The organism is Cyanothece sp. BG0011 (assembly GCF_003013815.1).
In the GTDB taxonomy this organism is placed as follows: domain Bacteria; phylum Cyanobacteriota; class Cyanobacteriia; order Cyanobacteriales; family Microcystaceae; genus Crocosphaera.
In genome coordinates, this window is sequence record NZ_PRLH01000003.1 from 1 (window position 1) to 57,671 (window position 57,671).

A 57,671-nucleotide genomic window follows, 5' to 3' on the forward strand; every position below is an offset into this window, starting at 1 on the left:
ATTGATGGGGCTGATGAGGTTGATCCTCAAAAAAATCTAATTAAGGGCGGTGGCGCAGCCCATACTCAAGAAAAAATTGTCGATAGTTTAGCCGAACAGTTTATTGTGGTGGTTGATGGCGGTAAACTGGTGGATAAGTTAGGGTCAACTTTTTTATTACCGGTTGAAGTCATTCCCAAAGCGGTTGTTCCTGTGATGCGAAAATTGGAACAATTAGGCGGAAAACCAGAATTACGCATGGGAGTCAAAAAAGCCGGTCCCGTGGTGACAGACCAAGGTAATTTAGTGATTGATGTCAAGTTTGACAGTATTGATGACCCTGCTACTCTAGAAAAAACCATTAATAACATTCCTGGTGTCCTCGAAAATGGCTTATTTGTTGGGGTCACTGATGTGGTATTGGTGGGTGAAATTATTGATAATAAGCCTGTCGTCCGAGAACTTTAACAAACTCTTATTACCAGTTTAGGGGGACAATGATGATTGTCCTCTTTTTTGTTTAAATAACTACTGACTGCGAACATCTTGATACAAATAAAAATTAAAGACATCAAATAAACCCCCAACCATGGCACAAGTTACGCCAATGGTTAACATTCCTTGTACCGGATATCCTTCCCCAAAGGTAGACAGAAAGGATAAAACAAGTTCTTGTCCCATTTGACCCAATACAGCAATCCCTGGAATATAACTAACGGTTAACAATGTCCCTAGCATTCCCCCTAGAAACAACAGAGGGGTGACAAAGCTCAGTAATACGCTTAACAGAAGGGAACGAAATAAATTAGACACAGTGGTCATCTCCCAATTAATACAGCCGAACAAATCAAAGATGGTGATTTGTTATATTTGCTCTTCTTTTACAATAAGTTGTTTTTGTTTGTCTAGGGGCTAATGTCACAAAATCTTAAAATTTTATTAAAAAACTTGGTAAATAGCAATTAAATGATAGGTAAATTCGGCTATATTCCTACATTTCGTCGAGTTACGCAACTTTAATGTAAAATTATATTAAGTTTTGTTTGTGAATGTAAAGAAGATAGGGCATTAGGGAATCAGCCCACTCGGGATTCACTCTACCCCAAGAAGGAGACAAACAACTGGGAGAAAATCTTAAATTTTCAATAAATTTATAACAGTTTTGTTTTAATCAAGGAACTTTACACTAAAATTTTATCAATCCTTATTTGACTTATTTAAATAAATCTTTATGTTTTCGACTCCATCACAATGGTTTTCTTTTAAGCTTGCTTTAGGCTGTGGTAGTGGCTTAATTATGACTCTTTATAGTTTAATTTTGCTCAATTTAGTTTATAACGATAATTTAACGGCAAAGAATAGACTAACATCTGCCCAACTTCAACAAGAAAAAAATTGTCAGTCTGCGACGGTTGACTCTTCTGCTGACTACTCCAAATTAGGACTAAGTATTCATTCTTCTCCTGAAGCGATGGGAAGGGTTTTTTCTAATAATCCTTTAAACCTACAAGACTGTTTAAAGGGGGTTATTTCTAATCATAAACAGCCATTAAATATCTCACCCACCACATTGCCTGAGTTATGGAAAGCAGCCGAAAAAGCTAGTCAAACTGTTGCTAAACCGTTTCCCTATATTCATGAAAGTGCGAGAGCCGCGAAAGTTCCCATCTTTATGTATCATGATATTCTGCCCAAAAAAGAAGTCTTTTTTGATGTAACTCCCGAAGAATTAGAAAATCATTTTAAATACATTCGAGAACAGGGTTTAACCCCCATTAGTCTTGATTTTTTATTAGAGCATTTACAAAAAGGAATTCCGCTACCTGATAAACCCATTTTACTCAGTTTTGATGATGGTTACGGCGGCCATTATGACTATGTTTATCCTTTATTGAAAAAGTATAATTATCCGGCTGTTTTCTCAGTTTATGTGACGAAAATGGATGGAAAAACAGCCCGTTCTAGTTTAACCTGGGAACAATTACAACAACTAGCTGATGACCCCTTAATTACCATTGCTTCTCATACCATTACTCATCCGAGAGATTTAAGAGAATTATCCGATGATGAACTATTTCAAGAAGTAATGATGTCCAAAGAAATTCTAGAAAAAAAATTAGGCATTCCTATTAAATATTTCACCTATCCCGAAGGAAAACACGATGCTAGGGTCAAACAATGGGCTTTGGCTGCTGGTTATAAAATGGCGTTAACCATGTCTAATGAAGAAGAAATATTTGTGGGAGAATCCCCTGATTTATTAAGTATTGGTCGGTTTGGTCAATCGCAATTACAAGTGGTTTCCCCTCAAGCATGGGGCGGTTATCCTGGAGAACATTTAGAGGGTGGATTTAATTTTACGGCCAATATTACCAAACGAGAACATAAAATTGATGGGGTAGAACTCATTATTATTAATGGTGGTAAACCTGGGACTATTCATGCCGATAGTCGTTATCAAGTGCCAGAAATTATGGCAACCAGCGAGGCCGTTGCTGCGGTTGATGGGGGGTTTTTCTCCTTAAAATATCTCGACTCCAATGTAATGATCGGGCCAGTGATGAGTCAAGGGGGAGAATTCGTTCCAGGAAATAAGAGTGAAAATCCCAGATTGAATGGTCGGCCTTTGGTTTTAATTAGTGATCAATGGGTTAAGTTTGTCCCCTTTGATGCAGACAGTCATAACAGTTGGCCAGGGGTTGCGGCTGAATCCGATGACGGAGAATTTATCACCGATGCGTTTGTAGGGGCTGCTTGGTTAGTGAAAGATTCTCTGGCACAACCTTATGAGAGTTTTGGCAATTTATTTGATTTTCATGTGCCTCGACATCGGGCCTTTTGGGGAATTCATCGTTCCGGACAACCCATGATCGGGGTTTCTAAAAACCCAGTTGATTCTATCAAATTAGGCAAAATTTTGCAGCAATTAGGGTTTAGGGATGCGGTTATGTTAGATTCTGGGGCTAGTACCTCTTTAGCCTATGAAGGGGAATCTTTGGTGGGTTATACGCCTCGTCCGGTTCCTCATGTAGTCATTTTATTACCTTCTGTGTCTTCTTTATTGGAAACCACAGAGTAAAATTTTAAGGTAATTCTTAAACAATTCTAAGAATATCTATGTGTAATTACAATGCAAACAAATAAATCTGATTTTCACCAAATTCTTGATATCTTAACAAGCTACCTAGAGAATTTAAAACTAAAATACCAAGTCAAAAGTTTAGGAGTGTTTGGTTCTTTTGTTAGAGGAGAAGCAACAGATAATAGTGATTTAGATTTATTGGTAGAATTTCAAGGGGATGTAACTTTTGATAATTATATGGATTTAAAATTTTTACTTGAGGATTTATTTAAGCGCAAAATTGATTTAGTGATCAAAGAAGATATAAAACCTCAGATTCGAGAACGTATTTTAGAGGAGACGGTTTATGTCTCGTGATCTTAGAGTGTATCTTACTGATATTTTAAATAGTATTGAAAAAATTAAATCTCAAAAAAATGTTGCCGACTATCACTCCAGATAAAATCGATCTTCCGGCAGGAACAATTTTAAAGTTTCCTGGTACTTTAGCCGATTATGAACACCTTTTAAAGCAATTAGGCGATCGCTCAATTCCTCGCATTCGTTTCCGAGATAACCATATTCTACTCATGAGTCCTTTACCTGAACACGCTAATGAAATAGATATCATATCGGATCTAATTAAAGCACTGTTACGCTATCAAGAAAAAGATTGGCAAAGCTTTCATCCTATAACACTGAGGTATGGCAAAAAACCAGGATTAGAACCGGATGCTTGTTTTTATATCGACAACTATCAAGCCATACTGGGAAAACGTAAACTAGATATGAGTATCGATCCGCCACCAGATTTAGCCATAGAAATTGATGTTACTTCTTTTACTGACATCGAAGATTACATTGCTTTGGCAATTCCTGAAGTCTGGATTTACAAAACGAATGAATTACACATTTATCATTTTACTGAGAACCACTATATAGAAACTAATAATAGTTTTATTTTTCCTGATTTTTCCGTCAAAGACATTGTTCCTCACTATGTTGATCGTGCTTGGCAGGTTGGTTCATCCGTTGCTTTGAGAGAATTTAATGACCATCTTCAAACGGTTTTTTGAACCCCTGGAAAATGTCGATGTTTAGCGAAGAATCCTAATAGAATAACCAAAATAATAATAACGGTTCCAATACCTAAATAACTAGGAACCCAAAAAGAGGTTTCAATGTGATTAATTTGACCGGGTTCGAGTTGCCAACTGGTTTGAGTATAGTTAGCATTGGATTCGCTATTTAAGGTACTTTGTTTATCAAGATTGTTCACTCGGAAAGGAGCATTTAAAACAAACTCTAAATTAACTAAAGAACCCGGACTAACAATAACATTTCCTTGGTTAGAAAGTACCCCTAATGCTCTTAAATCAACATCAATATTTAGTTTATTTCGCTCGAAAAATATCCAGTTATTTTGGTTAATGGACATCTCTGCTTTCAGTTGCACTAATTCGGGATTTTCTACTTTTAAACCAGAGTCAATTTTAGAATAATTAGGGTTAAAAAAGTGATTAAACTTATCGGTTAATTCTTGACCATTACTAAAAGGAATTCTGACAATAATTTCTTCATCGGAAACTTTTTGGGCTTTTCCTTGTAATGCTTTGGCGCGACTTTCTAAACTATTTAACCATTGATTGGCTTCGGTTTTACTCAAACTGGTTAACTGTTGGGCTAAGCGAATATGTTGGACAATTTCCCCATTGTGTTGTTCATAGAAATTCACTCCAACATCGTAACGAACACATCCGGTTAATAAAACGAATATACTCAGAATTAGAGGTAAGAATAAACGGTTTAAAATGCCTCTTTTCTTGTGATTTTTGGTCGCTTTTTTTTGCTTACTTACCATTAGTTTACCTTGTAAAATTAACAATTAACTAAGCTGTTGAAATATAAATAGGGTTGGGTTTAGCCTTGCTAAACCCTGACGAGATTTTGTTTAATTCTTATTCCTCATTCCAGTCACCATTATTGGCTGAACTTCCTCCACTGACGGTAACTAAGTCAATTTGTTGCCGATAATAATCGACACTTTTAACCTCAACTTCCACTTCATCTCCTAAACGATAAGCAATATGATTTTTGCGCCCAACTAGACAGCCATGACGGGAACGGTATTCATACCAGTCGTCTTTTAGAGAACTCACATGAACTAATCCTTCTACTAATAAATCTTCGATTTCTACAAAGAAACCGTAGGATTGAACCCCGGTAATTAATCCTTTGAAAACTTTACCGGTGCGTTCCTTCATTTTTTCAGCTTTTTGTAGTCCTTCGAGGTCTTTTTCCGCTTCTTCGGCAGTTTTTTCGCGATCGTTGAGATAGGTGACTAAGAAGTGAAATCGTTCTTCTAATTCTTCTTGCATGGCCGGGGGTAAAACATTCCAATTAATGTTACCATGACAGCTACTACTAAAGAGATTAACCCCTGTTTTAGTTTGTCGGGTACGGCGATCGCGTCCATCACTAAACACTAATTTTAAGACCCGTTGAATTAAGAGATCAACATAGCGTTTACCTGGGGCAATACAATGGGTGTAACAGTCCTCATAAGCGAGGCCAAAATGAGAACCGGGATGACTATTATATTTAGATGATTTTAGGGTTTCATGGAGTAAATAACTGAGAACATGAACATGGGAAGATTTCCCTAAAGTTTGGGTTAAATTGTAGTAATCTTGGGGGGTGATTTCTTCTTCTGATTCAAGGGACGCTTCTAACCCTAAATTTTGGGCTAATTTGAGTAAGTCTTCTAACTCTTCCCAGTCCGGTTCAGGTTGAGTACAATAGATTCCTGGTATCCCTAAAGCCTGAATGTGGTTAGCGACAGCTTTATTGGCTAACACCACTAACTCGGTCAACAAAGAACGAATGGGAGTTCGAGAGGAGGCAATTAAAGTCCCGATTCTACCCTCATCTTGATAAGGCGATCGCGGTTCTAATTGTAGTTCAAAACCCCCTCGTTGTAACCGTTGGGCCTTGACTAGGGGACTGAGGGTAAAGAAAAGGTGTTTAAGTTTCTCGGCCAGAGGTTGTTGATCATCGGGGACTTGTTCTAAGTCTGCTAAAATCGATTGCACTTCGGAATAGGTGAGTTGCCGATCGACACGAATGACGGTCGGTTCAATGCTGTATTCTTGCAGTTGACCATTTTTATCAAACGTCATGATCACTGAAACACTCAAAAAGTCTTGATCCGGTTTCAAGGAATAACGTTCGGTGACGGCTTCGGGTAACATGGGTAAGACTTTTTTCCCTAGATAGACCGTGGTTCCCCGTTTTTTAGCGATTTTATCCAGTACAGAGTCCGGTTGAATATAGTGGGCGATATCGCTAATATGGACAGCAAACTGCCAGTCATTGTCTTCTGTTTTTTCCAGGGTAAAGGCCGTTTCGATAAAGGGTAGACAGTCTCGTTCCGTCTCTTCAGTCAAGGTAAAGGTGAGGACTTCACGCCAGTCGGCCCGTTTGTCGATGGTTTCGGGATCAAAGGTGGTGGGTAGTTCGTTGGCTGCGGTTTCTACCGCTTCGCTGAAGGTTTGGGAAAGATCGTGTTTACAGCAGACAATATCCGTATCGGCAGCTGCTTCTGCATCGCTGCCTAAAATGCGGGTGACTCGTCCCAGGGGGGGGTGTTCCCCGATGGGATAACGGACCACGGACACATGGACTAGATGATCCACCGCTGCCTCTAAGTTCCCCCCATTTTGTTCTAGCATTAATTCAAAGAGTAAGCGATCGTCAAGGGGAATGGCTTGATAGGTTTCCTCTTCTTTTTTGACTTGGGCCAATAAAGAGGGGTTGGCCCGTTCTAAAATGAGTCTCACTTCTCCTTCCGGGGACCGGCGACGGGTTCCTTCTTTAATGACTTTGACTAAAACGCGATCGCCGTTCCAAGCGTTACTTAGATGGAGTTCTCTAACATAGATGTCTTCTGCATCTTCTTCGTCTTGGATAGCGAAGCAAAACCCCTTACTCGAACAGCGTAACTTGGCTTCTACCACATCGTCTTCTTTAACCCGACGATATTTACCCCGTTCTTTTTCTAGGATGCCAACTAATTCTAATGCGTCTAGGATGATTTGTAATTTTTGGACGCTTTCTTCGTCTTCACATCCTAATTTTTTCTCTAGGAGTTTGGCCGCCACCAATTTGTTATCACTGAAGTGGGATAATAATGTAGCGATTGAAAATTCCATCTATAAATAGTCCTTGCTAAATGTGAGTGAGTTTGATTGATCTGAAGATAGGAAGATAAACACCGGATCAGTTGATGAGTAATGCTTTGGTTTAAACTTCACACCCCAGTCTTATTGGTTAACTATCTAGGGTTAAACCAATACACTCCCAATGGAGTTTTCCCTAGGAACCTTTAATGTCATGGTTGAGAAGTACGCTTGAGAGGCAAAGAGAGAGTTATATCTTTGGAAAGGGGGACTCTCGTTGTAGACTCGCTTTGCACCAGAATAGACCAATCTAATGAAGCGTTAACTTCTCTTGATAAACTCATCTGATTTATTATTTTACCAAGATAAGGGACATTTTGAATTGAGTTCCCTGTTAGGGGTTTGGTGTGGGGTTTCGGGTGTGGGGTGTCGAGTGTGGATAAGAATTTGTCGTTTACGCTTAATTCTAGACAACTGAACACTGCTATCAAACAAGGACAAGTTGTCGCCAAACTCTCTTAGATTGAACTCAGATATCAAACAATAGGATAGTTTATTTTCTTAGATTATGAATCAGTTAAAACGATTAAAAATTATTATTCAAGGGGCGGTTCAAGGGGTGGGATTTCGTCCTTTTGTTTATCGCTTAGCCACCGAATTAAATTTAAAAGGATGGGTTAATAATTCTGCATCTGGGGTGTTTATTGAAGTGGAAGGAGAGCAAACAAGGTTACAAGACTTTTTAGCTAGAATTCCCCAAGAAAAACCGACTATCTCCCAAATTAACACCTTAGAAACGACTTGGCTAGACCCCATTAACTATACCAATTTTGAAATCCGTCACAGTAGTAGTGGAGAAAAAACAGCCATCGTTTTACCTGATTTATCCACTTGTTCTGATTGTTTACAAGAGATTTTTGATCCTAACAATCGACGCTATTTATATCCGTTTACTAATTGTACTAATTGTGGGCCTCGTTACACTATTATTGAAAAATTACCTTATGATCGCCCCCACACCACCATGAAAGCTTTTACTATGTGTGAACGCTGTCAAGAAGAATATGAAAATCCCCTTGATCGGCGCTTTCATGCCCAACCTAATGCTTGTCCGATTTGTGGTCCAAGGTTAGAACTATGGAATGACAAAGGAGACATATTAGCTAATGATAATAGTGCTTTAACTTTAAGTATTGATGCTTTAAAAAAGGGCAAAATTTTAGCTTTAAAAGGGTTAGGAGGATTTCAGTTAATGGTTGATGCTAGAAACACAAAAGCCGTCACCCAATTAAGACGGCATAAACATCGACCTCATAAACCATTTGCTTTAATGTATGCTTCTGTAGAAGCGATTAAAAATGATTGTGAAGTTAATGATCTTGAAGAAACAATCTTAACCTCTCCTCAAGCCCCTATTATTCTCTTAAAACGGAGAAATAATGATCACTTAAGTGTTGAGATTGCTCCTAATAATCCCTATTTAGGAGTCATGTTACCCTCGACACCATTACATCATTTATTACTCCATCAACTCGATTTTCCTCTCGTAGCGACCAGTGGTAATCTTGCCAGTGAACCTATTTGTATTGATGAAATAGAAGCTTTATCAAGATTAAAACAGATTGCTGATTTATTTTTAGTTCACAATCGTCCTATTATTCGTCCTGTAGATGATTCCGTTGTTAGGGTAATGGGAGAAAGAGAAATGATCCTTCGTCGTGCGAGAGGTTATGCACCATTTCCTATACAAATTCATGATAAATCACCAAGAAAAAATAAGGATATTCCTAACATTTTAGCCGTCGGCGGACACTTAAAAAATACTATAGCTATTCTTAAAAAAAATCAAGTTTTTATCAGTCAACATATTGGAGATTTAAGTACAGCAGAAGCATTAAAATCATTTAATCAAGTCATGGAAAGTTTGGAAAAATTATATGATTTTGAACCAGAAATGATCGTTTGTGATGCTCATCCTGACTATGTATCGAGTCAATATGCAAAGACTCAAAATTTACCCTTAATGACCGTTCAACATCATTATGCTCATGTACTTTCTTGTTTAACCAATAATAACTTAAATCCTCCCGTTTTAGGAGTTGCTTGGGACGGCACAGGATACGGTGACGATAACACAATTTGGGGAGGTGAATTTCTTCTCGTTAACGATAATAACTATGAAAGAATAGCTTATTTTCGTCCCTTTAAATTACCAGGAAGCAATCAAGCAGTTAAAGATCCTCGAAGAATCGCATTATCTTTATTATCTGAAGTATTAGAAGAGAAAGAGCAGAAAAAGTTACCTTTTTTAGAAACAATTTCAACCAAAGAATTAAACTTAGTCAAACAAATGTTATCTCGTAACCTTAATACGCCCTTGACTTCTAGTGTAGGAAGATTATTTGATGGCGTAGCAGCCCTGATAGGAATTTGTCAGAATATAAGTTTTGAAGGACAAGGAGCAATGGCCTTAGAATATGCTATTAATGGTTTAGAAATTACGGAAAGTTATCCCTACGAAATTAAAGGTTCAGTTTATCCTTTAGTGATTGATTGGGAGTTAATGATCAAGAGTATTATAGAAGACAAAGTTAATCACATATCTCATCAAAAAATTGCCGCTAAATTTCACAATACCTTAGTAGAAATGATTATTAATATTGCTCAAAAAAGTCAACAAAAGAATATCCTTTTAACAGGAGGATGCTTTCAGAATAAATACTTAACAGAAAGAGCAATTTTACGCTTAAAACAAGCAAACTTTACCCCTTTTTGGCATAATAATATACCTCCCAATGACGGAGGAATTGCTTTGGGACAAATTATGGCCGCCATTCTTTCAAGAAAATAGTTTTGTGGTGTTAGTTTGGTATAATCAAAAGATGAAAGCGTAACCTTAACAAGCGTGGATATTTTTGGAAGTTCAGAACCTGCAAAAATCCTAGTGGTGGATGATCACCCCTTTAGCCGTGTTATGGCAGTGGATTTATTAAGTACCAGTGGTTATTATGTCATTGAACATGATGGTGTTTCCGATGTCTTTGCTACAGTAAGAAACCTCTCTCCCGATCTCATTTTGATGGATATTAAAATGCCGAATTATAATGGCTTTGAAGTCTGTCAAACCTTAAAACAAAATCAAGAGACTCAATCTATTCCTATTATTTTAATGAGTGTCACGGATGATAATCCATCCCGTCTCAAAAGCCAAGGAGTGATGGCCGATGCTTTCATGAGTAAACCCTTAGAAAGTATTGTTTTATTACCCGAAGTAGAACTATTAGTGCAACGAAAACGACTCTATGAATGGCTAGATCAGATACAACAAGTATTATTTTTGATTTCTCAAGCGATTCAAAAACGTTATTCTCCCGAAGGAAAATCAGGAATTCGATTTGATCAATTAGCCCAAGGATTTGGGGAATATCTTAACTTAAATCAGGTACAAATTAGCGATCTCATTTTAGCTTCTCATCTCCATGATATCGGTACCGTTGCCATTCCTGATGCAGTGATGCTCAAACAAGGAAAATTAAACGAAGAAGAAAAAGAATTAATTAAAAAGCACGTTTTAATTGGGGAAGAAATTTGTAAACCCATGCAAAACCGTCGCGGTATTGCCCAAATTATTCGTCATCATCACGAACGGTGGGATGGTAGCGGTTATCCTGATGGTTTAATCGGCGAAAGTATTCCTAAATTAGCACAAATTTTTCAAATTTTAGATATCTACGAAGCATTAACCAGTCAAAGACCTTATAAACAACCTTATAGTCCCCAAGAAGCCTTAAAAATTATCAGCGAAGAAGCCGAAAAAGGATGGCGAAATGTCAAGTTAGTGAAACAATTTGTTGCATTTATGGAAGAAAAAGAACTGGCTTAAAAAAATCTTAAGAGACTTGCGGAAAAAAATGCAATTCTGGGTCAATTTTTTAATATAATTATCATAATTACTCTTGAAAAATTATGATAAGGCATTAGAACTATGGGAGACAAACTTGCAGATATGTTGGAACCCTTGGCCGCGTGGTTCCGTAGTTTAGGCGTACCCGAACCCATTGTTCATTGGGGACACCCAGTCATGATGGGTATTGTTGTGTTAGTGATGGGTAGTTTTACCGCCTATATGGGGTGGCGTAGTCGTTTCGTAACGGACCCGGAAGTTGTCTCAGAAAGTCGCGCTTCTCATCGTCAGTTAGCCCCTTGGGTCTTTCTTTTTGTTACCCTAGGCTATACTGGCGGCGTGCTATCTTTAGTGATGCAACAACATCCTATCTTAAATAGCGGTCATTTTTGGACTGGAACCGCCGTTATCGGCTTAATGGCCATCAGTGCAATTACCCCTTTAATTGGGTTTAATGGAGATCAAAAAGAAGGTTATCGCGCGTTTCATGCTTATTTAGGTGGTGTGGTTGCCATTGTGTTAATTGCTCATGGTATTTTAGGATTAAAATTAGGACTTTCTTTATAGGTTTTTGATTATAAAATAATTCCTATTCCGGTTTCTTAAAAGGGGCCGGTTTTTTATATTCCCCCCACACCCCCCACACCCCCCACACCCCCCACACCCCCCTTTATAAGGGGGGCAGGGGGGGTTAAGGGGGCAGGGGGGGTTAAGGGGGCAGGGGGGGTTAAGGGGGCAAGAGGGATTGAAATAGGCAACAGTCAGTTTTTTTAAACGTTAGTTCCTAATATTTTTCATGAATAAAAAAACAGCAAAAGAGATTATTGAATCTATTTATCAAGCCATTAACAACCGAAATATTCAAGAAGCGATGCAATGGGTTGATGATGATTGTATTTATGAAGATGTCAACTTTTCTAAGACATTTCAAGGTAAGAATTCTGTTAAACATCTCTTTCAAGAATCCTGTGATAATGTTCCCGATGATTTTAAATTTGTGGTGGATGAAATTACCACAGGAGATCCCTTAAAAGTTGGGGTTTTATGGCACGTTGAACTCGATAATATTCCCATTCCCAATGGTAGAGGGGTTAGTTTTTATCGTATCTCAGAAACCACAGGAAAACTAATCTTTGCCAGGGATATTGTTGAACCTCCCCTGAAACCTGGTAAACTCTCTTTTTTGATCATTCGTTTAGTAACCCCTTTAATTAAAACATTGTTAAAACAAGATTCTAACCCACCAAAAATGCAATTAATTTTATCAAAAGTTTTATGGTTTCTCGCAGGAACTTATATTTATATTTTGCTGTGTTCTTCCCCTAATTTTATTTTACCAGGGGAACCGGTTTGGGCTATCCAACCAGAAACTATCAAAGAAGTTATCAGCGAGTCTATTAATTTTTTCTTTGTGTTACCCATCTTAAATACCCTAGGAATTTCTCTTATGAAATCTCCTGTGGTTCATCCGGCCATAGAAGCACAATTTAACTTTGCTGAAGCTTGGATATTTATGTTTTTGCCTTTATTATTAGCCGATAAACGGGTCAGAGATTTCCCAAAATTTGCCCTTTGGACTGTGGCCATGTTTCTAACAAATGTGTTTCTTTTGCCTTATATGGCCTTTCGATTTAAACAACCCACTTTAGAAAAAATAGAAGAACCCCAAAAAGGAATTTTAGACCATATTTTCGGTTGGACAGGGTTAATCGTTGGCATTATTGCTATTGTTTGGTTATTTATAGGACGGCCAGAATTTGGAGATTTCAGCCAAAGAATAGACTATTTCATAACACAATTACACAGTAGTCGTGTGGTTATTGCCTTTGCGGTAGATATGGTTTTATTTGCCATTTTTCAAATAGTTTTGATGGGGGCAGTTATTCCTCCTGAAAATCCCCAACGTCCCTTAAGGTTTATTCCTTTCTTTGGTTTGGCTTTATGGTTAATTGTGTAACAGTGAGCAGTTATCAGTGAACAGTTATCAGTTACTATAAATCATGCAGCATACTGTTTTAATTCATCTAAAGAAACGGCTTCTAATGCTCTGATATGAGTCGCTTCTAAAATGACAGGAGGTGCGACTCCTGCGTCTTTTGCTTCTTGCCAACGGGAGACACATAAACACCAGCGATCGCCGGGTTTTAAGCCAGGAAAATTATAAGCGGGGATGGGGGTACTGAGATCATTTCCTTGCTGTTTAGTAAAGGTTAAAAATTCCTCAGTGACTTGAGCGCAGACAACATGAACCCCGAAATCTTGCCCTCCGGTGCGACAATAACCGTCACGATAATAACCCGTCATGGGGTCACTACAACACAGTTGTAAATCGGTTCCTAATACGTTTTTTGCGTCTGTCATTGTGTAATATCTGGTGATGGTGTTCAGAAAAGTTATCAATTCTACTGTTCCCTTGAAGAAGTCAGAGACGCTTCTTTAATAGCGCGACCATCTCTTAAGTCAAGAATACGACTCACCGCAATGCGATCGCCCGGTTTAACCCCAGAAATCACCTGATAAGATTGACCTTGAATGGTTCCCACTTTCACTGGAACTTGTTTAGCCACTAAACTATCTTGAGACGCTCCAGGTTGAGCTAAAAAGACAAATTTTTGTCCCCCTAAACTACTCACCGCAGTGGTGGGAACCAACACCCCAGGTTGTCTATCCCAGATAACTCTGGCTCGTACATACTGCCTATCCCGTAGACTTCCATCATTACGAAAAGCCATTTTCACGAGAACCGACTGAGCATTTTGATCCACTTGAGGGGCAATATAAGTGATTTGTCCTTGAACCCCTGGACTGCCATCCTGGTTAATTAATTCAACCGGAAGTCCTTGACGGAGACGGTTACGGTTTTCGACAGGAACATTAACGTTGAGATAAAAGACTTGATTATCGGTAATGGTGGTAATTTGCTCACCGATGCTCACACTATCGCCGATTTTTTTCTCATTAAACTCACCAATGACCCCAGTAATGGGAGCTTCTAAGAAATTATACCCTAGGGTCACTGCGGTTGCTCCTTGTTGCCCTTGGGCTTGAACAATGGAAGAACGACGACTATCTACATTCGCCAATGCTTGCTCAACTCGTCTTTCGGCCGCTTGTAGGTTATTTTCTTGCGCCCTGAGTGCTTGTTGAGAAGCATCACGGGTTTTGAGGGTAGATTGCAGTTGCGCTTTAGTTGCGTTGAGGGTCCGGGTTGCGTCGTCGAGGGTTTGGGTGGGGACAACATCTTCTGATTCAAGGAATTTTGCTCGGTCATAGTTTTGTTCGGCTAAGGTTAGCTCTGCTTGTACCCTTTGGACTTCCGCTTCAGTGCTGGCTAAAGTGGCTCTAGCGTTTTCTACGTCAGCTTTGGCGCGATCGCGTTCAGCTTCTCGTTGACGATATTCCGCTTCAGCTGCTTTAAGATCAGCCATAGCTACCTTAAGATTCCCCGTAGCGGCCACTAAATCTTGTTGTTGTTGTTGGGGTTCAATTTCAATTAATCGTTGTCCTTGACTCACCCTATCCCCTTCTCTGACAAAAATGGCCTTAATTCTTCCATTGGTACGACTGGGGGCTAACGCTACCCGTTGTCTGGCTTCGAGGGTTCCCACGTAGGCATTACTATCCACTAAGGTGGCTGGTTCGAGGGTTTGTAACTTCACCTCAACCGGTTGAGGTCCTCTGGCGGTGGGTTCGTTACTGGCGCAACCTGTGGTTAATAGAGAAACCATTAACGCGGTTCCTAACCATTGTTGAGAGCATTGAAGGGGTTTCATGGAACTAAAGTATTTTTGCGATCACATCGAATGTAGCAAAATAAATAGGTTTTAGGTTTTAAGTTTCGTTAATTTGGCAAGGGTAGTCTCAAAAACTACCGAGGTTGATAGTTAAGGGGCCTTCTCGGGTCTGAATAAGCCACCATGCCACACTCTACCATTCGTTGAGTCAGGGCAGTGTAGTTCAGTCTTCCTCCTGTAATTTGGTATTCTGGGCGAGGGTTAGGCAGATGACCCACTGGGGCATCTAAACTATAGTCAAGGCTATATTTGAATTGTATCCATCCGTCTTGGTTGCGCCATCCAATGCGACTGCCAAAGTTATCATAAGCTTCGGTGTCCACTAAGCGGCCCGGTCGGTTGCCGGTTTCAACGAAGATCGGAAACTGAACACTAAAGCCGAATCTTCCCCCGGAATATTGTTTCCAAAGATCGTCTATCACTTTAAGATCCCAACAAGCAATATTTTTTACCTCATCTTGAGGCATCCACCCTTGTCGTTCACGGTTAACGGACCGCAACAGCAAGGTAGTGGTGGTTTCGTTGGCTTCTAGCCATTGTTTTTGTTGTAACTCTTCTTGTAAAGGTGTGTAATCAATTTTGGTTTCTGGAGAGATAAGAGAAGATGGATTATTAGGGGTTTCTTGTCCTAAGACAGAAAAGGTTGAAACACCAGTTAACGCTAAAGTCCATAGTAGTTTATTTAATGGCTTGGTTATTTTTAGCATCGATGATTACACAATGATTGAAATTTGATTGTTATTGGGTAGCCTCTTCTTTATTCTAGCAAGGACGTACAACATAGTTAGACGCGTTTTAAACACTGACTCTCCCCTGCTCTCTGCTCCCCACTCCCTTGCAGTCTCAACTAGAGTTTTCTGCTTAACCGAGTAGTATCACCCCCTCTCGGATACAATAGTTTCTTGAAACAAACCCGATTAGGACTATTTTATGAGTTGGACTCGTCATCATGTTTTAGGGTTAAAGGATTGGACTCCAGAGGAATATGATACCCTACTACAAACCGCTTCTAGTTTCCGCGAAGTGTTATCGAGTCGCACGAAGAAGGTTCCGGCCCTGCAAGGGGTGGTGGTGACGAATCTGTTTTTTGAACCGTCAACCCGTACCCGTAGCAGTTTTGAATTAGCCGCTAAGCGTCTGTCTGCTGATATTTTGAATTTTTCCCCTGGAAGTTCCTCTCTAACGAAGGGAGAAACCATTTTAGACACCGCTAAAACCTATCTGGCCATGGGAACCAATCTTATGGTTATTCGTCACAAACAAGCAGGAGTCCCCCATGCGATCGCTCAAGAAATGGATCGTCTCAAAACTGGAGTCGGTATTCTCAACGCAGGGGACGGCCAACATGAACACCCATCTCAAGGGTTATTAGATTTATTTACATTGTGTTGTTTACTGGATTTTGATAATCCAAGGTTAGAGTTATTAAAAGGGAAAAAAATTGCGATCGTCGGTGACATTTTACATTCACGGGTTGCCCGTTCTAATATTTGGAGTTTAACTGCAGCCGGGGCCGATGTCCATTTAGTGGGACCGCCGACGTTAGTTCCTCAATGGTTTAAAGGGATGCAAAATGAGACCCATGAGGGTCAATTATTCTTAGATTGGGACCTGAAACCTGCCTTAGAAAAGGCTGATTTTGTCATGACGCTGCGTCTGCAAAAAGAACGAATGACGGATTATTTATTACCCAGTTTAAGGGAATATCATCAACAATATGGTATCACTCATCATCGTTTAGAATGGTGTAATTCTGGGGTTAAAATATTGCATCCTGGTCCGGTTAATCGTGGAGTAGAAATTAGTTCAGAATTGATGGATGATCCTGAATTTAGTTTAATTCAACAACAAGTAACCAGTGGGATTGCTGTCAGAATGGCTTTATTATTTTTAATTGGAACGAGTTCTGAAAAAAGTCAATAGTTAAAGTCTGTTTAAGTTGTTGACGTTGGCTGAATTTTAAACCCTAAGCTTTGAGCTTTTTGGATAAAACTATTAATATTCCCTATTCCCCATTCAGTACAAACGGCTATCTTTAGATTATTAGCAAGGTTAATCACTTCTTCATTTTTGATAAAGTGCCTTTTTTTACCTTTTTCCTCCTGAATTTTTTTGGCTTCTTCTAATGTTAAAAAAACACCGTATTTTGAGCCTTGCAAGTAATCTGGAAAAGCGGTTTTTAATTCTGAATATTGAATATTAGGATGATTTTCTACATAATCTTTAACAACAGCTAAAACGAGACGACCCTTACCATATAAATTATCTTTAAATTTGTATTTAGTTCTATCATAATTTCGGCTGATATTTTTAAAGTAGGTTTCAGTTAATACATAAATCTGGTTATCTTCTCCACGATATCGATTAACAGTTAACGCAGCAACAGGAATAGAATCATGAACTAAATAACCTTCTTTTATTTGTTTTTCTAATAATGGGTCAATGCTACTACCGACTAAGACACCAATCCATTTATTTTCTTTTTTGTTAATTTCTTCATTTTCTATATATTTTAAAAGCCGCTCTTTTTGTTGTAAATAATCTTCTAATTGCTCTAAATGAATCTTAGTTAATTCACCAAGTTTCAATTCTATAATTGCATAAGTTTCTTGATTATAAAGAGCTAATATATCAATTCTTCCATCAGTATTTTTACTCCTTCTCCCATCTTTTAGTGTCAATTCTACATCAATAATTTCAATGTCTGAAAAATTATCATTATCTAATAGTAAAACGCTCTCATTTTCTATTAGATATGCTTCCATAGATAATTCACGAATAAATGAATAAGGATTAAGCTTAATATTATTTGCAGTCAAATGTTTTAATAATTGCATAATTGTGTTGATTCTAGAAAATGTTATATAAATCTTATTCTACTCAACTTTTTCTATCAATAAAATACTTAGTTATAAAAATTAATTCAAGAAAATTATCGTTAATGGGGAAATAGATATTATAGAAAAAAGACTCTTTTTAATGATCTGTGCCTAGTTAATTGATATTTCTTTAATCTCTTCCTTTCGATAGACAATAAAAGTTAATCATCAAAACATAAATAAAACTCAAGAAAGAGGTAAATAAATCTTTAAATACGATAAAGTTTGTTTACATAGCACATTTTAAAGCTCGGAGTTTATTATGCAAAAGTATATTTGTAATGTTTGCAATTATATTTATGATCCTGCTAAAGGAGATCCCGATTCTGGAATTGAACCAGGGACCCCTTTTGAAGCAATTCCTGATGACTGGGAATGTCCACAATGTGGGGCTAAAAAAGCTCAGTTTGAACCCTATGAAGCTGACGCAGCCAGTTTAACTGCTTAAGTTTATACTAAGATTATATCTTAGATTTTTAAGCTCCTGCTGCTATACCCAAAGCAGCAGGATAATAGAACAAGAATAAAAATATCTATCTAATGGTAGAGGAAGAAAAATAAATATTGAGCTAAGTTAAAATAAAAAAGTAGAATGATATGTTTAGTTTTGTGGGTTTAACTTTATAAAAATAATCAGTATATGAATTTCAGAGTTTTAATAAAATTACTAAAAGAAACTTTTAAAGAATGGCAAGAAGATGATTCCTCTAGTTTAGCGGCTGCGTTAGCATATTATACCAGTGTTTCTTTAGCACCACTGCTTATTATTGTAATTTCCATTGCCGGGGCTGTTTTTGGAGAAGAAGCAGCTAGGGGTGAAATTGTTAGTCAGATTCAAGGGTTGGTGGGAAGAAATGGTGCAGAATTAATAGAAACAGCGATTGAAAATGCCAATAAACCACAAGTAAGTAATTTTGCTTCTATCATTAGTATTATTATTTTATTATTCGGTGCATCAGGGGTTTTTGCTCAACTCCAAAAATCTTTAAATAGAGTATGGGCAGTTAAAGCTAAATCAGAGGAAGGCTTTAAAAACTTGGTTAGGAAAAGACTTTTATCATTTTCAGCTATCCTAGGGTTAGGCTTTTTATTATTAGTTTCTTTGGTTGTTAGTGCTGCTTTATCGGGATTAAATCATTATTTAAGTGAACTTGTTCCTGGTATTGACTTTTTCTGGCAACTCCTTGATTTTGGCTTATCTTTTGTAGTAATTACAATTGCATTTGGTTTAATGTATCGTTATTTACCCGATGTAAAAATTAGTTGGGATGATGTTAAAATCGGTGCTATTATTACCGCTTTATTATTTACCATTGGGAAATTTGCTTTAGGTTTATACTTAGGCCGAGGAAGTTTAGGCTCAGTGTATGGAGCGGCCGGATCTTTAGTGGTTATTTTGGTCTGGGTTTATTACTCTGCTCAAATCCTATTTTTTGGGGCAGAATTTACCCAAGTTTATGCAAAGCGTTATGGCTCTAAAATTGTTCCGAATAAACACGCCCAATTTATTGATCAAGATTAAAAATAAAAATAACTAACTTCAAAATCTAACTTTTGATAGAGTCTAGCCTCAAAAATATCCCTCCCGATGAGTACAAAGAGGGCAGGTTATTTGATTAATATTATTATATCCCAACTATTAATCTAGATTCTCGAGTGAGAATAGTAAAAGTAACGATAATTCGCCTAATTATGCAGACAAAGTCTTTACTTTGACAAACTAGAAAAAAGAAATAATCAAAGCTTTGCGATTGTTTCTTAACCCTGAAAAGAGCAAAAAAGGAAACGTTGGGATTAATCCTTTACTTACATTAGACATTAGATATACCAATATGATGCTAAATTCAATTGTAACTATTAATGAGATTTGGCTCGCCCAAACTCTAAATGAACCCCCCATAGAAACGTTAGAAGATGCTGCATTAGTGTTTAGTGGTCCGCAGTTTTTCACGTCCTTAATTGCCGGGGTGGTGTTAGCCTTTGCCTTTCAATTATTATTAACTAATCTTGGGGTAGCAGCAGGGATTTCCTTTGCGGGGGGTTCCTCATCAAACCATCAGACAAAAGACGATCATCACGGTTTAGGTCATACTATTCAAAAAGTGAGTCTGATCCTAGGGTTAGGCACCTTAATCAGTGTAACCGTTGCCCTATTTTTCGCTTGTTTGTTAGCCATTAAACTCAGTTTATTTGTCTCTCCCCTCTCAGGAGCGATCGTCGGTTTAGTGATTTGGGGAACCTATTTTTCTTTAATGGTTTGGATCAGTTCAACCACCGTGGGTTCTTTATTGGGTTCAGTGGTGAACACCGCAACCTCTGGTTTTCAAACTATCATGGGAACTGCCACAGCAGCCTTCGGGGCCAAAGCCGCCAGTAAAAAAGCCGTAGACACAGCAGAGGCCACTGTCGCTGCCGTACGGCGCGAAATTGGAGACGCGATCGATCCGATCACCTTACGGGAAAATGTCGAAGATTACCTATCTACGTTACGGCCCCAACCCCTCAACCTCGATAAACTCGCCTCAGATATCGAAAATCTCATCGACGAAGAAGACTTACAAAACATTGGCTCAAGGGATAATTTACCCAACATCGATCGCCAAACCTTCATCGAGTTAGTGTCCAACCGGAGCGATCTCTCCCAACAAGATATTAACCGCATCGCCGATAAACTCGAAACCGTCTGGGAAAAAATTACGAAAAAATTACCCACTCAACAAGACTCCCTCACAGAAGTCACAGACTTTATTAAATCAGCTACCAAAGAGCAACTCTTAGGGGGTGAATTAACCCAAAAATTAGAGCGTTTAGTTGAAGAGATGCGAAAACGCCGAAAATCAGAAAATCCCAGTATGCTCTCTCGCTCTGTGGCCATGGGTTTAAATAGTCTCATGGGAATGGTTATGGGACGAACGGATTTATCTTCAATAGATATCGACCAAATCGTTGACCAAATTAACGAAATTAAAGAAAAACTCACAGAACAAAGCGATAAACTCGCCCATCGTTTAACCCCCAGCAATGGTAATGGTAATGGCAATGGGAACGGCCATCATCTCCATGACGAGATTGAAACCTATCTACTCAATGCTTATCCCTGGAACTTACAACCCGGTACCCTAAGCTACGAATTTCAGGATCTTCTCTACGAAGTCCAACCCAACCCAGAAAAAATGGCCAAAGAATTAGAGACCATTGATCGGTCTGAGTTTGTCAGCTTATTGCAAGAAAAAGGGATTTTAACCCAAGAAAAAATCGAAAAAACCGCCAATGTTCTCGAAAAAAATCGCCTCGAAGTCCTTGACACTGCCTATGCTGCGGTTGAAGAACAAAAACGCCGAAAACTCCTCAGTGACGTTAAACGCTATCTTTATAACGCCCCCAAAGAAGACCTTCTCAACCCTGAGAAACTTCAGATCCAATTCAAGCCGATTTTAAGCGATCGCAATGCTGACGAGGGGGAACTAAAACGCCGTTTAGCGCAGTTCGACGTTCCTACCTTTGAACGCTTATTAATCGAACGTCACGACATTGAAGTGGGTGAAACCATTTTTATCACCCCCAAACTCGAAGAGATTCATCAGCAAGTCATCAAAGAAAGTGAAGATCAACAAGCAGCCATTCAAGGAAAAGTTGACCAGCAATGGCTGAAACTACAAACCTATCTCAAAGAAACTGACAAAGAACAACTTCATCCTCAAGCCATTAAACAAGAGTTAAAATTACTCTTAGATGATCCCCAAGCCGGGGCCAAGTTGTTACGGGCCAGAGCTTCTCGCTTTGATCGAGATACCTTAGTCCAGTTGCTCAGTCAACGGGAAGATTTGAGCGAACGCCAAGCTAACGAAATTCTTGATCAAGTTGAGAGTGTGTGGACTACTTTACTGGCCTTACCGAATCAGTTAGCCGGTCAAATCGAAGAACAATATGAGCAAATTGTCTCAGCTATTGCTGATTATTTACGCAGTACCGATAAAGCAGAACTGAACCCAGACGGGATCAAACGGGATTTAACCAAGCTTTTAACCCGGCCTCAAGTGGGATTAGCAGCCATTCGGCAGCGTTTGGGTATGATGGATCGCGATACGTTGGTCCAGTTGCTCAGTCAACGGGATGATTTGAGCGAAGCCGAAGTTAACCATATTATCGATCAGGTGATGGCAACCCTACGGCAAATATTGAAAGCACCCCAACGCATTGCTAAAGAAGCCGTGGCCCAGGTACAACAGTTTGAAACGGCATTAGAAGATTATTTACGATCAACCGATCGCCAAGAACTCCAACCCGAAGGGATTAAGCGAGATGTACGCTTATTGCTTAACGATCCCAAAGCCGGTACAGAGAGTTTACAAGAACGTTTAGCCTCCTTTGATCGAGAAACATTAGTGGCTTTATTGTCTCAACGGGACGATATCAGCGAAGACGATGTGAATCAGATTATTGACAGCATTTTAGAAGTTCGTAATCAATTCTTGCATCAGATTGATCGGGTTAAACAAAGCATTCAAGCCGCCATTGACCGCATTTTAGATAAAATTCGCCGTTACTTGAATAGTTTAGAGCGTCCTGAACTGAATTATCAGGGAATTCGCCATGATATTCATGAATTGTTTGATGATCCTCAAGCTGGTTTTGATGCCTTGCGCGATCGCTTTTCCCAAGTCAACCGCGATACAGTAGTCGCTATTTTAGAATCACGGGATGATATTTCTCACGCCCAAGCTGAGCGCATTGTCGGGCAAGTTGAACATACCCGCGATCGCATTTTACAACGGGCCGAACGTATCCAACAAACCGCTAAAATGCGCCTTGAACAAGTTAAAGAACAAGCGCAACATCAGGCTAGAGAAACCAAAAAAGCCGCAGCTACCGCTGCTTGGTGGCTCTTCTTCACTGCTTTATTGTCTGGGATAGCCTCCGCCTGGGGTGGAGCGATCGCAGCCGGATAATACCCATTCTCTTTATTTATGACTTAGTCATTGCAACAAGAATAGGGGCGCAAACCTTGCGTCCTTTTTTTCATATTTGTCTATCGGTTTAACTTAGCAAAAATCAGTAGTTTTTCTACCATTCAATCACTCTTTACCAAGGGTTAATTAAAGAAAATCTAACTTCAACCTAGAGATAGATACTAATCAGTAATAAACTTTTTAAACTAGATTTTAGACTTTAAAATAACAGACAGGAGATTTCCATATGCCTGCTACATTAAACGATACAAAACGATCAGCGATTGCCACAAAATTAGCTGATATGCAAGCAATTCAGCAGTTAATTATTGATAGTGAAGAACAGTTACTGAGTCAGTGTAACGAAAAAACCTTAGCGAAACGTCTCGAAGATATGCTCGAAGACGATCGCAAAAATTTAGAAATTGTCAAAACAGCCATTACTCAATATGGGATTCAATCTGAACCCAAAGAAAGCGTACAAGAAATGGTGGAAAAAGCCAAAAACGTTAATTCCCATTCTGAGATGAGTTTGTATGAAAAACTGGCTCATCACGAACTCTTAAAACATGGTCAGATGATGTCTGGGTTAGTGATACACAAAGCGGCTCAAGTGGTTGGCAAAGATGTAGAAGCAGCCATTGCTCCCCTTAATACCGTTAACTTTGAAAACCGCGCTCATCAAGAACGTCTCAAAGGGATGCTTGAGTATGCCGGAACCCAAGAACTCACCGGAGAAGAACCGGATCAAGGATTATGGGGCCGGGTACAGGATGCTGTCGCTGCCACCACCGGACTCTTCGGTAGTGCCGTGTCTCAATCTTCTGAAGGTGAAGACGTGGATATCATGGATTTAATCTTCATGGACCATCAGAAAGTGAAAACCTTAATTAGTGAGATTCGCTCTGCTGAGAATTCTGATGAAATTACCTCTTTATTTGGTCAACTCTATAAAGACTTAGTGGTTCATGCTAAAGCAGAAGAAGAGGTGGTTTATCCTGCTGTGAAATCTTTTTACGGAGAAGGAGATACCCAAGAACTTTATGACGAGCAAGAACAACTCGAAAATATTCTTAATGAAATGAAAAATATGGACAACACCGGCGAGCCATTTATGGAAAAACTGCGTCAGGTTAAGTCCATGGTAGGGGATCATACTCGTCAAGAAGAAAGCACCATGTTTGCTGCTATGCGTAACAATATGTCTGAACAAGAACGCAAACAAATGGCACAGCAATTTAAAGAAAGTAAACAGCAATTGCAAAGCCAAATGTAAATTTTATAAGGATAAAAACAATCATGACTACTCTCAAACAATTTTTTCAAAACATCAAAATTAAACAGTTAGTCATTACTCTATTCGCAGGGGTTTTACTGTTAACTAGCACTGCTTGTAGTAATGGCAAAACGCAAGCAGCCACACCGTCTCCGGCTTCTGGTTCACCCAATGATATCGGTCGTCCTCAACCGGGCCAATCAATCTATCCTACTAGCGATGTTCAAAGGGGACAGGATACCACCGCTTCAGATATGAAAGCGAAGCAATTAAAAGAAGAAGCTCAAAAACGCAATCAGAAGGTTCAAACCCCTCAAGGATTAGTCGATGAGCTAACCCCTGATCAATCTGTCCCTGAGCAAGCGAAAGACTTGGGTAAGTCGGCACAAGAAGCTGCTAAAAATGCCACTGAAAATACCAAAAAAGCCGCTAAAAATGCTGCTGAAAATACTAAACAAGGATTAAGTAATATCAAAGAAAATACCCAAAATATGGTTGATCAAGCAACCGATGCCATTAAGTAATTAAAGATTCTCTAACTCCCATTGCTCAAACTAGGATAGCCTAAGGGCTATCTTTTTTTGTAGGCTCGTTCCTACCCCCCCTGCCCCCCTTATAAAGGGGGGTGTGGGGGGTGTGGGGGTTAGGGAATGGGGAATAGGCAAGGGTTCTCCCCCTAACAAAAGGGGGAGTTAGAGGGGGTGGCCATAGTGTTTATTTTTGACTGTAACTCATTGAGAATTAATTCTCTCTAGTCTTTTGGTTAGTTTTTCTGTAAGGCGTGCAAGATGTCAGTATTTCTACCCTTGTTGAAATTTGCTATATAATCTTGTGCCAACACTGTGCAAAACAATGGCTTTTTTAAAATCATCCCAACGAAATAAATTTTTTTCTGTCTACTTCTTAAAAACTACTTCTTTAGAAAGTTAAAAATTGCTCATCAATTCATTAAAGTAGAAACATAGCAAGCTAGAAAGTTTGACATCGGATGAGTGTTTTGTCGTTGTGGCTCATAGTTGGATATCGAAGAAGAGCGACGTCAGATATCCGAACGGTGTTAATGCCTTTCCTTTTTGTCACTCAAGTTGATGGGTTGTGGAGTTTTTGTCGCTTCCTCCACTTAACGGCTACCGAGGGGAGATTCAACCCTCCATCAGAACGATCCGAGGTAGTCGACCACTTTTTTTTAGCCTTGCTGAATCAGCCATTTAATTTTAGAATTTACCAATTATTAATTAAGTAATTATTAATTAATATAATAATATTTTATCGCAAAAAACAATGACCCCTTCAGCTTGTCTCATTTTTAATCCCGTAGCTGGCCAAGGTGATTCTGAGCAAGAATTAAAGCAAATTCTCTCTTTATTGACACCGGAAATTGACCTTGATATCAAAAACACCACCAAAGAAATCGGGGCCGATGAATTAGCGCATCAAGCCTTAAAAGAAGGAGTAAAGATTATCATTGCTTCTGGAGGAGATGGCACCATCTCAGCAGTAGCAGGGGTTTTAATTAATACGGATGCCCGTTTAGGAATTATTGCCAGGGGAACAGCCAATGCGTTTGCTTCGGCTTTGGGGATGCCTGATACCATTGAACAACAGTGTCAAACTATTTTAGAGGGCAAGACAAAAGTCGTTGATACGGCTCTATGTAATGGTAAACCGATGATCGTCTTAGCTGCCATTGGATTAGAAGCTGATACCATTAGCCAAGCTGAGCGAGAGATGAAAGATAATTTAGGTCAACTTGCTTATATTCTTTCTGGGGTTCAACAACTTCAGGCGTTAGAACCCTTTGAGGTTAACATCAATAGTGAGGAGAAAAATATCCGTTTAGATGCGATCGCTGTGAGTATCGCTAATGCTGCCCCTCCCACTTCATTTCTGGCTCAAGGAGCGGCTCAAACCATTGCTGATGATGGCTTACTCGATGTTACGGTGATGACATCTGATAACCTAGCCGAAACGGTGGCCACTTCCTATCATTTACTTCAAAATGCACTGTTGAACAATGAAGCTGAACATCAAGATATTACTTATTGGCGGACTAAACAAGTTAAAATTACCACCGAGCTACCTCTACAAGTAGCCATTGATGGAGATGTGGTTTGTCAAACCCCTCTAACCATTGAATGTAAGCCGAAAAGTTTAACTATTTTTGCCCCACCTCAACAAGCCGACGAATTAAGCAATGAAGACATTCAAACATTACCTAATTCATCAGTTGTGGACTCCAAGGAACAATCATCAAGCCACTTATCTAATTTAAGAACAACTTTTGCCATATCGGGAGTGATTGGCGGATTATTAGTCTTTCTATGTTTAGCTTATTCTCTGATGGTCTATCATCAATAGTGAAAGACAATTGTTTATTCGTCACTGTTCTCTGTATCTGGCATATTTTCTAACATACTTTGAATTAAATCATACTGAGTAAAATATTTATTCCCTTGCCAATGTTCCCAAGCTTCAATATGTTTCATTCTGAGGGCCATTTCTAAAATAGATAATCCTTCCTCATGAATAGTAACGGCAATTTCTTCGACTTCAGGTAAGGGTTGTTTCGATTTTTCTTCCATATAAGCGGTAACTGCTTGGTCTTTTTCTTCGTCAGTTTCGTATTGACTAATAATCGTATTAATTTCTTCTTCTAAGGCTTCAGGACTATGCATAATAATATCATCCCGATCAAAAAATTCAGAAAAAGAATTAGGGGGTTGAGGGGTTTCTTCAGGAGAACAACCAAATAATTTATTAACAATGGCTAAGCGAGTGGGTTCGGCGGCACGCCAATTCAGTCGAGTATTAAAAAATTTTACCCCTTCTACCACTCTTTGAAACGATCGCACTTCTAAGATCATCAAATCATCATTAATAAATTGAAAATAACCTAAAGGAATAGGACGATTTTCTTTCGGAATTTTATTATAAGATTGTTGAAAGCGGATTTTTTTGGCTTCTTCGTCATATAACCAATACCAGCGATCGCTTTTTTCATAATATTTCATACATTTTAGCTTTTCAAACACCCCTAACACCGTTTTTTTATTCGTCACGTGATAATAAAGTCGAGCCGGTTGATAAGGTTCCCCTGTAATATTTGTGATCAGATTTAACTGGGTTTCTGTTGCTGTCATATTTACTAACTGTAATTAAAATTAAACCGATTATTTCTATGCTAATTCATAGTTATCATCCTTATCTTAAAAAAAGCTAAAATACGCATTTCTTAAGGTTATCTTTGTTAATCAACTTTGATTCTAAAGAAAAACAAAAGATCCTTAAATCTGTTATAAAAAAACCAATCATTTTTAAAAGTTGGCCTTACCGTAATTAGATAGGTAATCGTCTAACCCATCAACCATTGTGAAGATTCCAAGTAACATTATCACCTTACTCGTTGGTATCGTTATTACATTAGCGAGTCTCTGGTATGGTCAAAACCATGGCCTGATGCCAGTGGCCGCCTCTGAAGATGCCAAACAGGTAGACAATATATTCAACTTTATGATGACCATTGCAACGGGACTGTTTCTCTTGATAGAAGGGGTCTTAGTTTATACGGTCATTCGATTTCGTCGGCGTAAAGGAGACAACACTGACGGGCCTCCCATTGAGGGGAATGTGCCCTTAGAGATTCTTTGGACAGCTATCCCCACCATTATTGTCTTCATTCTTGCCCTTTATAGCTTTGAAGCCTATAACAGTATGGGAGGACTCGATCCGGTCATTTCTAAAGATAACCCTCCCCAACAAATTGCTATGGGTGGCCATCACCATCAAATGGCCTTAGGCATTGGTAACGCTTCAACAGAGGACAACCCGGCTGTGATGGTGGATGTCAAAGCCATTCAATACGCCTGGATTTTCACCTATCCTGAAACGGGAATTGTTTCCGGTGAACTCCATGTTCCCATTGATCGCCCTGTACAACTGAATATTGATGCAGGGGATGTGCTTCATGCCTTTTGGGTTCCCCAACTGCGTTTAAAACAAGATGCTATTCCTGGCCGACAAGCCGTCTTAGCCTTTACAGCCAACCGTGAAGGAGATTATCCCATCATCTGTGCCGAACTTTGTGGCGCTTATCATGGCGGTATGAAATCAGTGCTTCATGTCGATAGTACAGAAGCTTACGCCCAATGGGAAGAAAGCAATAAACCCGTACAAGAAGCCAACATGGGAGAAACTGCTATGGTTGACCCCACAGAAATGAGCGATCGAGAATTTCTCAGCCGTTATGCCGAAGATATGGGCATGAATCACCAGATGGTGGCTGAATTAGCCAGTAATCATGCTGATCACGCTTTTTAAATCTGAGAGAAGTCTCAAGCTAGAAAGAGGAATAAACAGATCCTTGGTTTGAAACCTAGATACAAAAAGCGTTTTACTTCTGACTTCTAACTTCTGACTTCTGACTTCCCCTTTAGACCCCTGACTCAATGTCTTGTTGTGTACCTCTTTTGCCAAGTCTATCGTAATCATTGATAAACCTTATATGACAATCACCGTCGAATCAACCCACATGGAACATCAACAAAGGAAATGGACGGACTATTTCACCTTTTGTACCGATCATAAGGTGATTGGTATTCAATACTTAGTTACGTCTTTTGCGTTCTATTTCATCGGTGGGGCTTTTGCTGAAGTGCTTCGCACAGAACTGGCCACCCCCGATCCCGATTTCGTTACCCCTGCCATGTATAACCAGTTTATGACCCTACATGGCACCATTATGATCTTTTTATGGATTGTCCCGGCCGGGGCTGCTTTTGCCAATTATTTGATCCCCCTCATGATTGGGGCGGATGATATGGCCTTTCCCACCCTCAACGCAGTGGCTTTCTGGTTAACCCCTCCTGGCGGTATTTTGTTACTCCTCAGTTTCTTTGTGGATGGTGGGGCAGCCCAAGCGGGTTGGACTTCCTACCCACCCCTGAGTCTCATCAGTGGGGTGTGGGGCCAAGAAATATGGATTTTAAGCGTCCTATTGGTGGGGACATCCTCTATTTTGGGGGCGATTAATTTTGTCACCACCATCTTTAAAATGCGTATTAAAGATATGGATTTGCACAGTATGCCTCTGTTTTGTTGGTCAATGCTGGCAACCTCTGCTTTAATTCTTTTATCTACCCCTGTATTAGCTGCTGCTTTAGTTCTTTTATCCTTCGATTTAATCGCAGGAACTAGCTTCTTTAACCCCACAGGAGGAGGCGATCCGGTGGTTTACCAGCATATGTTCTGGTTTTACTCCCACCCTGCGGTTTACATCATGATTTTGCCCTTCTTCGGTTTAATTTCCGATGTATTACCGGTTCATGCCCGTAAACCAATTTTCGGTTATCGTGCGATCGCTTATTCCAGTTTAGCTATTAGTTTCCTCGGTTTAATCGTTTGGGCCCACCATATGTTTACCAGTGGTACCCCCGGCTGGTTAAGAATCTTCTTTATGGCTGCTACCATGCTCATTGCCGTTCCTACGGGGATTAAAATCTTTAGCTGGTGTGCCACGATATGGGGCGGAAAAATTAACCTCAACACCGCCATGTGTTTCGGTATCGGTTTCATTGCCACTTTCTTAATGGGTGGATTAACCGGAGTCATGTTATCTTCGGTTCCCTTTGATATCCATGTCCATGACACTTACTTTGTGGTGGGACATTTCCATTATGTTCTCTTTGGTGGGGCAGCCATGGGACTGTTTGCCGGGTTCTATCATTGGTTCCCGAAAATGACCGGTAGAATGATCAATGAACCTCTAGGAAAAGCCCATTTTATCCTGCTATTTATCGGCTTAAATATTACCTTTTTACCCATGCACGAACTAGGTTTACTGGGGATGAACCGTCGTATTGCTTTATATGATATTGAGTTTCAACCCTTAAACCAGCTTTGTACTATCGGCGCTTATTTATTGGCTGTGTCTACGGTTCCCTTTGTCATTAACGTCTTCCTCAGTTTAGTCAAAGGAGAAAAAGCGGGCCGTAACCCCTGGCGTGCGTTTACTTTAGAATGGCAAACTTCCTCCCCTCCAGCCATTGAAAACTTCGATGAAGAACCCGTTTTATGGGCTGGTCCCTATGATTATGGTACCGACTCCGAAGGGGTTGACTCCGAAGAAAGCATTGAAGATATGTTAGCCGAAGTGGGAGCTAATTCTAAGTAAGTTTTCTTGTTTTCTGGGCTTAATATTATTAAGCCCCCACTGCTCTTTTTTCAACTGTCATTAAATCATTTCAACCTTTCAATTTCTTATGCAAGGATCAGCGATTCAACAACCTCAAGGAACGGTACCCGAACATAGTGGTCATCACGGCGGCCATGCAGGACATCCCGATCATAGACTGTTTGGTATTGCCCTGTTTTTAGTGGCGGAAAGTTCCATTTTCTTAGGCTTATTTACAGCCTTTATTATCTATAAAACCATTATGCCGGTTTGGCCCCCGGAAGGCACTCCAGAACTCGAATTATTATTACCTGGAGTTAACACTATTATTCTCGTTGCTAGTAGTTTTGTCATGCACAAAGGACAAACTGCCATTAAGAAAAATGATGTTTCTGGGTTACAACTTTGGTTTGGTATTACTGCGGTAATGGGGATTATTTTCCTCGCAGGCCAAATGTATGAATACTTCCATTTAGAGATGGGGTTAACCACCAATTTATTCGCCAGTTCTTTCTACGCTTTAACTGGGTTTCATGGTCTTCATGTGACCTTTGGACTGTTATTAACTCTCGCTGTTTTATGGCGTTCTCGTCAACCCGGACATTACACCAGTGAGTCCCATTTTGGGGTAGAAGCAGCGGAACTTTACTGGCACTTTGTTGATGTCATTTGGATCATTCTTTTTATCTTGGTTTATTTACTATAAACCTTGTTTCACAGAATTGTTAATTACCCCGACTTCTAAAGTTGGGGATTTTTTATATAATATTAGTTGACATTTTAGGAGATAATTAAACCTATGACTGAAATTATTTTTCTAGTTGAAACTGATGATGATGGGGGTTATGTTGCTCAAGCATTAGGGGAATCAATTATTACCCAAGCTGATGATTTAGAAACATTAAAAAAAGAAGTTAAAGATGCTGTTCATTGTCACTTTCCTGATGAAACTTTACGTCCTAAAATCATTCGTCTTCACATTGTCAAAGACGAGGTATTTGCTTCATGAAGTTACCGAGAGATTTATCAGGTCAAGAGTTAGTAAAATCCTTAAAAAAGTTAGGTTATCAAGTCAGTCATCAAACCGGTAGTCATATTCGATTAACGACTCAACAAAAAGGAGAACATCACATTACTATTCCTGCTCATAATCCCTTAAAAGTGGGTACATTAAACGCAATTTTAAGGGATATTAGCAATCACTTTAAACTAAATCGAGATGAATTACTTAATGAATTATTTGGAAAATAAATTATTAATAAGGTTATAAGAAAGACTTACGATTTTACAATGCTTTAGTAGAAAATAAGTTTTTTATGGTTTAATTAAACATGGCTTAACTGTAAACTGATATTGATTATTTTCAACATTATAAGTCGCATACATTATGATATTGAGGAATTTGACGAAGATGTTAAAACCTTAAAAGAAACAGGTTGGTTATGATTATTGTGAGTAATACTTCTCCGTTAAGTAGTTTGGCAAAGATTGATCGATTAAATTTATTACAGATGAATTAATTTCACAAACAACGTTTAGAGTTAGCAGTGAACTATATCATTATATTCTCAAAGAAGTTAATGAAAATGATAAATAATAATTGATAATAAGTGTTAATTCATAAAATCTGAAGAGAACGACGATGAGGTGGAACCAAATAAATTAAATAAGTTTTTCCTGACTCATTGGCAATATCTAGAACACATTGCAAATTTTCACCATAACTAATAATTCCTTCTTCGTTGTAAGCAATATATTGATTTTTATACAAATCTAAACCCATTTTTCGGTTAGCATTTAACCATTTAATACTTTTCTCAGCCTGTTCTTTTGATGGAGAATTAGACATAATATAATATCGTACTTCTATTAAACTTTTTAAAATATCACACGAACGACTGACTGCTTCATGAAACCTAGACAAACCTGGACAGGCTTGTTGTTCAATTCCTGCTTCAACCAAGGGAGACGGCTCCTTCTTGTCCACAGGCGTTCACCGATAAGCCATCGGCATTCTTGATCCAACCTTCGATATTTTTTGAGGCGTTGAGATCCCTGTCCATAACTTGGCCACAATTTTGACAATAATAAACTCTTTCAAATAAGGGCATATCTTGTATATTTCCGCAGACTGAACAAGTTTTTGAACTGGGGAACCACCTATCTACTATGGTTAACAAAAAGCCAAAACATTCTTGTTTATAACTCAACAATTCTCGAAAACGATACAATCCTAAATTAGATAAGGCATCGGATAATTTGTGGTTAGCCATCATCCCTTTTATGTTTAAATCTTCTATGAGAATATGTTGATAAGTTTTGGCCAATAATGTGGTGGTTTTTTGCAGAAAATCTTCTCGAATGTTGGTTATTCTTTTATGCTTTTTTCTTAGTTTCTGGTAATATTTAACCGCATTTTTAGATGCAGAGATTCCAGAACGACGGTTGCTGTGTACCTTATTTCTGTTTCTCCATTGTATCTTTCCTAGCTTGGTTTTCGCTTTTTTGATGGAAGATGGAGCCTCCAAGGTGTTTCCGTCACTAAGAGTGGCAAAAGTTTTTATTCCTAAGTCAATTCCTACTTTTTTATGGCAGTGTTTCATCTCAGGTCTTTTACAAGCTGAAACGGCAAAACTTATATACCATTTCCCTGCAGACCTCGATATAGTAAAGGTTTGAGAAACACAGTTATAAGGGATAGCCTCTTTTAATCTGAATGTTCCCAAAGTAGGAATTTTTATCTTTTTTCCCTCCTTGACTAATACCTTACCGTTAGAACTATCTACTGTAAAACTACAGTGATCTTTCTTCTTTTTAAAACGAGGTAAGTCTGCTTTTATTTTAGGCTCTCTCCAACGGGAAAATGCTTTTTTCAAGTCCCTAAAAGCATTCTGATAAATGCGAGATGAATATTTATTTGTCCATAAATATTCTGTTTGCTTTTTAGTAATGTTTGTAAAGACTTTCTTGATAGCATCTAACCGTTTTGAGTCACTGCCAGAAATTTCGGGAATATCCCAGGTGGATTTGAGTAAAGATAAGCCATGATTGTATACAAAGCGAGAAAAGCCAGCACAGCCAGCAAAAAAGCTCTTTTCTTTGTTATTCAGCTTTAATTCTCTCTTAATTGCGTACATGATTAGCTCTTTTGTAATGTTTTGACACTAACTCCTGCTAAATCGGCAAATTCACTTGGTCTATAGTGCATCCTAGACATTCTGTATAGGTATGTCGAGTATTGTACAGGTTTTTGTCTTCTAGAAAAAGCTCCTGATTACAATATAACACCCTATTCCCCTGTACCCCTGATAAGGTACAATGGCTAATCGGAGCTAAATTTCAGATGGCATCAACCGTAGTCGACCGTTAGGTAGATAAGTGTGGACTTGACTCAAATATTCAACACAACCAACCCAGTTATTGGGGTCGTTCATCTGCTGCCCTTACCCACGTCACCCCGTTGGGGAGGGAGTTTAACCGCAGTCATTGAACGGGCCGAACAAGAAGCCACCGCCCTGGCCGCCGGGGGAGTTGATGGTATTATCGTAGAAAACTTTTTTGATGCCCCTTTCACCAAAGAAAAGGTCGATCCGGTGGTCATCAGCGCCATGACATTGATTGTCGATCGCATCAAAAACTTAGTGGTGGTTCCTGTCGGCATCAACTTGTTAAGAAATGACGCAGTAGGGGCAATGGCGATCGCTTCGACCATCAATGCTCAATTTATCCGTGTCAACGTCTTAACGGGTATTATGGCCACGGATCAGGGGTTAATTGAAGGGAACGCCCATGAATTACTGCGCTATCGTCGCCAGTTAGACGCAGATGTGGCCATTTTAGCCGATGTTTTGGTGAAACACGCCCGCCCCCTGGGAACCCCCAACCTTACCACCGCCGTCCAAGATACCATTGAACGAGGACTGGCCGACGGGGTTATTCTCTCAGGATGGGCAACCGGCAGCCCCCCCAGTCTCGAAGATTTAGAACTGGCCACCGCAGCCGCCCAAGGAACCCCCGTATTTATTGGCAGTGGGGCAGATTGGGACAATATTGGTAAATTGATGACAGCAGCCGATGGAGTAATTGTCGCCAGTTCCCTCAAACGTAATGGCAAAATTAGCGAACCGGTTGATCCTATCCGAGTTGCCCAGTTTGTCGAAGCCGCCAAAGAAGTGAGCCTATCTAAAGAAAAAACAAAATCTCAGCAACCTTTAAAGTTGAGATCCTAAGCCCTTGCTAAAATCAAGGATAATTGATTGCTAAATTAAAAAACGATTATGATTCGTAGTAGACGTTCAGTTCCTTGGATTCATCGTTGGTCTCGTCCGATGATTGGGGCGATCGCCATTGCCGGGGCTATTTTAACCGCTTATCTTACCATTACTAAATTAACCGGGGGAGAAGTGGCTTGTGGTGCCACCAGTGATGCCGCCACCATGGCCAGCAGTTGTAAAGGAGTCCTCGATAGTCCTTATGCCACGGTGTTTGGCTTACCCTTAAGTTTATTCGGATTTTTGGCCTATGGTAGTATGTCCGTTGCTTCTCTGGGGCCGTTATTGGTTAAACCTGACAAGAAAAAAAGCGTTAGAAAACAACTCGATGAATGGACTTGGTTGTTCCTCTTAGCCGGGGGAACTGCTATGGCCGTTTTTAGTGGTTATTTAATGTATATTCTAGCCACAGAATTACAATCGGTTTGTTACTATTGTATCGGTTCGGCCTTGTTTTCCTTAAGTTTAATGGGTTTAAGTATTTTTGGCCGGGAATGGGAAGAAGTGGGTCAACTTTTCTTTATTCCTATCGTTGTAGCTATGATTACGTTAGTAGCAACCCTAGGAATTTATGCACCCCTGAAGCAACCCACCAACGCCGATGGCCGTATTCTCATCGAAACCCCCACCACACGACCAACTCCCCCCTATGGTTGGGAAGTCACCACCGAGTCAGGCCCATCAGAAATTGAACTGGCCAAACATTTAACTTCTGTGGATGCAAAAATGTATGGCGCGTTTTGGTGTCCTCATTGTTACGAACAAAAAGAAGTTTTAGGTCAAGAAGCTGCTCAAGAAATTACTTATATTGAATGTGATCCCAGTGGGAAAAATCCCCAACCGGATGCTTGTCAAGCTGCTGAAATTCGATCCTATCCCACTTGGGAGATTAATGGAGAAAAATTATCCGGGGCGCAACTTCCTGAAACCTTAGCCGAAGAGACGGGTTACACAGGACCAACAGACTGGAAATATACCATTCCTGGACGTTAATGATGGGGTAGGGGTTGAATAATATTCAACCCCTACAGGGGTTTTATTTGACAAAATTTCAAGGTAGAAAATGATGCAATTTGGTGAATCGGTTCCTGATAATGCAGAAAATCAATGGCGATATCAATTAGACCGTTTTGTAACAGAAAATAAACAAGATTTAGCAGCCTTAGCCTACGGCTTAAAAAAGGAATGGGAAGATAATAATGATGTTTTAGGCATTGATTTAGAACCGGAACCCCATTTTATTCGTTGTTCTCGTCAATCCTTAGAACAATTAAATCGCAATGTTGAAGGGAAAATACAAGAAATTTTAGGTATTTTTGATAATTATAATGCTCAAGAAGAAGTAGCAATGATTGCTATTAATAAGGGTCAAATTAAATTAATATATTATAAGTCTGATCCTGTTCCGCCTGTTTGTTTTGAGGAAAAAGAATCAGATGTAGATAATTTAATTGAAGAACTTGAAACTACAATGAAAGCAATAAAATGGTATTAAATCTATAAAAGATAATTCAACTCAAAAATTAGGTGTTATTATTATGAACTCAAATAATATTCAATATGTATCAAACGAACAAGGAAAAACCGTTGCCGTTATTGTTCCTATTGAAGTATGGCGTGAGATAGAATCAGAAAAAGAAACCGCTTACTTATTGAAAAGTCCAAAGATGAAACAGCGTCTTTTAGAAGCTAAAAACCGTCAAGATGGTATAACATTAGAGGAAGTCTGTGAAAAACTTGGAATTTGATGCTGATGCTTTTGAAGACTTAGCTTGGTGGGTTAAACATGATCGTAAACAAGCGTTAAAAATCATAAAACTTATACAAGAAGTACAACGAAACCCCTTTGAAGGTATTGGTAAACCAGAAAGATTAAAACATGATTTATCGGGTTGTTGGTCAAGAAGAATTAATCAAGAAAACCGTTTAGTTTACCAAGTTTTAGATAATAAAATTAGAATTCTTGCCTGTCGATATTATTATTAATTATCCTGGGGTAAAAAATCAAAGTCTAGAGTTTCTTTTGTGGTAAAAGGACTTATATTAGGAAAATCTTCAAGGGGTAAACCTGTTTCTATACTTGCTTGTTTCACTGCATATTGATAACATTCGTCAAAAACCTCCTCATAATAACGTTTTAAACTCGGACTTGTTTTGAATGTTTTGGTTAAACGACGGCGATGTTCAAAAATAGAAGATAACCAACTCCTTGAACGTTTTTGTGGTTGATATTTATATTTTAATAAGTGCATTAATACCACAATCAGATTACTTTCAAGACTATGTTTTTCACTTCTTCCCATTGCTTCTATTTCTTCAATTAAATTATCATAATCTAAATTCTCAAGTTGACGATTTTTTAAGAGTTCTGCTGTTGTTTCTAACCATAAACAAAAATCCTCTTCATAAAGGGTAGCCTTATCTACATTTATATTAGTTGTCATAATCATTAAAACCTCTATTTTTCAGCTTAACTCTATCTACAATTATGGCATAACTGAAACTAATGACACTCATATTAATCAACTTTTTTAACCCCTATAATATAAGTCTATCAATTCTAAATTCGCGCATTCTAAATTCTAAATTCAACATATCCCCGATGATATGGCACAATTTAACAAGGATAACGATTAACACACCCACTTTTATTGTCCATGACCGCAAACATACCCGAACTACCCACCCAATACGACCCCAAAACCACAGAAAGCAAATGGCAAGACGCATGGGACACCCATCAAGTCTTTAAAGCAGACAACAGCAAAGACGGGAAAACCTATTGCATTGTCATCCCTCCCCCCAACGTTACCGGAACCCTTCACATGGGCCATGCGTTTGGTGATTGTCTCATGGATGTATTGGTGCGCTATCATCGGATGTGTGGTTATAACACCCTCTGTCTTCCTGGAACCGACCATGCAAGTATTGCAGTTCATACGATCTTAGATAAACAGCTAAAAGCAGAAGGTATCACCCGTAAGGATATTGGACGGGAAAAATTCTTAGAAAAAGCGTGGCAATGGAAGGAAGAATCTGGGGGTAAAATTGTTAACCAGATGAAAAGAATCGGCCTGTCTGCTGACTGGTCACGGGAACGGTTTACCCTGGATGAAGGATTATCAAAAGCAGTAAGAACGGCCTTTGTAAAACTCTACGAAGCGGGATTAATTTATCGGGGTAATTATTTAGTTAACTGGTGTCCTGCTTCTCTCTCTGCTGTGTCAGATGTAGAAGTAGAAAGTAAAGAGGTCGAAGGTCATTTATGGCACTTTCGTTATCCCTTAAGCGACGGTAGCGGTCATGTTGAAGTAGCCACCACCCGACCAGAAACCATGTTAGGAGATACAGGAGTAGCGGTTAATCCTAATGATGAAAGATACAAAAATTTGCTCGGAAAAACCATAACATTACCTATAGTTGGGCGAGAAATACCTATCTTTGCTGATGAATTAGTTGATCCTGAATTTGGTACAGGTTGTGTTAAAGTTACACCTGCTCATGACCCTAATGATTTTGAGATGGGAAACCGTCACAAGTTGCCGTTTATTAATATTATGAATAAAGATGGGACACTTAACGAAAATGCAGGAATATTTGAAGGACAAGATCGTTATGTAGCCCGTAAAAATGTCATTAAAAAGTTAGAAGAAGAAGGCTTTTTAATTAAAACAGAAAAATATACTCACACCGTTCCTTATAGCGATAGGGGGAAAGTTCCTGTTGAACCCTTATTATCCACACAATGGTTTGTCAAAATTGAACCCTTAGCCCAAAAAGCCTTAAAATGTTTAGACGAAAATAATTCCCCTCATTTTGTACCCCAAAGATGGGAAAAAGTTTATCGAGATTGGTTAGTTAAACTAAAAGATTGGTGTATTTCCCGTCAATTATGGTGGGGTCATCAAATTCCTGCATGGTACGTCATCAGCGAAACCAATGGAGAAATTACCGATAACACCCCTTTTATTGTGGCGCATTCAGAAGAAGAAGCCTTAGAAAAAGCCAAAAAAGACTATGGTGATAACATCAAATTAGAACAAGATCCCGATGTTTTAGATACTTGGTTTTCTTCCGGTTTATGGCCCTTTTCAACCTTAGGCTGGCCCGAAAATGCCCAAGATTTAAACACTTATTATCCTACCAGTACCCTTGTTACTGGATTTGATATTATCTTCTTTTGGGTGGCCAGAATGACCATGATGGCGGGCTATTTTACCGATGAAATGCCCTTCAAAGATGTCTATATTCATGGCTTAGTGAGGGATGAAAACGGTAAAAAAATGTCTAAGTCTGCTAACAATGGTATTGATCCTTTAATCTTAATTGAAAAATATGGGACTGATGCCCTACGTTATACCCTCATTCGAGAAGTCGCTGGCGCAGGGCAAGACATTAGCCTACAATACGATCGCAAAACCGACCAATCCGAGTCCGTCGAAGCCTCTCGAAATTTCGCCAACAAACTTTGGAACGCGGCCCGGTTTGTAATGATGCACCTTAAAGGAGAAACCCCCCAAAGTTTAGGCACACCTGAAATAGATAAACTAGAATTATCGGATAAATGGATACTCTCACGGTTCCATCAAACAGTCCAACAAACCAAAGACGATATTGAAGCCTATGGCTTAGGAGAAGCCGCTAAAGGGCTGTATGAGTTCATTTGGGGAGACTTTTGTGACTGGTATATTGAACTGGTGAAAACGCGCCTCTGGGATGAAACCCCCTCCCGTGACGTTGCCAGACAAACCTTAGCCTATGTACTGGATGGTACATTAAAGCTACTCCATCCCTTCATGCCTCATATTACCGAAGAAATCTGGCAAACCCTCACCCAAAGCAACGGTGAATTTATCGCCCTACAAGCCTATCCAGAGGTCAATAATAGCCTCATTAACCCTGACTTAGAAGACTCCTTTACCCTCTTATTTGAGACCATTCGCACCCTCAGAAATATGCGGGCCGAGGCCGATATTAAACCAGGGGTTAAGGTTTCCGTAATCTTACAGAGTGAAAGTGAGCAAGAACGGTCTATCCTAGAATCGGGTCGAAAATATATCCAAGACTTAGGGAAAGTGGAAAACTTAACCATTACTGCCCAATTAGAACAACAGACGGAACAAGTCGTTGCTGGAGTCGTCGGAACCATACAGGCCCTAATTCCTCTCTCGGGTGTCGTTGATATTGCTAGTCTTCGAGCCAAATTAGAGAAAAATTTAGGTAAAATTGAGGCTGAGATCAAATCTCTTTCAGGTCGACTCAACAACCCGGGTTTTGTCAATAAAGCCCCCGAAGACGTTGTTCAAGGCGCAAGAGATGCTTTAGCAGAAGCCGAAAAACAAGCCGAAATTTTACGCGAACGTCTTAAGCGTCTGCAATAATAAAGATTACCACCGCGCCAACCCCGTAACCCACTATGCTGCACTTAGCCCAAGTGAAAAAAAATCCCGACTCAGGCGAGATGGAACTGCTGTTGCTGGCACGCCAAACATCCCAACACCTTTGGGATATGATGTCTAATAAAGTGATCTCCTGTACTATCCCTATGTCTTTTAGGGATGGGGTTTTAGTCTTGGTCAAGTTAGGGGATGATCACGAAATTCTAGAAGTTCAAGAGGCAAAAGACTGGGTTATGGGGTTAGTTGAAACCTATTTAACCAATGGTGCAATTACCCCTGAATGGGTTCAAAAAGAACAAGAAAAAGTAGAACAATGGCGACAGGAAATTACAGCGAAAAGCCTTGATTTAACTCGTCGTCAATTAGAATTAGAAACGCAAAAAGAACAATTACAAGAATTAGAAGAAAAGTTAAAAAATGGTGAAGAATAACGAGTTAATTGTGAATAAAAATGAGAATTTATGGCAATCGATTATTGAAAACATTACCAGGAGACTTAACTCGCCCGACTTCAGCTAAAGTTAGAGAAGCCTTATTTAATATTTGGCAAGGAGAAGTTACAGGTTGTCGTTGGTTAGATTTATGTGCCGGCAATGGTTCAATGGGGGCAGAAGCTTTATGTCGTGAGGCGGCTTTTGTCATGGGAATTGAAAAGTATGGAAAAGCGTGTAAAATTATTAATGAAAACTGGCAAAAAATAGCCCATGATGATCAAGAATTTCAGGTAATTAAAGGAGATATTTTAAAGGTCTTAAAGAATTTAGATGGGAAAAAATTTGATCGCATTTATTTCGATCCTCCTTATCAAAGTGGACTCTATCAATCTGTTTTAGAATTAATCGTTAATCATCAACTGTTAAATAAAACAGGAGAAATAGCTGTAGAACATAATCCTAAATTTTGGCAAGCAATAGAGATCAAAGGATTAACAATAGTGCGACAAAAAAACTATGGTAATACTAATTTAACTTTTTATTGTCACTCCGAAAGAAACAATTAGTTTTGTAGGGTGGGCAAACTTTTCTCCTTGAGAAGAAATCTAGATCAATTTCTGATTTGCCCACCCTACCGTCTAAAAGTTAAGAATTAGTTTAAAGCTAATTTAATCTAAAATTGTCGCCACCTCTTTTAAATAAACTTGTTCTAATAATTCACCAGATTCTAATTCATATTGTTCTAATAAACCTTGACGTTTAATGGTAATTTGCTGCTCTTGTTTGATGACGATAGTAGAATCATTAAAAACGTCTCTAGTTAATGTCATTTCTACATCACTGGGATTGTCTAACACCACCATGTTGCTACCATAATAAAACATTCCTTCTCCTTCTAAAACTGTTTCGTCATACTCAGCAATTAGCAAATCTAACTTAGGATTGCGTAATAAATTACGAACATTGGTATTATAATGACGATTAAGGGGTTTTTCTGAACGATTAATTAGCATCCCCTCCCGACAAACCGCACCAATGGTCCAATCCGGATGAGACATTAAAATGCGATCGCTTAATCTTTGTAGCTGACGTAAACTTACACGATTAAAACTAATAATCGGAATACGGGCATTTTCACCCGAACCAAAAAAGGTTTCTAAAATACGAGACGTAACATCGACGGGTTCACCAATAGCCGGATTAAGGTGCATATAAACCCCTGGGGCTGCGTTAATTTCGATGATACCAAAACCACTTTCTTTCCAAGATTGAGAAATATCAGCAGTGATCACATCGATTCCCAGACAAGTCAGGCGAAAATGTTGGGCAATATCCTGGGCTAAAATAATATTATCTGGATGGACTTTTGAGGTAGCATCGATACTAAAACCACCAGAAGAAAGATTAGCCACTTTACGTAAATAAACTTGGCGATCGCTTTCTATAACTGTTTCTAAATCTAATCCTTGTTCTTCTAAATAACGGTCCATCGCCTCATCGGTGTGAATTTTGCCCATGGGTGAAGTGGGGGTATCGCTACGTTGAGGAGAATAATTTTCCCGATCAATTAATTCTCGTAATGTCGCCCGTCCATTCCCCATCACAGAGGCTGGTTTACGTTCTGTAGCAGCAACAAAACGACCGTTAACACACAGCAAACGATAATCTTTTCCTCTAATACTATTTTCGACAATAACCGCCTTGCTGCCCTCTTCTGGGATGCTTACAACGGCTCTTTGATAAGCTGTTTCTAATTCTAGTGAATCTCGTACGTCTGCAGTTACACCAATGCCTTTATGGCCGGCGACGGGTTTAACGGCTACAGGATAACCAATGTTGGCCGCAGTTTCTCTTGCTTGTTCTAATGAGTTGACAATATCTCCTTGAGGAACAGGAAACCCTAATTCAGCTAAAAACCGCTTACAATAGTCTTTTTGGGTGGTAAAATCAGAATCTAAATGACTATCGACATCAAAGGTAGTTGCCACACCTCTAACTTGTCGTTTACCGTAGCCATATTGCATTAAGCCTTCATCCCACAGATAAAACGTCGGAATTTCTTTATGGTAGGCTGATCTGAGTAAGGCATAAACCGTTGGCCCTCCATAAACGGAGTTACGAAATAGTTGTTGTAGAGCAGTAATCTGATTGTTTAGATCGTAATCTTCTTTTCTTTCAATGGCCTCAAACCAATCCCAAACGGAATAAACCACCTCTCTAGTGGTGCGAAGATGCAGTGATTCAATGGCAATTCTGCTAAAATCTTTATCGGGTTGTTCTGTGACACTCCATTGATTAAAATGTAAGCCCATTTCTAATTGATTAACTTGGGCCACTGTCTGAGCAAATAGTTCGCTATGAGAGTCGTATTGTTCCTCTGCAAGCCGAGGATAGCGATCGCCTATTACCTCTAAATAATCTTCAATGGATAAAGGGCGATCGTATCCCGTCAACGCTAAATCGAAGACTAAGGCCGCTTTACTTAAGTAAGGATTGGCACCAATAAATTCTCTAACGTTAAATAGGTCAAAGATATCGCTTTTTCTAGCATTAACGCGAATTAGTTCACTCGTCTCGATTAACATAGGATTTTTGGCTTTTTTGACATGAATGTTTTTACCTTACTCGAAATTGGCTTTTAGCTAATCTATCTCAAGATTGGTTTTTAGTTTTTATCCAAATTGATTAAAAAAAGCTGTTTTTAAAGGTTAATATTTATTTAAAAAATTTTAAGTATGTTTCGGGGATCACGACAATATGTTACTCTATTAAGCTATTATGATTGACTTTACCTTAAAATCTATCTTTAGAGATAATACAAACCAGGGTAAAATATGTTTTATTAAAATTAATCAATTATACTTTAAATTAGTAGTAGGGTTTTATGGTCGTCGCAGTTGAAACTCAAAACAGTGACAGCGCTGAATCCAAGGATTCTGCTGTAAAATCGTCAACCGGACAATTAATTATTATCGGTGGTGCAGAAGATAAAGAAGGAGACTGCACAATATTAAGAGAATTTGTACGTCGTGCTGGCGGTCGAGAAGCGAAAATTGTCATTATGACTGTCGCAACCAGTTTACCAGGAGAAGTCGGCTACGATTATCGATATATTTTTGAAAATTTGGGAGTTGAGCTAGTGGATATCGTCGATACCGAAAGACGAGAAGACGGGGATAATCCCGATGATTTAGAAGTGATTGAGAACGCAACCGGCGTATTCTTCACAGGAGGCGATCAGTCGCGCATTACCGAGTTACTCAAAGATTCCGAAATTGACAAATTATTACATAAAAAATTGGCTCAAGGGTTAGTGATTGCTGGTACCAGTGCAGGAGCAGCCATGATGCCAGAAATGATGATAGTAGAAGGAGATAGCACAACGAATCCAACCATCGACAGCGTTATTCTTGAACCGGGTATGGGCTTTTTACCCAATGTTGTCATTGATCAACATTTTTCTCAACGAGGAAGAATTGGTAGATTTGTCTCAGCTTTGATGCAACAGTCAGTACCGTTAGGATTTGGGATTGATGAAAATACTGCGATCGCTGTCAATGGTGATGAGGTGGATGTTCTTGGAGAAGGTTCAGTCACTATTGTTGATGTTTCTAGTATCACTCATAGTAATCTTGACGAATCTTTACAAGATGAAGCATTAGTCATTTGTGGCGCAAAGCTGCATATTTTAACTTCTGGCTATCGTTTTAATCTTAAACAACGAGAATGCGTGGTTAAGTAGCAAACGTCTTAATCGCTTTAAATACCCCAAGTTTAGAACTTGGGGTATTTTTTTTGTGTTGTCGTGTCAATCCTCTTTAAACTGATGGCTGATAGCTGAATTCCTACCCAAGATATGATGAGTATTGCCTATTCTGACATCTTGCACCAGAACAAGTAAACTTAATAATCACCGAGAAGGCAATCAATTTGTAATAAGTTAGCGTCAAAATAAACAAGGTGTAGGGTGTAGGGTGTAGGAAGCAGAGGAAAATTAAAACGATTGCCTCTTGCCTTTTGCCTCTTGCCTGCCCCCCTTATAAAGGGGGGTGTGGGGGGTGTGGGGGGTGTGGGGGGTAAGGGGGGTGTTAGCGAAGGTGCAAGATATGAGTATTGGCTGTTCCTAAAGAGTGACATCAAAACGTCATCTATCTGTCATAAGGTTGTCATATCTCCCCCTTATAGTAAAAAATGTCAGTCCAAAAAAAGCCGTTTTCCCATCATTCACTCCTCACATGGACTGACTTTTTCTCTATTATTGACAATATAAATAAAACCAACCATGAAAAATCATAGTTTAAATCAATCTTATCCATCTCCTAAAATGAAAAATTCTCACAGTTCTATCTTGCAAAAACCCCTCACTTATGTTTCGATGATCCTCTTAGGAATGGGGGTGGGCATTGGGGGAACCATTGCCTACAGTTATCCTAATCTGTTCAACGAAAATACGGAAACTGTCGCCCCCTCGACTAATGCAGAAATTCCCCAAGAATGGGCTTCTCTGCCTCCTATTACCTCAGAAAACTTTGTTACGGATGTGGTTCAAAAAGTTGGCCCGGCGGTGGTGAGAATTGATGCCTCTCGTACCGTTAAAACAGAGGTTCCCCCCATGTTTAACGATCCCTTTTTCCGTCGCTTTTTTGGATCACAAATCCCCAATATGCCCGAAGAAGAAATTCAACGGGGAACCGGTTCGGGATTTATTCTCAGTAAAGATGGAAAAATCCTGACCAACGCCCATGTTGTGGCAGGAACCCAAGAAGTCACCGTTACCTTAAAAGACGGTCGAACCTTTACCGGAAAAGTATTAGGAACGGACCCCGTTACTGATGTGGCTGTCATTGACATTGAGGCCGATAATTTACCCACCGTAAAAGCCGGAAACTCCGATACGTTGAACGTTGGGGAATGGGCGATCGCCATTGGTAATCCTTTGGGGTTAGATAATACGGTCACCACTGGCATTATTAGTGCCACGGGACGACGCAGTTCTCAAGTTGGGGTCGGAGATAAACGGGTTGACTTTATCCAAACCGACGCAGCCATTAACCCTGGTAATTCTGGTGGGCCCCTTCTCAATGCCAGAGGGGAAGTCATCGGTGTGAATACCGCTATCTTCCGAAATGCCCAAGGTATCGGTTTTTCTATTCCTATTAATCGGGCCCAAGAAATTGCCGATCAATTAATTGCCAAAGGAACCGTTGAACATCCCTACATGGGAATTCAGATGGTAGAAATTACCCCAGAAATTAAGCAAAAATTACAAGAAACGGCAGGGTTAACCGTTAATGCAGACTCAGGCATTTTGATCGTCAATGTTGTTCCCAATTCTCCCGCCGCCGCCGCCGGGTTAAAAGCAGGGGACGTGATTCAATCCATTAATCAACAACCCCTCGCATCTCCCTCCGAAGTTCAAAAAGCCGTCGAACAGATTCAAGTGGGTAGTACCATTCCTGTCGAAGTTGAACGTAATGGCAAACCCTTAAGCTTAAACGTTAAAGTTGGGCTTTTACCTAATGGTTAGTAGGAGTCAGGAGTCAGGAGTCAGGAGTCAGAATAGAACTGTTCCCTATTCCCTGTTCCCTGTTCCCTAAGCAACAGTAATCTCAGAAGATAAATAAACATCTTGAATGAGATGAAATAGCTTAACCCCTTCTTCTAGGGGGCGTTGAAAGGTTTTGCGGCCAGAAATTAAACCACAACCACCAGCCCGTTTATTAATAACTGCGGTACGAATGGCCTCGGCAAAATCATTCTTTCCCGATGCGCCACCGGAGTTAATTAAACCGCTTCTGCCGGCGTAACAATTTAACACTTGATAACGGGTTAAATCGATGGGATGGTCACTGGTTAATTCAGTGTAAACCTTTTCATCGGTTCGCCCATATTTCTCATTAGTTGCCTTCGCTACGGCTTCATAACCTCGGTTACAATTAGGTAATTTCTGTTTAATAATATCGGCCTCGATAGTCACCCCGATATGATTAGCTTGCCCAGTTAAATCGGCCGCTAAATGATAATCTTGATCTTGTTTAAAAATATCGTTTCTCAAATAACACCATAACACTGTGGCCATGCCTAATTCATGGGCTTTGGCAAAGGCTTTACTCACTTCTTGAATTTGACGGTTGGATTCAGCCGACCCAAAATAAATGGTAGCCCCAACAGCAACGGCCCCTAAATTCCAAGCTTGCTCAACTTGACCAAACATAATTTGATCGGCACTATTGGGATAAGTTAACAGTTCACTATGGTTTAACTTCACTAAAAAAGGGAGACGATGGGCATATTTACGAGACATCATCCCTAATACCCCTAGGGTAGTGGCGACGGCGTTACAACCCCCTTCTAGGGCTAATTTAACAATATTTTCGGGGTCAAAATAAGCAGGGTTTGGGGCAAAAGACGCAGCCCCAGAATGTTCGATGCCTTGGTCTACCGGTAAAATGGAGAGATAACCGGTATTGGCTAATCTTCCTGTAGAATAAAGTTGTTGGAGACTGCGTAAAACTTGAGGGTTGCGATCGCTTTGAGAAAAAATGCGCTCAACAAAATCTTCTCCAGGTAAATGTAATAAAGATTGAGGAATCTTCGCTTTATGATTAAGAAGACTGTCGGCTTCTTCCCCTAAATAAGATTCTATGGTTTCGGGTTTGAAGAGTGTAGCTGTCATAGAATTCTTTTGGTATTAATTCGTCTCATCTATTATAAGAAGAATGCAAAGGGTTTCCCAAACATGAAATAATTAGTAACTTTTTAAACTTATTTTTTATTTAAAAAGATAGAGAAAAAAACAGTCTATCTCTATCATAAGTATGAGATCCTCATTAGATGGATGGGGGATTAAACTTTCTACAATCAAGAAGCCAATGACAAAAAAAATACTTTCATCTGAAAAAATTCGACGAGTTATCACTCGTTTAGCATCTCAAGTGATCGAAAAATCAGGAAATTTGTCTGATATTGTTTTATTGGGAATTCATACAAGAGGGGTTCCTTTAGCTTATATGTTAGCCCAACAAATTGAACTTTTAGAAGACATAAAAGTGCCAGTGGGTGCCATTGATGTTACCTTTTATCGAGATGATTTAGATCGCATTAAAACCCGAACCCCAGCTAAAACGAAAGTTCCCATTGATCTCACAGGAAAAATTGTTATTTTAGTGGATGATGTTATCTATAAAGGTCGGACTATTCGCGCGGCTTTAAATGCTGTTACTGAATACGGAAGACCGAAAATGATCCGCTTATTAGTATTAGTTGATAGGGGCCATCGAGAGTTACCTATTCATCCTGATTTTACAGGAAAAAAATTACCCACTTCTTCCGAGGAACAAGTCAAAGTTTATTTACAAGAAATCGATGGCCGTGATGCCGTAGAATTATTAAAACAGACGACAGATTAATAGAGAATGAGTGCAGAAATTATTTGCGTTGGTACCGAACTGTTATTAGGAGACATTATTAATACTAATGTTCAATTTTTGGCCAAAGAATTGGCTAGTTTAGGGATTCCCCATTACTATCAAACTGTGGTGGGAGATAACCCCACTCGCCTCAGAGAAGTGATTACCATTGCCAGTAAAAGGGCCTCTATTCTACTGTTTACTGGGGGTTTGGGACCCACTCCCGATGATTTAACCACCGAAACCCTTGCCCAATGTTTTAATCGTCCTTTAATGGAAAAAGCAGAGATTATTGAAGATATTAAGGAAAAATTTCAGGCTAGGGGACGGCAAATGAGCGATAATAACCGTAAACAAGCCTTAATTCCTAGGGGGGCGACTATTTTACCTAACCCCACGGGAACTGCCCCCGGCATCATCTGGGAACCAGTTCCTAATTTGACGATTATGACCTTTCCTGGAGTCCCTTCGGAAATGAAGCGGATGTGGGCAGAAACGGCGGTTCCTCACCTGAAAAGCCAGGGTTGGGGCAAAGAAATCATTTTTAGCAGAATGCTGCGGTTTAGGGGCATTGGTGAGTCTTCTTTGGCCGCTAAAGTTAATCAATTTTTTGACTTGACAAATCCGACCGTTGCCCCTTATGCTTCCTTGGGAGAAGTTCGCCTACGCATTTCGGCAAAAACAGCCTCTGAAACCGAAGCAAACGCTATCATTGAACCGGTAGCCCAAGAGATTATTAAAATTGCGGGAGAAGACTATTTTGGCCAAGATGATGACACTTTAGCTAACGTAGTCGGGGCATTATTACGGCACAAACAACAAACCGTATCCGTCGCGGAGTCTTGCACCGGTGGCGGTTTAGGGGCAATGTTCACGGAAATAGCCGGCAGTTCGGACTATTTTTGGGGTGGAGTGATTGCTTATGATAACCGTGTGAAAATGTCCCTTTTAGATGTCAGTGAAACAGCTTTAGACCATCACGGGGCAGTGAGTGATATCGTAGCGCAACAAATGGCCTTAGGGATTAAAAAGCGGTTGGGGACTGATTGGGGAGTGAGTATTACGGGTATTGCCGGACCGAGTGGGGGAACCGATATTAAACCGGTGGGTTTGGTGTATATTGGTATTGCTGATCCTGATGGTAACGTTGAGAGTGTTGAATGTACGTTTGGCGATCGCAGTCGGGATATTATTCGCTATTTAAGCAGTTGTACCGCATTAGATCAACTGAGACGGAAATTATCCCGTTGTTATTAACGATTTGAGTTACTTAAAAAAGAAAGATGAAACATAATTATTTTTTACTTTTAATAGATTAGTAAAATCGTAACTGTTCAATCAAGGAAGATTAAGAGAATGAGTCAAGTTTTTCCTATGGTTCCAGCTTCAAATAAAACTCTTTTATCAATCGGTATTTTTGCTATTTTAATGTTAGGTTTATTTTGTCTTTCTCTATTTATTGCTTATTCCTGCCAACAAGTAAAATTTGAAGTGTCAGAGCAACAATTGAACATTACCGGGGATTTATACGGGCGAACTATTCCTTTAAATTCTTTGGTTATTGATGAGGCGAAAGTTATTAAATTAGATCAAGAATCTCCTTATCAACCTCGTTGGCGAACCAATGGAATTGGATTACCTGGCTATCAATCAGGATGGTTTAAACTTAAGAATGGAGAAAAAGCTCTTTTATTTGTCACTGAAAAAAATGAGGTTGTTTATTTACCTACAGTTGAGGGTTATTCTCTTTTAATGAGTGTTAAACAGCCAACAGAGTTATTAGAATCTCTCAAGCATTCTTAACACCTTCTTCTCAAACTCCGTCAAATAAGGTCGACCTATTTTCCCTAAACTAGCTCATATAGCTTTAGCCGTTTGGCTAATTAAGTTGAAAGAAAGATTGATTACACTGTTTTTGTAACAAATATTAACGTCTGATTAAAGTTGATGGACTTACAATAAAGTTATGAGTTGATGACATTTCACGACAAAGATACTTGAGTTGTGAGCTTTATTGCAGTCAGTGTACATCTAATCCCAATCTAGTTCAAACAAAAGAATAATCAATTTAAATGAATGAAAAAATGGAGAGTAATTATTATGCACGATATGTATTTTAAGCCTTTAGACGAGGAAGAACGCAAAAAGAATCAATATTTAGAACAGGTTAACCACGCACCTTACTTTATGATCTCTATGATTATCATGGCACTGTTGGTTTTGTTTACCACTACTGTGCTTTTAGGGGTGTTTTAACCGAATGTCGGGCAGAATTCCCTTATCCTCTACAGGTTAGGGATGAATGCAAGGGCCTACGCATAAACGGCGCAGCCTCCACTTTCTCGTAGTTTGTGTTATACTGAGTGCTGGTTGCGACCCACCTGACCGACTAAGAGGCCCCGCAAGACGGATAAAGTATGTACTCGGCGGCAGATCAGGGAAAAGATTGTACAAGAATAAGAAAGTAGGCAGTAATAACGTAAGTCCAAAGTGCAATCTCGACAAAAAGTAATTACTCCTTGGGAAGCAGGGAGTCTGCCTGTGGAGGCTGTATAAGACCGAGATAAGATTCGTCTTATGGAGGCAACGGCCAGTGAGACGGGAAGCCTCGAAGACGAATAAAACCGTCCTTGGGTTTAGTTGTTGTTGGAAGCCCCAACTTCAGCGAAGCAAGTTGGGGTACTTCACGGTCTCTGCTATAACTTTAGGGTAGGATTGCCCCATCCTACCTATCATAGTGCGATCTCGAAGAGATACGCTGTGGAGTGTGCCAATATTGTAGGTTGGGTTGAGGGACGAAACCCAACAAGATAAGAGATTTTTGGTTATTTCTGGCTTTAGCTTATTTAAAAAATGGAGAATAGCGGACTTGAACCGCTGACATCCTGCTTGCAAAGCAGGCGCTCTACCAACTGAGCTAATTCCCCAAACAGAGCAACCGACTTTTTTTGTGTCGATATTTTACTCACTCTTACAATTATACACAGACTTATCTAAAATAGGCAAGGGGTGAATAAAAAAATTTCCTCCTGACCTTACCCTAACTAATTCAGTAACAAAACTGATCACTGGTAACTGATCACTGATAACTGAAACATGACTTACACTGTCGCCACTTTCTACAAGTTTATCCCCTTCCCCGACTCTGCCGAAAAACAAGGCAGAATCTTGGAATATTGCCAAAATCATCAGATTAAAGGCACGATACTATTATCCCACGAAGGAATTAACGGAACCATCGCCGGAACGGCTGATAATATTGAAGCCGTTTTAAACTATTTACGCCAGGATGAACGTTTAGCTGACTTAGAGGTTAAATATTCTACGGCGGATAATTTTCCTTTTGAACGAATAAAAGTACGGTTAAAAAAAGAAATTGTTACCCTAGGAATGCCAGAGGTTAACCCGAATGAACAAGTGGGAACCTATGTGACTCCTGAACAATGGAATGACTTAATTAAGGACGAAGAAACTATTGTTATTGATACCAGAAATAACTATGAAGTGGATATCGGAACCTTTGAAGGTGCCATTAATCCTCAGACCCAATCTTTTAGAGAATTTCCTGATTATGTACAGCAAAATTTAGATCCGAACAAGCACAAAAAAATAGCTATGTTTTGTACGGGTGGAATACGCTGTGAAAAAGCAACTTCTTTCTTGTTAAAACAAGGATTTTCTGAAGTGTATCATCTTAAAGGTGGTATTTTAAAGTATTTAGAAGAAGTGCCTGAAGATCAAAGTTTATGGCAAGGAGAATGTTTTGTTTTTGATGAACGAGTGGCCGTTAAACATCAGTTAGAAACAGGTAGTTATGAAATGTGTTTAGGGTGTGGTCATCCCATTTCAGAACAAGATAAAACATCTAATAAATATGAGGAAGGTGTTTCTTGTCCCCATTGTTACGATAGTTTAACCCCTGAAAAGATGGCTAAACAAAGAGAGAAACAAAGACAATTATGGCAAAAGAAAAAAACAACATAAAGATGACTAAACCTCGCGCTGGCTATACGTTACCTGTGTTCGCTTGTGCCTCTGCGATCGCAGCTTTACAGCATTTACAAAATAACCAAAATAATGAGACAGTTTCCTTCGATTTGATCGAACCATCTGAAACAGTAACGATTCCTATTCAACAAGTGGCTAAAATAAACAAGAATACTGCTTTAGCTATTACTATTAGTGATCCAGGAGATAATTTAGATTTGACCCGAAATACCCCAATTTGGGCAACGGTAGAACTGAGAGAAAATAGTGATAAAAATGAACAAGAACAAATCATTATCAAAGGAGGAGAAGGGATAGGTAAACAGATTAAATCTAATAATAAAGATGCGATTTATTCCTACGCCAATAAACTATTAAAGCACAACTTAAAACAATATTTAAACCCAACAGAAGCCATAATCATTACTATTATCTTACCCGAAGGCAAAAAGTTAGCAAAACGAACATCTAACGAGGCGTTTGGCGTAATTGAAGGACTATCTTTATTAGGAACTTCTGGTATTTCTCAGCCCTTGAGTTCTCCTGATCAATTAAATAGTTATCAACAAGAATTAAAAGAAAAAGCAAAACAATTTGATACCTTAGTCTTTTGCTTAGGAGAAAATGGCTTAGATTTGGCTAGAAAATCAGGTATCAATTCCCAACAATTAATTAAAACTGCTAACTGGTTAGGTCCCTTGTTAGTAACAGCAGCAACAGAAAAAATAAACGCTATTTTATTATTTGGTTATCATGGAAAACTGATAAAATTAGCAGGGGGAATCTTTCATACTCATCACCATTTAGCCGATGGAAGACTAGAAATATTAGTCAGTCATGGGGTAAAAATGGGTTTAGATAATGCAATTTTACAACAACTTTTAGACTGTGAAACCACAGAAGAAGCTTTACAACTATTGAGAAAAATAGATGCAGAAACAAACAATACTTTTACCGAAAAAATTTATCAATCTATTGTAGAAACTATTGACAAAAGGACACAGTTGTATATTAGAAAATATGTGGATTTTGATGTTAATATAGGTTCAATTGTATTTGGACGCGATCGCACTATTATTATGAGTAGTAAAACAGGAAAAAATTTACAACAGCAATTAACAACTCAACATGAATAATTTTTTATTTTTTGATGCTTAAAGTCAATAAATTAAAGATTGTCTAAAAATTCTTCCACTGTTACCCTTCCTTGATTGAGAATATTTTTTAATGTTCCTACTGCGAGGGTTTTTCTTTGCAGAGGAATCACACAACCGACTTCAATTGTTTCCCCATCTTCACTTTTAAGTTCTTTTTTTAGAATTAAATGACTTCCCTTTTGACGAATTTTTACAAAGCCTAATTTTTCTAAGGTTTTGACAGTTTTTTGACTACTGATTCTAGGTAATTTAGGCACTTAATACCTCAAATGTTGTCAATAAACGAGGAGATGTTTGAGGTAAAGGAAATTCTTCTAAATATAGTTCTGTTGCTTCTTTTAGGTTAGCTAACGCTTCTTCTATGGTATCCCCTTGACTTGCTGTTCCTACCTCTGGACATTCAGCCACATATACATCTTCTTCCCAATAAATAATCGCCGTATACCTTCTATTCATTGCTAATTAATTCAGTTTAAATTGATTGAACACCCTAATTATATCAAAAGATGTTTAACTTATGTAGTAAAGGTATTATCTGCGATCGCCAAATTATTATGAGCAGTAAAACAGGAAAAAATTTACAACATCAATTAACATCTCAAAAATAATTAATTATTATTAATTATTTGGTAAAGAAGCTACTTTCTTGATTATTATACTATCCTATAGTAGTGTGATATTTACTTTACATAATCATGGTCAAAAACCCTTTATTTCCCTTAATTTTCAGTGCGTTAACCCTCATGACTATTCCCATGAATGCTCAAACCCCGGCCCCTTCTTTACAAGACTTAGTAGGTGCAAGAGGAAGCAGTGGAGAAAGGGAACTACAAAGTAGAGGATATGAATACATCAAAACAGAAAAATCCGAAGGTGATGCTTATTCCTATTGGAGAGAAACCAGTACAGGAAAATGTCTGACAGTTCGCACTTCTGATGGACGTTATCAATCTTTAGTGTATGCACCAGATTTTGATTGTCGAGTGGCACAATCAAGTGGTAGAAATATTACCATTAGTTTTCCCAGTGGGAGTCATTGTGGTACTTATGCAGGAAGGGTTAATGCAGGGGATACTTTTTTGTTAAATTTAGCTAGAGAGCAACAATTAATCATTGAAAAATCAACCCCTCATGATTATTCTGTGCAAGCTCCTAATGGCGAATATTTAGAAGTAATTCGACGATTTTCTAATAATCAAAATCAATATTGGACAGGAAATCAATCAGGCAATTTTAAAGTAGAAGTCGCCAGTGTTCCCCAAGGAAGACCTATAGATATTAAGTTTTGCGCCTATAGTGGAGAAGGAAACCTATAGTGAATAAGGCAATTAAAACTTATCTAAAAATCCTTAAATGATTGTTCAAGTAGCAGAAGAATAGTGTCTACATTAGTCACTATTCATTTTATGAATTAGGATTACACAGTGCTAAAACGTAGTCTCCCTGATTCACAGAATAATTAGTTGAAATATCAAAAATAAAGCCATCGGTTTCTGCATAAATATTAATCACCTCTGGTAAATTTCCTTGTTTATTAAAGCTGAGAATTTCATAAACTTTATCCCCGGCCTTAACAGGAGTTTTTAAAGGTAATCGATTTTGAATCATTCCCCCAGTTGGGGCATAATAATTTTTGATATTTTGACGAGAAACTAATGTAATTTTGTGAGTGAATAAAGCATAATTTTCTAGTTTTAAGAGACCTTTTTTTACTAAATAATTAATAATTCCCTTGACTCCCAAAGTAACCGATTGAGGATTCATTTTCATGCCGGAACCTAATTCTAACGTCCAAGATTCTCGATCAATATTTAGGGTTCTTCCTAACTCTTCAAACTTCTTTTCTAATGCTAACCAAGGTTTCATAAATGCTTCGTCGAAAGCATCTCCATCATAAGTATCCATTAAAATGCCATAATCAATTTTAAAATAGTTGGCACTGTCTTCTTGTTGTCCAGGAAAACAAAAAAGATAATCAATACATTGGTTACTAGAACTATGAATATCAATCACATAGTTAGCATCCATCGACAAAGATTGTAATTGATAACGATACTGTTCAAATAAAGGCGCACCACTGGGACTATTAATTCTATCGAGTTGTTTACTAAATGCCTGTTTTTGTTGCCGCAAAAAATTTTCTTGAATTGTTAAAGAATCAAACTTTATATTCTCTTGCACAAATCCATCTAAATTAGGACAAAATTTTTCATAGTCCCAAAAAATTCGATTCCAATCTTTGCCATCATAACTATTAAACCTTCCCGAAGAAAAGAAATGGTTTCGTTGATTAGTGCCTAAAGGATTACAAACTGGCAGTAACCAAATTTCACCCTCCAACTGACTTTTATTGAGAGTAGATAAATAATTGATTAATTGTGAAATGACGGCGTTACCAACAATTTCTGAGCCGTGGAGATTCGATTGAATATAGACTTTTTTACCCTTTCTTTTACCGACAAACTTATACAGTTGCAGAAAAAACTCATCACCGGAAGCCAGTTTAAATAAATTTAACGTTTCAATGGTTGGTTTCATAGAAAACAGAAATCATGAAGGTTTAATCATTAATAAATTTTTAAGAATAGCACAAAAAGTTGACAAAACTACGAAAAAAAAACTACCGTGAAAAAGTCCCTTCATTAAACACATAAAATTTAGCAGGTAATGTGATATGGTACAAGCTAAACTTGGAGATACAGTCAAAGTCAACTATACAGGTAAATTGCAAGACGGGACAGTGTTTGATTCTTCGGTGAATCGTGACCCCTTACAATTTGCCCTCGGACAAGGTCAAGTCATCGCAGGATTTGAAGAAGCGGTGGTAGGAATGAGTCCTGGAGATAACAAAAGTGTGACCATTCCCTCAGAACAAGCTTATGGACCCTATCAAGATGAATTAGTGATTGTGGTCGATGAACAACAAATGCCTTCTGATTTATCCGTAGAAGTGGGACAACAACTGCAAATGCGTCATTCTAGCGGTCAAGCTGTTCCTGTGATGGTAACTAATGTTGCTGATAGTAAAGTCACTTTAGACGCTAATCATCCCCTAGCAGGAAAAGATTTAACCTTTGATATTGAATTGGTCAATATTCAATAATATTAAAATATAGGTAATGGTTGAGAGAAGATGGGAAAATTCGTTAATTCTCAATTCTCCAACCTCAATGGGTCTCATCCTGAATTGAATGGGTTTTTTGCACCCATGCAATATAATCCGTTGCAGGTATATAGAAACTAATAGAAACTAGAGGCAGATTAGGCAAAATCATGAATTAAATAGAACATAATTCAGAAAATAAGTTGATAAGTTCACCTAAAATCAACTATGATAGATAAAGCCTGAATCCATAGCATGAATGTATCTATGGGGTTTTTAATTTTTTAATACAAGGAAAAAATAGGCTCAGAAGCAATATGATTCAATTGGCCACCAGGGTAACACAAGTCACTCCCTCTCTCACCCTAGCCATTACTGCTAAAGCGAAAGAGATGAAAGCGCAAGGGATTGATGTTTGTAGCTTTAGTTCAGGAGAGCCAGATTTTGATACCCCTCAACATATCAAAGCAGCCGCCTCATCAGCGTTAGCGCAAGGGAAAACCAAATACGGGCCAGTGGCCGGAGAAAATCCACTCATTGAAGCGATCGCCCACAAGTTAAACCAAGATAATCAGTTAAACTACAGTGGGGAGAATATCATCGTCACCAATGGGGGTAAACATTCCCTATTTAACTTAATGTTGGCCTTGATTGAAACAGGAGATGAGGTGATTATTCCGGCTCCCTATTGGCTGAGTTATCCGGAAATGGTCAAATTAGCCCAAGGAACACCGGTTATTGTCAACACCACCGCAGAAACCGATTACAAAATCACCCCAGAACAACTGCGTCAAGCTATCACTTCAAACACCAAACTATTTGTGCTTAATTCTCCTTCTAATCCCACAGGGATGGTGTATAACCGTGAGGAACTCGAAGCGTTAGCCCAAGTAATTATTGACCATAATTTATGGGTGGTTTCTGATGAAATTTACGAAAAAATTCTCTATGACGGCACAGAACATATTAGTATTGGTTCCCTAGGAGAAGATATATTTAACCGCACCATTATTAGTAATGGATTTGCCAAAAGTTACTCCATGACTGGATGGCGAATTGGTTATTTAGCCGGTCCAAAAGACTTAATTAAAGCAACCAGTACCATCCAAAGTCATAGCACCTCTAACGTTTGTACCTTTGCCCAATACGGAGCCGTTGCTGCCCTCGAAAGCCCAGACTCTCCCCAATGTCTTCAAAAAATGTTAGATGCGTTTACCCAACGTCGTCAGGTCATTTTAGAAAGAATTCAAGCTATTCCTCAACTGAGTTGTCCCACCCCCATGGGGGCCTTTTATGTCTTTATTGATATTAGTCAAACCGGACTCAACTCCTTAGAATTTTGTGACGGTTTATTAAACAAACAACAAGTGGCTGCTATTCCCGGAAAAGCATTCGGGGCCGATAATTGTATTCGTTTGTCCTATGCGACGGATTTAGCTTCGATTGAAAAAGGAATGGATAGAATCGAAAAATTTGTTAACTCCCTTCGGTAGAGAAAGTCAATGTTATATTTCTTTTAACATCCCACCCCAGGAGATGAGTGGGTTTAATGGGTTTAAAACCATACCGTCCCTTGCGGTGTATTCAATTGCTTGGGCTTTTAATCCCCATTCAATTGCCTCCCCTACACCCTACACCCTGTTCAATACATTATGAAATACAACAAAATATTAGTGGCCTTGGACAACTCCCCTTTAGGTAAAAAAGTGTTTGAAGAAGCTT

General features: G+C 39.0%; 56 protein-coding genes and 1 tRNA gene (1 of these 57 running past the window's edge). 40 read left to right on the forward strand and 17 right to left on the reverse strand.

Annotated features, from left to right (window positions below):
• On the forward strand, window positions 1–447 hold a 447-nt coding region (rpiA, locus tag C4E06_RS00970), incomplete at its 5' end, for a ribose 5-phosphate isomerase A (RefSeq protein ID WP_107666370.1).
• Window positions 448–507: 60 nt separating this feature from the next.
• Here the strand turns inward: rpiA and C4E06_RS00975 are convergent.
• Window positions 508–801, reverse strand: coding sequence for a hypothetical protein (locus C4E06_RS00975; protein WP_107666371.1), 294 nt, complete (start codon window positions 799–801; stop codon window positions 508–510).
• Between the two features lie 409 nt (window positions 802–1,210).
• Here C4E06_RS00975 and C4E06_RS00980 point away from each other — a divergent pair, with 409 nt between their 5' ends.
• Genes C4E06_RS00980 through C4E06_RS00990 form a run of 3 tightly spaced genes read left to right on the forward strand, consistent with a single transcriptional unit; the run spans window position 1,211 to window position 4,116 of the window.
• The gene (locus C4E06_RS00980; protein ID WP_107666372.1) at window positions 1,211–3,058 is read left to right on the forward strand and encodes a polysaccharide deacetylase family protein; all 1,848 of its coding nucleotides are present in this window, start codon (window positions 1,211–1,213) and stop codon (window positions 3,056–3,058) included.
• A gap of 51 nt (window positions 3,059–3,109) precedes the next feature.
• Complete coding sequence (locus C4E06_RS00985; RefSeq protein WP_107666373.1) at window positions 3,110–3,418, forward strand: nucleotidyltransferase family protein; 309 nt, start codon at window positions 3,110–3,112, stop codon at window positions 3,416–3,418.
• 59 nt (window positions 3,419–3,477) lie between these two features.
• Window positions 3,478–4,116 carry a Uma2 family endonuclease gene (locus C4E06_RS00990; RefSeq protein ID WP_107666374.1) on the forward strand — a complete coding sequence of 213 codons (639 nt, stop codon included), beginning with the start codon at window positions 3,478–3,480 and terminating at the stop codon, window positions 4,114–4,116.
• Here the strand turns inward: C4E06_RS00990 and C4E06_RS00995 are convergent.
• The gene (locus C4E06_RS00995) at window positions 4,101–4,901 is read right to left on the reverse strand and encodes a DUF3153 domain-containing protein (RefSeq protein WP_107666375.1); all 801 of its coding nucleotides are present in this window, start codon (window positions 4,899–4,901) and stop codon (window positions 4,101–4,103) included. The two genes, C4E06_RS00990 and C4E06_RS00995, sit on opposite strands and share 16 nt — an antisense overlap.
• A 97-nt stretch (window positions 4,902–4,998) precedes the next feature.
• On the reverse strand, window positions 4,999–7,251 hold the full coding sequence (locus C4E06_RS01000; RefSeq protein WP_107666376.1) for a ribonuclease R family protein: 2,253 nt from the start codon (window positions 7,249–7,251) through the stop codon (window positions 4,999–5,001).
• 535 nt (window positions 7,252–7,786) lie between these two features.
• On the opposite strand from C4E06_RS01000, the gene hypF reads away from it, so the two are divergent.
• From hypF to C4E06_RS01020, 4 genes are all read left to right on the forward strand, one after another.
• The gene (gene hypF, locus C4E06_RS01005) at window positions 7,787–10,069 is read left to right on the forward strand and encodes a carbamoyltransferase HypF (protein WP_107666377.1); all 2,283 of its coding nucleotides are present in this window, start codon (window positions 7,787–7,789) and stop codon (window positions 10,067–10,069) included.
• Between the two features lie 54 nt (window positions 10,070–10,123).
• Window positions 10,124–11,101 (forward strand): HD domain-containing phosphohydrolase, encoded by a 978-nt coding sequence (locus C4E06_RS01010; RefSeq protein WP_107666378.1) that lies wholly within the window; start codon window positions 10,124–10,126, stop codon window positions 11,099–11,101.
• A gap of 102 nt (window positions 11,102–11,203) precedes the next feature.
• A complete protein-coding gene (locus tag C4E06_RS01015) occupies window positions 11,204–11,689 on the forward strand; it encodes a DUF4079 domain-containing protein (protein WP_107666379.1) in 486 nt (161 codons plus the stop codon).
• Between the two features lie 229 nt (window positions 11,690–11,918).
• Window positions 11,919–13,079, forward strand: a complete 1,161-nt coding sequence (locus C4E06_RS01020) for a nuclear transport factor 2 family protein (RefSeq protein ID WP_107666380.1) — start codon at window positions 11,919–11,921, stop codon at window positions 13,077–13,079.
• Window positions 13,080–13,120: 41 nt separating this feature from the next.
• Here the strand turns inward: C4E06_RS01020 and C4E06_RS01025 are convergent, their stop codons facing one another.
• The 3 genes from C4E06_RS01025 to C4E06_RS01035 all read right to left on the reverse strand — a co-directional run bounded on the left by C4E06_RS01025 (window position 13,121) and on the right by C4E06_RS01035 (window position 15,623).
• Window positions 13,121–13,483, reverse strand: a complete 363-nt coding sequence (locus C4E06_RS01025) for a DUF2237 family protein (RefSeq protein WP_107666381.1) — start codon at window positions 13,481–13,483, stop codon at window positions 13,121–13,123.
• 41 nt (window positions 13,484–13,524) lie between these two features.
• Window positions 13,525–14,895, reverse strand: a complete 1,371-nt coding sequence (locus C4E06_RS01030) for an efflux RND transporter periplasmic adaptor subunit (protein WP_107666382.1) — start codon at window positions 14,893–14,895, stop codon at window positions 13,525–13,527.
• Between the two features lie 95 nt (window positions 14,896–14,990).
• The gene (locus tag C4E06_RS01035) at window positions 14,991–15,623 is read right to left on the reverse strand and encodes a GUN4 domain-containing protein (RefSeq protein ID WP_107666383.1); all 633 of its coding nucleotides are present in this window, start codon (window positions 15,621–15,623) and stop codon (window positions 14,991–14,993) included.
• Window positions 15,624–15,846: 223 nt separating this feature from the next.
• On the opposite strand from C4E06_RS01035, the gene C4E06_RS01040 reads away from it, so the two are divergent.
• Window positions 15,847–16,839, forward strand: coding sequence for an aspartate carbamoyltransferase catalytic subunit (locus tag C4E06_RS01040; protein ID WP_107666384.1), 993 nt, complete (start codon window positions 15,847–15,849; stop codon window positions 16,837–16,839).
• A gap of 11 nt (window positions 16,840–16,850) precedes the next feature.
• Here the strand turns inward: C4E06_RS01040 and C4E06_RS01045 are convergent, their stop codons facing one another.
• Window positions 16,851–17,753, reverse strand: a complete 903-nt coding sequence (locus tag C4E06_RS01045; protein ID WP_107666385.1) for a hypothetical protein — start codon at window positions 17,751–17,753, stop codon at window positions 16,851–16,853.
• 304 nt (window positions 17,754–18,057) lie between these two features.
• Here C4E06_RS01045 and rd point away from each other — a divergent pair, with 304 nt between their 5' ends.
• The 6 genes from rd (at window position 18,058) to C4E06_RS01075 (ending at window position 26,378) form a co-directional block, all read left to right on the forward strand.
• Window positions 18,058–18,243: a rubredoxin gene (gene rd, locus C4E06_RS01050; RefSeq protein ID WP_107666386.1), complete on the forward strand. Its 186-nt coding sequence runs from the start codon at window positions 18,058–18,060 to the stop codon at window positions 18,241–18,243.
• 192 nt (window positions 18,244–18,435) lie between these two features.
• Entirely contained in the window at window positions 18,436–19,317 is an 882-nt protein-coding gene (locus C4E06_RS01055) for a YihY/virulence factor BrkB family protein (RefSeq protein WP_107666387.1), read from the forward strand.
• Window positions 19,318–19,627: 310 nt separating this feature from the next.
• Window positions 19,628–22,744 carry a hypothetical protein gene (locus tag C4E06_RS01060; RefSeq protein ID WP_107666432.1) on the forward strand — a complete coding sequence of 1,039 codons (3,117 nt, stop codon included), beginning with the start codon at window positions 19,628–19,630 and terminating at the stop codon, window positions 22,742–22,744.
• A 247-nt stretch (window positions 22,745–22,991) separates the two neighbouring features.
• Window positions 22,992–24,020, forward strand: coding sequence for a hemerythrin domain-containing protein (locus C4E06_RS01065; protein ID WP_107666388.1), 1,029 nt, complete (start codon window positions 22,992–22,994; stop codon window positions 24,018–24,020).
• Window positions 24,021–24,043: 23 nt separating this feature from the next.
• On the forward strand, window positions 24,044–24,544 hold the full coding sequence (locus tag C4E06_RS01070; protein ID WP_107666389.1) for a hypothetical protein: 501 nt from the start codon (window positions 24,044–24,046) through the stop codon (window positions 24,542–24,544).
• A 757-nt stretch (window positions 24,545–25,301) separates the two neighbouring features.
• Window positions 25,302–26,378, forward strand: a complete 1,077-nt coding sequence (locus tag C4E06_RS01075) for a YegS/Rv2252/BmrU family lipid kinase (protein WP_107666390.1) — start codon at window positions 25,302–25,304, stop codon at window positions 26,376–26,378.
• Between the two features lie 14 nt (window positions 26,379–26,392).
• Here C4E06_RS01075 and C4E06_RS01080 read toward each other — a convergent pair whose 3' ends face one another.
• Window positions 26,393–27,160 (reverse strand): hypothetical protein, encoded by a 768-nt coding sequence (locus C4E06_RS01080; RefSeq protein WP_107666391.1) that lies wholly within the window; start codon window positions 27,158–27,160, stop codon window positions 26,393–26,395.
• A 229-nt stretch (window positions 27,161–27,389) separates the two neighbouring features.
• On the opposite strand from C4E06_RS01080, the gene coxB reads away from it, so the two are divergent.
• The 5 genes from coxB (at window position 27,390) to C4E06_RS01105 (ending at window position 31,440) form a co-directional block, all read left to right on the forward strand.
• The gene (coxB, locus tag C4E06_RS01085; protein WP_107666392.1) at window positions 27,390–28,337 is read left to right on the forward strand and encodes a cytochrome c oxidase subunit II; all 948 of its coding nucleotides are present in this window, start codon (window positions 27,390–27,392) and stop codon (window positions 28,335–28,337) included.
• A 184-nt stretch (window positions 28,338–28,521) separates the two neighbouring features.
• On the forward strand, window positions 28,522–30,189 hold the full coding sequence (gene ctaD / locus C4E06_RS01090) for a cytochrome c oxidase subunit I (protein WP_107666393.1): 1,668 nt from the start codon (window positions 28,522–28,524) through the stop codon (window positions 30,187–30,189).
• A gap of 88 nt (window positions 30,190–30,277) precedes the next feature.
• A complete protein-coding gene (locus tag C4E06_RS01095) occupies window positions 30,278–30,895 on the forward strand; it encodes a heme-copper oxidase subunit III (RefSeq protein WP_107666394.1) in 618 nt (205 codons plus the stop codon).
• 93 nt (window positions 30,896–30,988) lie between these two features.
• Complete coding sequence (locus C4E06_RS01100) at window positions 30,989–31,198, forward strand: 2-oxoisovalerate dehydrogenase E1 subunit beta (RefSeq protein WP_107666395.1); 210 nt, start codon at window positions 30,989–30,991, stop codon at window positions 31,196–31,198.
• Complete coding sequence (locus C4E06_RS01105) at window positions 31,195–31,440, forward strand: type II toxin-antitoxin system HicA family toxin (protein WP_107666396.1); 246 nt, start codon at window positions 31,195–31,197, stop codon at window positions 31,438–31,440. Before C4E06_RS01100 ends, C4E06_RS01105 begins: the two co-directional genes overlap by 4 nt.
• Window positions 31,441–31,807: 367 nt before the next feature.
• On the opposite strand, the gene C4E06_RS27510 is transcribed toward C4E06_RS01105, so the two are convergent.
• Both C4E06_RS27510 and C4E06_RS01115 read right to left on the reverse strand, forming a co-directional pair.
• Window positions 31,808–32,176, reverse strand: a complete 369-nt coding sequence (locus C4E06_RS27510) for a DUF5678 domain-containing protein (RefSeq protein WP_198648197.1) — start codon at window positions 32,174–32,176, stop codon at window positions 31,808–31,810.
• On the reverse strand, window positions 32,145–33,326 hold the full coding sequence (locus C4E06_RS01115; RefSeq protein WP_107666397.1) for an RNA-guided endonuclease TnpB family protein: 1,182 nt from the start codon (window positions 33,324–33,326) through the stop codon (window positions 32,145–32,147). The genes C4E06_RS27510 and C4E06_RS01115 overlap by 32 nt, the downstream gene beginning before the upstream one ends.
• A gap of 243 nt (window positions 33,327–33,569) precedes the next feature.
• Between C4E06_RS01115 and btpA the strand changes: the two genes are divergently transcribed.
• The 5 genes from btpA to C4E06_RS01145 all read left to right on the forward strand — a co-directional run bounded on the left by btpA (window position 33,570) and on the right by C4E06_RS01145 (window position 36,446).
• Entirely contained in the window at window positions 33,570–34,418 is an 849-nt protein-coding gene (gene btpA / locus C4E06_RS01125; RefSeq protein WP_107666398.1) for a photosystem I biogenesis protein BtpA, read from the forward strand.
• A gap of 48 nt (window positions 34,419–34,466) precedes the next feature.
• Window positions 34,467–35,453 (forward strand): vitamin K epoxide reductase family protein, encoded by a 987-nt coding sequence (locus C4E06_RS01130; protein WP_107666399.1) that lies wholly within the window; start codon window positions 34,467–34,469, stop codon window positions 35,451–35,453.
• A gap of 73 nt (window positions 35,454–35,526) precedes the next feature.
• Complete coding sequence (locus C4E06_RS01135; RefSeq protein WP_107666400.1) at window positions 35,527–35,955, forward strand: hypothetical protein; 429 nt, start codon at window positions 35,527–35,529, stop codon at window positions 35,953–35,955.
• 43 nt (window positions 35,956–35,998) lie between these two features.
• Complete coding sequence (locus C4E06_RS01140) at window positions 35,999–36,208, forward strand: prevent-host-death protein (protein WP_107666401.1); 210 nt, start codon at window positions 35,999–36,001, stop codon at window positions 36,206–36,208.
• Window positions 36,189–36,446 (forward strand): Txe/YoeB family addiction module toxin, encoded by a 258-nt coding sequence (locus C4E06_RS01145; protein WP_107666402.1) that lies wholly within the window; start codon window positions 36,189–36,191, stop codon window positions 36,444–36,446. The genes C4E06_RS01140 and C4E06_RS01145 overlap by 20 nt, the downstream gene beginning before the upstream one ends.
• On the opposite strand, the gene C4E06_RS01150 is transcribed toward C4E06_RS01145, so the two are convergent.
• Window positions 36,443–36,904, reverse strand: a complete 462-nt coding sequence (locus C4E06_RS01150; RefSeq protein ID WP_107666434.1) for a DUF29 domain-containing protein — start codon at window positions 36,902–36,904, stop codon at window positions 36,443–36,445. The genes C4E06_RS01145 and C4E06_RS01150 overlap by 4 nt on opposite strands.
• Window positions 36,905–37,117: 213 nt before the next feature.
• Between C4E06_RS01150 and C4E06_RS01155 the strand changes: the two genes are divergently transcribed.
• Genes C4E06_RS01155 through rsmD form a run of 3 tightly spaced genes read left to right on the forward strand, consistent with a single transcriptional unit; the run spans window position 37,118 to window position 40,859 of the window.
• Window positions 37,118–39,841, forward strand: coding sequence for a valine--tRNA ligase (locus C4E06_RS01155; RefSeq protein ID WP_107666403.1), 2,724 nt, complete (start codon window positions 37,118–37,120; stop codon window positions 39,839–39,841).
• A 35-nt stretch (window positions 39,842–39,876) separates the two neighbouring features.
• Window positions 39,877–40,290 carry a hypothetical protein gene (locus C4E06_RS01160; RefSeq protein WP_107666404.1) on the forward strand — a complete coding sequence of 138 codons (414 nt, stop codon included), beginning with the start codon at window positions 39,877–39,879 and terminating at the stop codon, window positions 40,288–40,290.
• A 20-nt stretch (window positions 40,291–40,310) separates the two neighbouring features.
• On the forward strand, window positions 40,311–40,859 hold the full coding sequence (gene rsmD, locus C4E06_RS01165) for a 16S rRNA (guanine(966)-N(2))-methyltransferase RsmD (RefSeq protein ID WP_107666405.1): 549 nt from the start codon (window positions 40,311–40,313) through the stop codon (window positions 40,857–40,859).
• Window positions 40,860–40,961: 102 nt separating this feature from the next.
• On the opposite strand, the gene C4E06_RS01170 is transcribed toward rsmD, so the two are convergent.
• Window positions 40,962–42,878, reverse strand: coding sequence for a cyanophycin synthetase (locus tag C4E06_RS01170; protein ID WP_107666406.1), 1,917 nt, complete (start codon window positions 42,876–42,878; stop codon window positions 40,962–40,964).
• Between the two features lie 299 nt (window positions 42,879–43,177).
• On the opposite strand from C4E06_RS01170, the gene C4E06_RS01175 reads away from it, so the two are divergent.
• Complete coding sequence (locus C4E06_RS01175; RefSeq protein ID WP_198648199.1) at window positions 43,178–44,035, forward strand: cyanophycinase; 858 nt, start codon at window positions 43,178–43,180, stop codon at window positions 44,033–44,035.
• Between the two features lie 540 nt (window positions 44,036–44,575).
• Window positions 44,576–45,820, forward strand: coding sequence for an HhoA/HhoB/HtrA family serine endopeptidase (locus C4E06_RS01180; RefSeq protein WP_107666407.1), 1,245 nt, complete (start codon window positions 44,576–44,578; stop codon window positions 45,818–45,820).
• Between the two features lie 66 nt (window positions 45,821–45,886).
• On the opposite strand, the gene C4E06_RS01185 is transcribed toward C4E06_RS01180, so the two are convergent.
• Window positions 45,887–46,969 (reverse strand): class I fructose-bisphosphate aldolase, encoded by a 1,083-nt coding sequence (locus C4E06_RS01185; protein ID WP_107666408.1) that lies wholly within the window; start codon window positions 46,967–46,969, stop codon window positions 45,887–45,889.
• Window positions 46,970–47,165: 196 nt separating this feature from the next.
• Here C4E06_RS01185 and pyrR point away from each other — a divergent pair, with 196 nt between their 5' ends.
• The 4 genes from pyrR to C4E06_RS27515 all read left to right on the forward strand — a co-directional run bounded on the left by pyrR (window position 47,166) and on the right by C4E06_RS27515 (window position 49,958).
• Window positions 47,166–47,702, forward strand: coding sequence for a bifunctional pyr operon transcriptional regulator/uracil phosphoribosyltransferase PyrR (gene pyrR, locus C4E06_RS01190; protein WP_107666409.1), 537 nt, complete (start codon window positions 47,166–47,168; stop codon window positions 47,700–47,702).
• A 6-nt stretch (window positions 47,703–47,708) separates the two neighbouring features.
• The gene (locus tag C4E06_RS01195; RefSeq protein ID WP_107666410.1) at window positions 47,709–48,959 is read left to right on the forward strand and encodes a competence/damage-inducible protein A; all 1,251 of its coding nucleotides are present in this window, start codon (window positions 47,709–47,711) and stop codon (window positions 48,957–48,959) included.
• Window positions 48,960–49,058: 99 nt separating this feature from the next.
• Window positions 49,059–49,505, forward strand: coding sequence for a PH domain-containing protein (locus tag C4E06_RS01200; protein ID WP_107666411.1), 447 nt, complete (start codon window positions 49,059–49,061; stop codon window positions 49,503–49,505).
• A 297-nt stretch (window positions 49,506–49,802) separates the two neighbouring features.
• Window positions 49,803–49,958 carry a hypothetical protein gene (locus tag C4E06_RS27515; protein ID WP_198648200.1) on the forward strand — a complete coding sequence of 52 codons (156 nt, stop codon included), beginning with the start codon at window positions 49,803–49,805 and terminating at the stop codon, window positions 49,956–49,958.
• A 598-nt stretch (window positions 49,959–50,556) separates the two neighbouring features.
• Here C4E06_RS27515 and C4E06_RS01210 read toward each other — a convergent pair.
• A tRNA-Ala gene (locus C4E06_RS01210) sits at window positions 50,557–50,629 on the reverse strand.
• Between the two features lie 169 nt (window positions 50,630–50,798).
• Between C4E06_RS01210 and C4E06_RS01215 the strand changes: the two genes are divergently transcribed.
• Together C4E06_RS01215 and cbiD are read left to right on the forward strand one after the other, a co-directional pair.
• Complete coding sequence (locus tag C4E06_RS01215; protein ID WP_107666413.1) at window positions 50,799–51,686, forward strand: rhodanese-related sulfurtransferase; 888 nt, start codon at window positions 50,799–50,801, stop codon at window positions 51,684–51,686.
• A gap of 2 nt (window positions 51,687–51,688) precedes the next feature.
• The gene (cbiD, locus tag C4E06_RS01220; RefSeq protein ID WP_107666436.1) at window positions 51,689–52,825 is read left to right on the forward strand and encodes a cobalt-precorrin-5B (C(1))-methyltransferase CbiD; all 1,137 of its coding nucleotides are present in this window, start codon (window positions 51,689–51,691) and stop codon (window positions 52,823–52,825) included.
• A 32-nt stretch (window positions 52,826–52,857) separates the two neighbouring features.
• Here the strand turns inward: cbiD and C4E06_RS01225 are convergent, their stop codons facing one another.
• Window positions 52,858–53,103, reverse strand: a complete 246-nt coding sequence (locus C4E06_RS01225) for a type II toxin-antitoxin system HicA family toxin (protein WP_107666414.1) — start codon at window positions 53,101–53,103, stop codon at window positions 52,858–52,860.
• The gene (locus C4E06_RS01230; RefSeq protein ID WP_107666415.1) at window positions 53,096–53,302 is read right to left on the reverse strand and encodes a type II toxin-antitoxin system HicB family antitoxin; all 207 of its coding nucleotides are present in this window, start codon (window positions 53,300–53,302) and stop codon (window positions 53,096–53,098) included. Before C4E06_RS01230 ends, C4E06_RS01225 begins: the two co-directional genes overlap by 8 nt.
• Before the next feature lie 239 nt (window positions 53,303–53,541).
• Here C4E06_RS01230 and C4E06_RS27520 point away from each other — a divergent pair, with 239 nt between their 5' ends.
• Window positions 53,542–54,162, forward strand: a complete 621-nt coding sequence (locus tag C4E06_RS27520) for a hypothetical protein (RefSeq protein WP_198648201.1) — start codon at window positions 53,542–53,544, stop codon at window positions 54,160–54,162.
• Between the two features lie 88 nt (window positions 54,163–54,250).
• Here C4E06_RS27520 and C4E06_RS01240 read toward each other — a convergent pair whose 3' ends face one another.
• Complete coding sequence (locus C4E06_RS01240) at window positions 54,251–55,384, reverse strand: succinylglutamate desuccinylase/aspartoacylase family protein (RefSeq protein ID WP_107666416.1); 1,134 nt, start codon at window positions 55,382–55,384, stop codon at window positions 54,251–54,253.
• A gap of 136 nt (window positions 55,385–55,520) precedes the next feature.
• Here C4E06_RS01240 and C4E06_RS01245 point away from each other — a divergent pair, with 136 nt between their 5' ends.
• From C4E06_RS01245 to C4E06_RS01255, 3 genes are all read left to right on the forward strand, one after another.
• Window positions 55,521–55,949: a peptidylprolyl isomerase gene (locus C4E06_RS01245; protein WP_107666417.1), complete on the forward strand. Its 429-nt coding sequence runs from the start codon at window positions 55,521–55,523 to the stop codon at window positions 55,947–55,949.
• 317 nt (window positions 55,950–56,266) lie between these two features.
• Window positions 56,267–57,442 carry a pyridoxal phosphate-dependent aminotransferase gene (locus tag C4E06_RS01250; RefSeq protein ID WP_107666418.1) on the forward strand — a complete coding sequence of 392 codons (1,176 nt, stop codon included), beginning with the start codon at window positions 56,267–56,269 and terminating at the stop codon, window positions 57,440–57,442.
• Window positions 57,443–57,601: 159 nt separating this feature from the next.
• Window positions 57,602–57,671, forward strand: partial view of a universal stress protein gene (locus tag C4E06_RS01255; protein ID WP_107666419.1) — the 5' portion only. Its footprint extends 407 nt past the window's final position; the window shows 70 of its 477 coding nt (coding positions 1–70); the start codon lies at window positions 57,602–57,604; its stop codon lies off the right edge, out of view.

Excerpts from the sequence above, each read along its gene's own strand:
- C4E06_RS27515 (WP_198648200.1), top strand. The coding sequence starts at position 49,803 with ATGCACGATATGTATTTTAAGCCTTTAGACGAGGAAGAACGCAAAAAG.
- C4E06_RS01025 (WP_107666381.1), bottom strand. The coding sequence starts at position 13,483 with ATGACAGACGCAAAAAACGTATTAGGAACCGATTTACAACTGTGTTGT.
- pyrR (WP_107666409.1), top strand. The coding sequence starts at position 47,166 with ATGACAAAAAAAATACTTTCATCTGAAAAAATTCGACGAGTTATCACT.
- C4E06_RS01170 (WP_107666406.1), bottom strand. The coding sequence starts at position 42,878 with ATGTTAATCGAGACGAGTGAACTAATTCGCGTTAATGCTAGAAAAAGC.
- C4E06_RS01115 (WP_107666397.1), bottom strand. The coding sequence starts at position 33,326 with ATGTACGCAATTAAGAGAGAATTAAAGCTGAATAACAAAGAAAAGAGC.
- C4E06_RS01240 (WP_107666416.1), bottom strand. The coding sequence starts at position 55,384 with ATGAAACCAACCATTGAAACGTTAAATTTATTTAAACTGGCTTCCGGT.
- rd (WP_107666386.1), top strand. The coding sequence starts at position 18,058 with ATGCAAAAGTATATTTGTAATGTTTGCAATTATATTTATGATCCTGCT.
- C4E06_RS01175 (WP_198648199.1), top strand. The coding sequence starts at position 43,178 with ATGGTCGTCGCAGTTGAAACTCAAAACAGTGACAGCGCTGAATCCAAG.
- C4E06_RS01250 (WP_107666418.1), top strand. The coding sequence starts at position 56,267 with ATGATTCAATTGGCCACCAGGGTAACACAAGTCACTCCCTCTCTCACC.
- C4E06_RS01000 (WP_107666376.1), bottom strand. The coding sequence starts at position 7,251 with ATGGAATTTTCAATCGCTACATTATTATCCCACTTCAGTGATAACAAA.
- C4E06_RS01015 (WP_107666379.1), top strand. The coding sequence starts at position 11,204 with ATGGGAGACAAACTTGCAGATATGTTGGAACCCTTGGCCGCGTGGTTC.
- C4E06_RS00975 (WP_107666371.1), bottom strand. The coding sequence starts at position 801 with ATGACCACTGTGTCTAATTTATTTCGTTCCCTTCTGTTAAGCGTATTA.
- C4E06_RS01095 (WP_107666394.1), top strand. The coding sequence starts at position 30,278 with ATGCAAGGATCAGCGATTCAACAACCTCAAGGAACGGTACCCGAACAT.
- C4E06_RS01215 (WP_107666413.1), top strand. The coding sequence starts at position 50,799 with ATGACTTACACTGTCGCCACTTTCTACAAGTTTATCCCCTTCCCCGAC.
- C4E06_RS01150 (WP_107666434.1), bottom strand. The coding sequence starts at position 36,904 with ATGACAACTAATATAAATGTAGATAAGGCTACCCTTTATGAAGAGGAT.
- hypF (WP_107666377.1), top strand. The coding sequence starts at position 7,787 with ATGAATCAGTTAAAACGATTAAAAATTATTATTCAAGGGGCGGTTCAA.
- C4E06_RS01065 (WP_107666388.1), top strand. The coding sequence starts at position 22,992 with ATGCCTGCTACATTAAACGATACAAAACGATCAGCGATTGCCACAAAA.
- C4E06_RS00990 (WP_107666374.1), top strand. The coding sequence starts at position 3,478 with ATGTTGCCGACTATCACTCCAGATAAAATCGATCTTCCGGCAGGAACA.
- C4E06_RS01155 (WP_107666403.1), top strand. The coding sequence starts at position 37,118 with ATGACCGCAAACATACCCGAACTACCCACCCAATACGACCCCAAAACC.
- C4E06_RS01055 (WP_107666387.1), top strand. The coding sequence starts at position 18,436 with ATGAATTTCAGAGTTTTAATAAAATTACTAAAAGAAACTTTTAAAGAA.
- C4E06_RS01200 (WP_107666411.1), top strand. The coding sequence starts at position 49,059 with ATGAGTCAAGTTTTTCCTATGGTTCCAGCTTCAAATAAAACTCTTTTA.
- C4E06_RS00995 (WP_107666375.1), bottom strand. The coding sequence starts at position 4,901 with ATGGTAAGTAAGCAAAAAAAAGCGACCAAAAATCACAAGAAAAGAGGC.
- C4E06_RS01180 (WP_107666407.1), top strand. The coding sequence starts at position 44,576 with ATGAAAAATCATAGTTTAAATCAATCTTATCCATCTCCTAAAATGAAA.
- C4E06_RS01030 (WP_107666382.1), bottom strand. The coding sequence starts at position 14,895 with ATGAAACCCCTTCAATGCTCTCAACAATGGTTAGGAACCGCGTTAATG.
- C4E06_RS01195 (WP_107666410.1), top strand. The coding sequence starts at position 47,709 with ATGAGTGCAGAAATTATTTGCGTTGGTACCGAACTGTTATTAGGAGAC.
- C4E06_RS01160 (WP_107666404.1), top strand. The coding sequence starts at position 39,877 with ATGCTGCACTTAGCCCAAGTGAAAAAAAATCCCGACTCAGGCGAGATG.
- rsmD (WP_107666405.1), top strand. The coding sequence starts at position 40,311 with ATGAGAATTTATGGCAATCGATTATTGAAAACATTACCAGGAGACTTA.
- C4E06_RS01020 (WP_107666380.1), top strand. The coding sequence starts at position 11,919 with ATGAATAAAAAAACAGCAAAAGAGATTATTGAATCTATTTATCAAGCC.
- C4E06_RS01105 (WP_107666396.1), top strand. The coding sequence starts at position 31,195 with ATGAAGTTACCGAGAGATTTATCAGGTCAAGAGTTAGTAAAATCCTTA.
- C4E06_RS00980 (WP_107666372.1), top strand. The coding sequence starts at position 1,211 with ATGTTTTCGACTCCATCACAATGGTTTTCTTTTAAGCTTGCTTTAGGC.
- C4E06_RS01040 (WP_107666384.1), top strand. The coding sequence starts at position 15,847 with ATGAGTTGGACTCGTCATCATGTTTTAGGGTTAAAGGATTGGACTCCA.
- ctaD (WP_107666393.1), top strand. The coding sequence starts at position 28,522 with ATGACAATCACCGTCGAATCAACCCACATGGAACATCAACAAAGGAAA.
- cbiD (WP_107666436.1), top strand. The coding sequence starts at position 51,689 with ATGACTAAACCTCGCGCTGGCTATACGTTACCTGTGTTCGCTTGTGCC.
- C4E06_RS01230 (WP_107666415.1), bottom strand. The coding sequence starts at position 53,302 with ATGAATAGAAGGTATACGGCGATTATTTATTGGGAAGAAGATGTATAT.
- C4E06_RS01245 (WP_107666417.1), top strand. The coding sequence starts at position 55,521 with ATGGTACAAGCTAAACTTGGAGATACAGTCAAAGTCAACTATACAGGT.
- C4E06_RS01100 (WP_107666395.1), top strand. The coding sequence starts at position 30,989 with ATGACTGAAATTATTTTTCTAGTTGAAACTGATGATGATGGGGGTTAT.
- C4E06_RS01080 (WP_107666391.1), bottom strand. The coding sequence starts at position 27,160 with ATGACAGCAACAGAAACCCAGTTAAATCTGATCACAAATATTACAGGG.
- C4E06_RS01140 (WP_107666401.1), top strand. The coding sequence starts at position 35,999 with ATGAACTCAAATAATATTCAATATGTATCAAACGAACAAGGAAAAACC.
- C4E06_RS01045 (WP_107666385.1), bottom strand. The coding sequence starts at position 17,753 with ATGCAATTATTAAAACATTTGACTGCAAATAATATTAAGCTTAATCCT.
- C4E06_RS01035 (WP_107666383.1), bottom strand. The coding sequence starts at position 15,623 with ATGCTAAAAATAACCAAGCCATTAAATAAACTACTATGGACTTTAGCG.
- C4E06_RS27520 (WP_198648201.1), top strand. The coding sequence starts at position 53,542 with ATGGTCAAAAACCCTTTATTTCCCTTAATTTTCAGTGCGTTAACCCTC.
- C4E06_RS01075 (WP_107666390.1), top strand. The coding sequence starts at position 25,302 with ATGACCCCTTCAGCTTGTCTCATTTTTAATCCCGTAGCTGGCCAAGGT.
- C4E06_RS01070 (WP_107666389.1), top strand. The coding sequence starts at position 24,044 with ATGACTACTCTCAAACAATTTTTTCAAAACATCAAAATTAAACAGTTA.
- C4E06_RS01060 (WP_107666432.1), top strand. The coding sequence starts at position 19,628 with ATGATGCTAAATTCAATTGTAACTATTAATGAGATTTGGCTCGCCCAA.
- C4E06_RS00985 (WP_107666373.1), top strand. The coding sequence starts at position 3,110 with ATGCAAACAAATAAATCTGATTTTCACCAAATTCTTGATATCTTAACA.
- C4E06_RS01185 (WP_107666408.1), bottom strand. The coding sequence starts at position 46,969 with ATGACAGCTACACTCTTCAAACCCGAAACCATAGAATCTTATTTAGGG.
- C4E06_RS01135 (WP_107666400.1), top strand. The coding sequence starts at position 35,527 with ATGCAATTTGGTGAATCGGTTCCTGATAATGCAGAAAATCAATGGCGA.
- C4E06_RS01130 (WP_107666399.1), top strand. The coding sequence starts at position 34,467 with ATGATTCGTAGTAGACGTTCAGTTCCTTGGATTCATCGTTGGTCTCGT.